Origin of the sequence: Allobosea sp. LjRoot9, assembly GCF_964252745.1 — a bacterium.
Taxonomy (GTDB): domain Bacteria; phylum Pseudomonadota; class Alphaproteobacteria; order Rhizobiales; family Beijerinckiaceae; genus Allobosea.
Map to the genome: position 1 here is coordinate 57,107 of NZ_CAXUPC020000002.1, position 57,671 is coordinate 114,777.

The window sequence follows — 57,671 nt, forward strand, 5'->3', positions numbered from 1 at the left end:
CCGTCATCGGCCTGCGCGGCGGTTACGACAGCAATCCTTTGACGCTGAAAGGCGAGAAGGGCAGCCCCACCGCCACCGTCTTTGCAACCTGGGATTATCTCCACGGGGCATTGCAGGACGGCTACGGCGTCAACCTGACCTTGGCCGAGACTCAATATGACCCGCGCGTGCTCTCCGCGGCGCGCTTCCACACGCTGACCCTGAAGCATGCGGTCCCGATCGGCGATGCGACGGTGGTCCAGACCTCGATCCTGGCTTCCAACGAACAGAGCTGGTCGCGCCGCAGGAGCAGCCTGGGCCTGCGCGGGCGCATCGACCATGCCATCGGCGCCTTGCGCCTGTTCGCGAGCGCGGAGGGCCGGCTCACGGCGCTGAACGAGCGCAATGTCTTCAATCTCGGCGACTTCCTGCCCCGCGACGAAAATTTCGGCACGGTCTCGCTAACCTCGGGCGCCGCCTGGCGCATCGGGGACAGCGAGGTCGGCGCCTCCTTCACCGGATCGCGGACGCATTTCCTCGACGGGGTCGATTATCTCGGGCTCCGGCGCGACCATAACCGCGTGCAGCCGAACCTGTTCATCTCGACCAAGATCGGCGAGACGACGCTCGAAGGCTCGCTCTCGCCGTTCCGCGCCATCTTCCCCGAGAAGGAGTTCGAGACCGTCAGCGAACTGCTCTACACGGCCAAGGCGCGCATTCCCTATGGCGCCCTGGCGTTCGAATTCGCCTCGAGCCGGGCAGTCGAGGACACCACGCTGCCCTTCTCGGCCATCGACCTCGTGACGGCCCATGAGATCAAGCTCACCGCCAAGATCAATGAGGCCAACGCGGTGGCGCTGAGCCTGCGCCGCAAGACCGACAATTATCTCGGCCTCGACGCGCTTTCGGACCAGAAGAGCATCGGCATCGACTATCAGCGCGCCCTTGGCGACGGCCTGACCGCGACCGCCTCCGCCTCGCTGCGCAAGACCAAGGAAACCGGCCTTGAGCCGGTGACCTCCTTCAGCCTGATGCTGGGGCTGCAGAAGCAGATCGATTTCAGCAAGCCCGGAAAGCCGGAGAAGGCGGGTGGGTGACGGGCGGGGGCGGGGCGCGCGCCGCTGTCGATGCCGGGGCGGCGACGCAGCGATCGACGAATGCGCCTGATCGTCCATGACCCAAAATACAAAAACCGGCCTTTCGGGCCGGTTCGCAAGCATCAATAATCAGGTCAGTGGTGCCGCTTGAGGGATTCGAACCCCCGACCCCCTCATTACGAATGAGGTGCTCTACCAGCTGAGCTAAAGCGGCGACACGCGAGGCGTCTACCAGCCCTGCCGATTCTTGGCAAGGCGAAGCGGGCGATGCGAGAGCAGGATTCGAAAAAGTGGGTACCGGTTTTTCGCATTGATCCTGCTCTCACTTTTAGATGAGAGACGGATTCAGATGTCAGATGGGATCACTCCGTGATTCCATCTGACATCATCCGGCTCTAGCGCCCGGTTCAGGATTTCCGCAGTTTTTCCGTCTCGGGCTTTTCCTGGCCGAGTGCGACGATGCCGCGGCGGATGGCGCGAGTGCGGGTGAAGTGCTTGTGCAGCGTCTCGCCGTCGCCGAAGCGGATGGCCCGCGTCAGCACCGAGAGGTCCTCGCTGAAGCGGCCGAGCATCTCCAGCACCGCTTCCTTGTTGTGCAGGAAGACGTCGCGCCACATCGTCGGGTCGGATGCTGCGATGCGGGTGAAATCGCGGAAGCCGCCGGCGGAGAACTTGATCACCTCCGACTGCGTCACCGCCGCCAGATCCTCGGCCGTGCCGACGATGTTGTAGGCGATCAGATGCGGCAGATGGCTGGTGATCGCGAGCACGAGGTCATGATGCTGCGCGGTCATGATCTCGACCAGCGCGCCCATGCCCTCCCAGAACTGGCGAGTCCGGGCAATCGCCGTCGCGTCCGTGCCCTCCGGCGGGGTCAGGATGCACCAGCGGTTGAGGAACAGGCTCGGGAAGCCGGCGTCGGGGCCGGAATTCTCGGTGCCGGCGACGGGATGGGCCGGGACGAAATGCACGCCCTCGGGCAAATGCGGCATCACCGCCTCGACCACCGCGTTCTTGACCGAGCCGACATCGGAGAGGATCGCGCCGGGCTTCAGCGCGGGCGCGATCTCGACCGCAACCGCGCCGCAGGCGCCGACCGGCACGCAGAGGATGATGTGGTCGGCATCGCGGACGGCATCAAACGCCGTCTCCGCGATCTCATGGCCGAGACCGAGCTCGCGCGCCCGGGCGCGCACGGCCTCGTCGCGATCGGAGAGCACGATCCGACCGGCGAGGTTGAGCTCCTTGGCCGCATGCGCGATCGAGGAGCCGATCAGGCCGATGCCGATGATCGCGAGGCGGCCGAAGATCGGCTCGCTGCGACGCGGCGCAAAGCTCTCGGAGGAGGTCGTCATGCCTTGCCCGCGAGGAAATCTGCGAGCGCCGCGACGACGAGGCGGTTGGCCTCCTCGGAGCCGATCGTCATGCGCAGCGCATCGGGCAGGCCGTAAGCCGCGACTGCGCGCAGGATCAGCCCGCGCCGGGTCAGGAAGGCGTCGGCCTCCTTGGCGGTCTTGCCGGGCTTTGTCATCTCGCCGGGCTTGGCCGGAAAATGGATCAGGATGAAGTTGCCGACGGAGGGCGTCACGGAGAGCCCGAGCTTCTCGAGCTCGGCCGTGGTCCAGGCAAGCCATTTGTCGTTGTGCTCGATGGCCGAGGCGACATGAGCCTCGTCTGCGATCGCCGCAGCGCCGGCCTCGATCGCCGCGCCGTTGACGTTGAACGGGCCACGGATGCGGTCCAGCGCGTCGACGACATGGGCAGGCCCATAGAGCCAGCCGAGCCTGAGATTGGCGAGGCCGTAGATCTTGGAGAAGGTGCGCGTCATCACGACGTTCTCGCTCTCCGCGACCAGTTCGAGCCCCGAGGCATAGTCGTTGCGGCGGACATATTCGGCATAGGCCGCGTCGAGCACCAGCAGCACATTGCCGGGCAGGCCGGCATGCAGGCGCTTGACCTCGTCGAAGGGCAGATAGGTGCCGGTCGGGTTGTTGGGGTTGGCGAGGAAGACGATCTTGGTCCGCGGCGTCACCGCCGCCAGGATAGCGTCGACATCGGCAGTGAAGTTTGTCTCCTTGACGACGACCGGCTTGCCGCCGGCGGCCAGGATCGCGATGCGGTAGACCAGAAAGCCGTGCTCGGTGAAGACGCCCTCATCGCCATCGCCGAGATAGGCCTTGGTGACGAGCTGGAGCAATTCGTCGGAGCCGGTGCCGCAGAGGATGCGGTTGGCATCGAGCCCGTAGCGGCCCGCGATCGCCTCGCGCAGCTTGGTCGAGGACCCATCGGGATAGAGCTCGAGCTTGCCGCTGAGCGAACCATAGGCCGCGACTGCCTTGGGGCTTGGGCCGAGCGGAGTCTCGTTGGAGGAAAGCTTGTGCAGCTTCACGCCGGCAGGCGCTGCGGACTTGCCCGGTACATAGGCCTGGATGTCGAGGACGCCGGGGCGGGGCACGGGGCGGGAAGCGGCATTGGCCATGATCGTCGGGACCTTGCGAAAGACGGCTTTTAAATCAGCGGACGGATTTGACGGCGAAGCGGGCGGCGTGGCTGCCGATCTCGGAAAAATCGCTGAGGCCGGCAGGCTCCAGCGCCTTGCGGATCGCGCTCTGGTCGACCTCGCCAGAGGCGGCGACCAGGAGCGAGAGATGCGAGCCGTCGGCGGCCGAGGCCGAAACCTCGGCCAGGTGCTGGGCGAGCCCCGAGCGCAAGGCCTCGGACCAGCGCTCGACACGCGCCGCATAGAGCACGATCTCGCGCACCGCGGCATCGGCCAGGGGCTTGGCGACGCAGTAGACCGGTGTACCCGCCGGATGGTCCGGCCGCTCGATGAAGGGCAGGCGTGCGATGATCTTGGGTGCGTCGCTGCCGATCAGATCGCGCCACCAGATGCCGGCGCTGGCGCCCTGGTCCATGCGGAAGATACCGAGATCGCCAGCCGAGTCGGCCACCGCCTTGATGACGGCGCGCGCATCCTCATGCGTGACGAAGGGCACGGTGAAACCGAAATGGAAGCGGGCGGAATCGCGCATCGCCGCGTCGCCACCCGAGACATCGGCATGGACGGAATAATTCGCCTGCACATAGGTGAAGGTCGCGATGATGATGCGCCAGATACCCTCGATCGTGTCGAGCGGCAGCAAGCCCTTATGGCGCAGCGCCAGGCGCTTCATCATGTCGGCCTCGCGGCCGGGGCGGAAGGCCGAGCCCGAGACTTGCGTGTTCTTGATCGCGATCAGCGTCTCGATGATCGAGGAGCGCTCCATCAACAGCGCATGCATCTCGCTGTCGATGCGATCGATCTCGGCGCGCAGATCGGCAAGGGTGGTCGGAGCGGCTTCGGTCATGATGGCTGCGCGATCGGAGGGACAGCCCTCATCCTGAGGAGCCGCGAAGCGGCGTCTCGAAGGATCGTTCCAGCAGGCACTGGAGCATCCTTCGAGACGCAGCCTGAAGGCTGCTCCTCAGGATGAGGGCTTTAGGTTCTGCTTAGGCTCTTAGAGCCGGATGATTTCAGATGGAATCACAAAGTGATCCCATCTGAAATCATCCGGCTCTCAACTAAGAGCGAGAGCAGGATCAATGCGAAAAACCGGTGCCCACTTTTTCGCATCCTGCTCCGGCGCCGTCGCGGGGCCTTGGCAAAGCCGCCGCGCGCATCCACGCATTGACAGAAAGCTTGCGCGCATTGACAGAACGCTTACATCGCGGCATCGCTAGAGTTCGATCTTTCGAACAAGTTGACCGGCAAGACAAATCATCCTGTCAAAGCGGACGATGATGAGCGATCTCTCTCCCAGCCTCGCAGATCCGTTGAAGGAGGCCAATGAGCCTTCGAGCCTGGTTGCGCGCTTCGGCCCGGACACGCCGCTGCTGATGGATTGCGGCGTCTCGCTGGAGCATTGGCAGATCGCCTACCAGACCTATGGTACGCTGAACGCAGCCCGGTCCAACGCCATCCTGGTCTGCCACGCGCTGACCGGCGACCAGCATCTCGCCAGCCGCAACCCGATCACCGGCAAGGGCGGCTGGTGGACGGCGATGATCGGACCGGGCAAGCCGATCGACACCGAGCGCTTCTTCGTGATCTGCTCCAATGTGATCGGCGGCTGCACCGGCACGACCGGCCCGGCCTCGACCAATGCCGCGACCGGCAAGCCCTGGGGCCTGCAATTCCCCGTCGTCACCATTCGCGACATGGTGCGCGCCCAGCGGCATCTGATCGACTCGCTCAGCATCGAGAGCCTGTTCTGCGTCGCCGGCGGCTCGATGGGCGGCATGCAGGTGCTGCAATGGGCGGCGAGCTATCCCGAGCGGGTGTTTTCGGCGCTGCCCCTGGCGACCGGCGCCAAGCATTCGGCCCAGAACATCGCGTTCCACGAGGTCGGCCGGCAGGCGGTGATGGCCGATCCCGACTGGCGCAGCGGGCGCTATCTCGAAGAGGGCACGCGCCCGGCCAAGGGCCTGTCCGTCGCCCGCATGGGCGCGCATATCACCTATCTCTCGGAACCGGCGCTGCACCGCAAATTCGGCCGCAAGCTGCAGGACCGCGAGGCGCCGACCTTCTCCTTCGACGCGGATTTTCAGGTCGAAAGTTACCTCCGCCATCAGGGCGTCAGCTTCGTCGAGCGCTTCGACGCCAATTCCTATCTCTACATGACCCGCGCCATGGATTATTTCGACCTCGCCGACGACCATGGCGGCGTGCTGGCAAAAGCCTTCGCGGGCACCAAGACCCGCTTCTGCGTCGCCTCCTTCACCTCCGACTGGCTGTTCCCGACGGCGGATTCACGCGCCATCGTGCATGCGCTCAACGCCGCAGGCGCGTCGGTCTCCTTCGTCGAGCTCGAGAGCGACAAGGGCCATGACGCCTTCCTGCTCGAGGAGCCGAACCTCTTCGCCACGACGCGCGGCTTCATCGGCGCAGCGGCGCGGGCAAGGGGGATTTGATGGCAAGCGCCGCCCATTGTCATTCCGGGGCTTCGCGCAGCGAAGAACCCGGAACCCACGACCGGGTGAAGCCGATAGAATCAGCGTCTTGTCTCGCTGAGCCCAGTCGTGGGTTCCGGGTTCGGCCCTTTGGGCCGCCCCGGAATGACAGGTGGAGGGCACTTTGACGACGACCGATCTCCACACCAACCGCATCGACCTGAAGCTCGTCGCCGAGATGGTGACGCCGGGCTCGCGCGTGCTCGATGTCGGCTGCGGCGATGGCGAATTGCTGGCGCTGCTGGCCGACAGCCGCCATGTCGATGCGCGCGGCATCGAGCTCTCGCGCGAGGGCGTGGCCGGCTGCGTCGCGCGCGGGCTTTCCGTGATCCAGGGCGATGCCGACACCGACCTCGCCGATTATCCCGACGACAGCTTCGACTATGTGATCCTGTCCCAGACCATCCAGGCGACGCGCAATCCGCGCCTCGTGCTGGAGCAGATGCTGCGGATCGGCCGCCGCGCCATCGTCTCCTTCCCGAATTTCGGGCATTGGCGGATGCGCTCACAGGTCTTCTTCATGGGCCGCATGCCGGTGACGGATTCCCTGCCCTATGCCTGGTGGGACACGCCCAACATCCATTTCTGCACGATCCGCGACTTCATGGCGCTCTGCGACACGATCGGCGCGGAAAAGGAACGCGCCGTCGCCCTCGACGCCGCCGGCGGCAAGGTCGGCGTCAGCGCGCCCTGGTGGTTCTGGAACCTGTTCGGCGCACAGGCGGTGTTCCTGCTGAAGCGGGGGTAAGGTCCGATGTGGCTGCACACACGGCGGAGGACCGATGGCTTTCACCGTCTGGTACAATACACGCTGCCCGGTTTGTAACGCCGGGATCAGCCGGCAGCAGCGCCGCCTGATCGAAGCCGTCAAGGCCGGCACGATCGCGTTCCGCGACATCAACCTCGAGCCGGAAGCGCTGGCGACCCACGGCGCGACGCTCGACGACATCAGGCGACGCCTCCATGCGACCGACGATGCCGGCAGGCTGGTGGTCGGTGCCGATGTCGCCATCGAGACCTGGCGCCGCACAGCCGGCGAAGGCTGGCTCGCCACGCTGTTCGGCAACTGGCTGACGCTGCCGCTGACACGCTTCGCCTATGACCGTTTTGCCGATCTGCTTTACGCCTGGAACCGGCGAAAGGGACATTGGTAAGGCGGTAAAAGGGTTGCAATGGAGATGCTCGGGCTTGAGACCCGAGCATCTCCTGTCAGAGATCCCCGGGTCGCCGCTCTGCGACGCCCGAGGATGACGCGGCTTTCGCCGCGTCAGTTCAACGCCACGCCGGCCGGCCGCTTCTCCTTCACGGCCGCGACGTCGCCCAGCATCAGGCTGGTGGGACCGACCGTGACCGGGACGGTCTCACCATCATGGACCTTCCCGGCCAGCAACAGCTCGGCCAGCGGATCCTGCACCGACTTCTGGATCACGCGCTTCAGCGGGCGCGCGCCATAGGCCGGGTCATAGCCCTTCTCGGCCAGCCATTCGCGGGCCTGTTCGGACAGCTCCAGCACGATCTTGCGGTCGGTCAGGAGCTTGGCGAGGCGGGTCATCTGGATATCGACGATCGCGCCCATATCCGCCCGCTGCAAGCGGTGGAACAGGATGATGTCGTCGATGCGGTTCAGGAATTCCGGCCGGAAGGCCTGCCTGACCACGCCCATGACCTCGTCGCGGACCGCGTCTGAATCCTCGCCCTCGGGCTGGTTCACCAGATACTCCGAACCAAGGTTCGAGGTCATGATGATCAGCACGTTCCGGAAATCGACCGTGCGGCCCTGGCCGTCGGTCAGGCGCCCGTCGTCGAGCACCTGCAGCAGCACGTTGAAGACATCCGGGTGGGCTTTCTCGACCTCGTCGAACAGCACGACCTGATAAGGCCGGCGCCGCACGGCTTCCGTCAGCGCCCCGCCCTCCTCATAGCCGACATAGCCGGGAGGCGCGCCGATCAAGCGGGCGACTGAATGCTTCTCCATGTATTCGGACATGTCGATACGCACCATCGCAGTGTCGTCGTCGAACAGGAACGCCGCCAGCGCCTTGGTCAGCTCGGTCTTGCCGACGCCGGTGGGGCCGAGGAACATGAAGGAGCCGATCGGCCGGTTGGGGTCCTGCAAGCCGGCGCGCGCACGCCGAACCGCTGTCGAGACAGCTTCGACCGCCTCGCGCTGGCCGACGACGCGCGCCGCCAGGACCTCCTCCATGCGCAGCAGCTTTTCCTTCTCGCCCTGGAGCATGCGATCGACCGGCACGCCGGTCCAGCGGCTGACGATCTGGGCGACATGGTCGGCCGTGACCGCCTCCTCGACCATGCCCGAGGTGTCGCCGATGGCCTCGATCTCGCCCAACAGCTTCTCGAGCTGCGGAATCTCGCCATAGGCAAGCTCGCCGGCGCGCTGATACTCGCCCTTGCGCTGCGCCTGCGCGAGTTCGTTGCGGGCATTATCGAGCTTCGTCTTGATCTCGGCAGCCTGGCCGAGCTTGTCCTTCTCGGCCTTCCACTTCGCAGTGATCGTGGCCGAGCGGGTTTCCAGGTCGGCAAGCTCGGATTCAAGCCGCTTCAATCGCTCCTTCGAACCGGCGTCGCTCTCCTTCTTCAGCGCCTCCTGCTCGATCCTGAGACGCACGATCTCACGGTCGATCGAGTCGAGCTCCTCGGGCTTGGAATCGACCTGCATGCGCAGCCGCGCCGAGGCCTCGTCCATCAGGTCGATCGCCTTGTCGGGCAGGAAACGGTCGGTAATGTAGCGGTTCGAGAGCGTCGTCGCCGCGACCAGCGCCGAATCCGTGATGCGGACGCGGTGATGCTGCTCGTATTTCTCCTTCAGGCCGCGCAGGATCGAGACCGTGTCCTCGACGCTGGGCTCATCGACGAAGACCGGCTGGAAACGCCGCGCCAAGGCCGCGTCCTTCTCGACATATTTGCGATACTCGTCGAGCGTGGTCGCACCGATGCAATGCAGATCGCCGCGCGCCAGGGCGGGCTTGAGCAGGTTGGAGGCGTCCATCGCCCCATCCGCCTTGCCGGCGCCGACAAGCGTGTGCATCTCATCGATGAAGAGGATGACGCCGCCATCGGCCGCCGAGACCTCGTTCAACACGGCCTTCAGCCGCTCCTCGAACTCGCCGCGATATTTCGCGCCGGCGATCAGCGAGCCCATGTCGAGCGAGAGCAGTTCCTTGTCCTTGAGGCTTTCGGGGACGTCGCCATTGACGATGCGCAGCGCCAAACCCTCGGCGATGGCGGTCTTGCCGACGCCGGGCTCGCCGATCAGCACGGGGTTGTTCTTGGTCCGGCGCGACAGCACCTGGATGGTGCGGCGGATCTCCTCGTCGCGGCCGATGACCGGGTCGAGCTTGCCCTCACGCGCCGCGGCGGTGAGGTCGCGGGCGTATTTCTTCAGCGCGTCATAGCTCTGCTCGGCCGAAGCGGAATCGGCAGTGCGGCCCTTGCGGATCGCCTCGATCGCAGTGTTGAGCCCCTGCGGATTGACGCCAGCCTTGGCAAGCGCCTTGCCGGCCTCGGAATCCTTCTCGATGGCGAGCGCCAGCAACAGCCGCTCGACCGTGACGAAGCTATCCCCTGCCTTCTCCGCCGCCTTCTCCGCCGTGTCGAAGACACGGGCCAGGCCCGGCGTCAGATGCGGGCCCGAGGCACCGCCGCCCGAGACCTTCGGCAGCTTGGCGAGCGCCGTGTCGGTGAGCTGCAAGGCAAGCTTCGCGTCGCCGCCGGCGCGCCCGATCAGGCCCGCCGCCATGCCCTCATTGTCGTCGAGCAGCGCCTTGAGCAGATGCTCCGGCGTGAATTGCTGGTGGCCCTCGCGCTGCGCAATGGTCTGCGCCGCCTGCAGGAAACCCTTGGACCTGTCAGTGTATTTCTCGATATTCATTCGGTTTTCTCCGCCCGCCGGTGCGCCCCGTAGCGACGCCGTCCGGCTGCCTTTCGTCAGGATAGGACTCCCTCAGGGACGCCCTTCCTGACAGAGATAGGTGTGGCATCCGCGCAACGTAAGAGGGGATGAGACGCAAAGCATTGACGGCGATCAAATCACGAGGGCAGCTTTCGCTCATGGCGGGCACAAAACGGCAGCAGGCGATTCGCAAGGCGCTGCGGGCGCTCGCGCCCGGCATCCCACTATCGGACGCCGAGGCTGTCCTGGCGCTTGCCGAACGCCGCCACATGAAGGACCTGCCGCCCGCGACAGCGCTCTGGCTCGCACTCGGCAGCCATGTCCGCCATGTCCACACCGATTACGAGCAGCTGCTCGCCGATGGTTATGAGCGCGAGGCGGCGCGCTTCTTCATCGCCGACGAGACCGACGCGGTGCTGGCGGGCTGGGGCTGCCAGCGCTCCGTGAGCGAGACCGGAGAGGCTGAGGAGGAGGCGCTCAAGGCGCATCTGCAGCGGTGATGATCGAACCGATGCAAGGATTTCATCGATCGCACGACCTGGATGCCGCTATCTTGCCTATCCCGGCCATCCTTCGGACATAGACCCCATGCGCATCGCCTCGCTTTATCGCTATCCGGTCAAGGGGCTGTCGCCCGAGCGTCTTCCCCGCGCCACGCTGACCAGGGGGCAGTATTTTCCGGGAGACCGCCTCTTCGCGATCGAGAACGGCCCCTCCGGCTTCGACCCGGCGGAGCCGGTCCATCAGCCGAAGATCAAATATCTGATGCTGATGCGCAACGAAGCGCTGGCGCGACTGCGCACGCGCTATGACGATGCCAGCGGCGATCTCATCATCGACCATGAGGGCAAGCAGGCGCTGCGTGCCAGCACGGTCACCACTGAGGGGCACGAGCGGATCACGGCCTTCTTCGAAGCCTTCATGCCCGACGAATTGCGCGGCACGCCGCGCTGGCTCGGCGCGCCGGAGGGCTATCGCTTCACCGATTCGCCCAAGGGCTTCGTCTCGATCATCAACCTCGCCAGCGTCGCCGAACTGGCAAGTCGCGTCGGCTCGCCGCTCGATCCCCTGCGCTTCCGCGGCAATGTCATGGTCGAGGGGCTGGCCCCCTGGGCCGAGTTCGATCTCGTCGGGCAGGAGCTCGCGACGGCCTCGGGCGCGCGGCTGCGCGTGACCAAGCGGATCGTCCGCTGCGCTGCGACCAATGTCGATCCGCAGACGGGCTTACGCGACCAGCAGATCCCCAAGGCCCTGATGGACGCCTATGGCCATGCCGATTGCGGCGTCTATTGCGAGGTCCTCGAAGGCGGCACGCTGACGGAGGGCGAGGCGCTGAACCTCGCCGGCGCCCCGACACAGCCGGCGCTCGGAATCGCCTGACCCGACGAAAAAGGGGCCCTCGCGGGCCCCTCATTCCTTACTGCGAGATGAGGACGAACCTCACTCCGTGATGTTGTCGGCGTCCGATCCGAGCGCATCCATGACCTCGCGCGGCGAGCGGCGACGGCCGCGCGGGCGCTTGGCGACTGCCTCGACGGCCGGAGTCTCTTCCGCACCCGCAGGCACCTGCGCGGGCGCTGCAGTGACAGGCTCCTCGACAACCGCGGCCGGAACCCTGACCGGCGTGGTCAGGAAGGACGGCAGCGCGCTCGAGACATCGTCAGCCGGCTCAGCCTCGACCTCGCGACGGGGACGGCGCTCGGGGCGCGGTGCGCGCTCGGGGCGATCCGTGCGCTCAGGACGATCCGTACGCTCGAAGCGACGCTCGCTTTGCACCGGAGCCGCGACTACTTCGGGCTGCTCGGACGACACGACCGGGATATCGGAGCGCGGCGCATCGGGACGGGGCGCATAGCCACCCTGGTTGTTCTGGCCACCCTCGGGACGGTCGAACCTGCGCTCGCCACGATCATTGCGATCGTTCCGGTCGAAGCGGCGATTGCCGTTCCGATCGTTGTTCTGGCGGTCATTGTTCGGACGGTCTTGGTTCGGACGGTCCTGCTGATTGCGGGGCTGCCGATCGAAGCGCTGGCCGTTGTTTTGCTGGCCGTCGCCCGAATCGCCGTCCTGACGCGGCGCGCCATTGGCGGAGTAGCCGTTGCCATTGCCGTTCATGCCGCCATTGCGGAAATCGGGCTGCTGACCACCTGGCTGGAAGGACTGACCATCGTCATCCCCCTCCTCCTCGCCTTCCTCGGAATCATCGACGAAGCCGCGATTGGGCGGGAAGCTGTGGCCGAACTGCTGCGACATCTGCTCCTGGGCGGCGAGCAGGATGCGGTAATAATGCTCCGCATGCTGGAAGTAGTTCTCGGCCGCCACCGGATCGCCGGAGGATTGCGCGTCGCGCGCCAGCTGCAAGTACTTCTCGGCAACATGCTGCGCAGTGCCGCGAACCTTGACGTCCGGCCCATTCGACTCATAGCCGCGCTGCAGCGGATTGGGAGTTTTCCGATTGCCGTTGTTGTTGCTGTTATTATTGTTGTTGTTACGGCCGCGCATACGCCGGTTCTGACCTGGTCTCATTCGCGTCTGTCTCGCGCTCTGTGTTCAAAGCAACCGTTGGATCGTCATGCGCGCTCCGGTGCACAGCGGGTTGCGACGCTGCACCGGGTGGAGTTGACCTGAAGGGGCGATACGCCGTTCCTGGTCTTCACGCGCTCTTTCCAAAAGGGCCTCTCCGCCCCATGAGCCGATTGGCGTCTCGACGCCTTCGGATGTCTAATCTGGTCTGTCAGTCACGTCGATCGTCGGACGCTTCCGGAAGCAAGGCCTTGCCACTGAGGGGGCTGGCCAAGGCTCGGTTCTGACAACACCAGCTTCGGCTGCGACCTACATAGCGGTTTTCCTGCCCGCCTCCAAGCAAATTCGCACGAATGCCTGTGCATATCATTCAAGCGTGAAGATCAGAGCCCGCGGATGCCCGCCAAGATCACGTCGCGAGCCGCGATGGACCAGCCCCGCGGCTGCCATGATCGCGACCACATCCGCCTCCTGACCCGCTCCGATCTCGAGCACGACCGCACCTCCCGGAGCGATCCGCTCGGGTAGGCCGGCGGCGAGCGCCCGATAGGCGACGAGCCCGTCCGCCCCGCCATCGAGCGCGCGCAACGGGTCATGCTCCCTGACGGCGGCATCCAGCCCGGCGATGTCTCCGGCCGGGATATAGGGCGGGTTCGAGACGATGAGGTCGAAGCGTTCGTTCAAACCAGCCATCCAGTCGCCCTGGCGGAAGAGCGCGCGCGCGCCGACGCCATTGCGCCCGGCATTGCCCGCAGCCGTCTCGCACGCCTCCTCCGAGAGATCGACGCCGACGCCGCGCGCCGCCTTGCATTCGCTCAGCAAGGCGACCAGCAGGCAGCCCGTACCGGTGCCGAGATCGAGAATCGAGATGGCCTGATCGCGGCGCTCTGCGAGCACGCCAAGCGCCGCCTCCACGATCGTCTCGCTGTCGGGACGCGGCTCCAAGGTTGCCGGCGACAGGCGAAAGGGCAGGCTCCAGAACTCCCGCTCGCCGAGAATGCGCCAGACCGGCTCGCCCGCCAGCCGCCGCGTCGCGAAACCATCGAGCCTGCCGAGCATGGCGGCGTCGAGGGGCTGGAGCGAATCGAGATCCGCGTTCTCGCCCATCGCCGCCTCGACCAGGATGCGCGCATCCATCGCCGCCGTCTCGACGCCGGCTTCGCGAAGGCGCGCGGCGAGTTTTCGCCGCGCGTCGATCATGCCGGGTGCTTTATCGTGGACGCCAGAGGCGCCTCGGTTCAGATGCCTTCCATGCGCTTGCGCATGCAGATCGCCATCTTCTGGCGGATGGCGGAGCGGCTCTCGCGCGTGCCGCGCATCTCCATCTGGCAGAGTCGGCGCGCCTGGCTCTGCGTCATGGATTTCCCCAGCGGAGCCGAGGGGCCCGCCGTGATGCGACGGAACGTGCGCTCCTGCGCCTGCACCGTGCTCGCCACTGTCAGCATCATCATGCCCGCCAGTGCTATGCCCGAAACGAGTTTGATCATGGTCGCCTCCCGCCTTTTGTTGATTTGACACAGGATCAACGCCCAAAGGCTGCGGAGGTTTCATCGCCATGCTCAGGCGCCGTTCTCGGTGGCGAGCAACCTCGCCTGCTGCTCGGCCGTCAGCGCATCGATGATCTCGTCGAGCACGAGCCCCTGCATCATCTCGTCGAGCTTGTAGAGCGTCAGGTTGATGCGGTGGTCGGTGACGCGCCCTTGCGGGAAATTATAGGTGCGGATGCGCTCGGAGCGGTCGCCGGAACCGATCTGGGAGCGCCGGTCGGCGGCACGGTCGGCATCGGCGCGGCTGCGCTCGATGTCGTAGAGCTTTGCCCGCAGCAATTCATAGGCGCGGGCCTTGTTCTTGTGCTGGGAGCGCTCGTCCTGGACCACGACCGCGATGCCGCTGGGAAGATGGGTCAGGCGGACGGCCGATTCCGTCTTGTTGACGTGCTGGCCGCCGGCGCCGCCGGCCCGCATCGTGTCGATGCGGATTTCGTCGTCCTTCAAGACGATGTCGACATCGCCCGCGAGCGGCAGCATCGCCACCGTCGCAGCCGAGGTGTGGATGCGCCCGCTCGTCTCGGTATCGGGCACACGCTGAACGCGATGCACGCCGGATTCGTATTTCAACTTCGCGTAGACGCCCTTGCCCGCGATCTCGGCAATGACCTCCTTGAAGCCCCCGACCGTGCCCTCGCTTTCCGACATGATGTCGACGCTCCAGCCCTTCTGGGCAGCGTAGCGCTGATACATGCGCAGGAGATCACCGGCGAAAAGCGAGGCCTCGTCGCCACCCGTGCCGGCCCGAATTTCGAGGATAACGCCGCGCTCGTCGGCGGCATCCTTGGGCAAAAGCGCGATCAGGATCTCGCGGGCGCGGGTCTCGATCTCGCCACGCGCAGCGTCGCGCTCCTCATAGGCCAGATCGCGGAACTCGGCGTCGATGGCGGGATCCTCGATCAGCGCTTGCGCCTCGTCCAGCGTCGTGAGCGCCTGCCGCCAGGCGGCAATGGCTGTCACCACAGGATCGAGCTCGGAGAGCTCCTTGGCGAGTTCGACGGTCCGCACCGCATCGGTCGCGCTGTTGATCTCGGCCATGGCGGCGGCATGGCGCGCCATGATGGCATCGAGACGATCTTGCGGAAGCTGAAGGGACATCGGGGAACTCGAACAGGTGACATCGTGAGGGTTCGGGCGGCGAGCAACGCCTAGCTAGACCGGAACCTTGAATTCGGCGGCAAGCGCCGCCAGTTGCGGCCGCAGACTGGCGACGCCGTCCGGCGAGGCCAGCATCCAGTCGAGCCGTTCGTGCAGCCTCTCGACGTCGAGCGCGCGCAGCATCGCCTTGACCGGGCCGATCGCGGCTGCCGACATCGAGAAGGCGCGGTAGCCGAGGCCGATCAGCGCCATCGTCTCCAAGGGCTTGCCGCCCATCTCGCCGCAGACCGTGACCGGGCATTTCGCCTCGGAGGCGGCCTCGACGATGCTGCGCAGCGCCCGCAAGGCGCTCACGCTCAGCGGATCGAAACGGTCGGCGACGCGCTTGTTCTCGCGGTCGGCCGCGAACAGGAACTGCATCAGGTCATTGGTGCCGATCGAGAGGAAATCGGCCTCGCGCGCGATCTCCGCCAGCTCGAAGAGCAGCGAGGGCACCTCGACCATGACACCGAGCTGGAGGCTGAGCGGCGGCGCATGGCCTTGCTTGGCCAGCATCGCCTGCTCGCGCCGGACAATCATGCGGGCGCGCTGGAACTCGTCGACGGTCGCGATCATCGGCAGCATGATCTTCATGTCGCGGCCGGCGCCGGCACGCAGCAGCGCCCGCAGCTGCGCGCGCAGAAGCCGCGGCTTGTCCAGACCGATGCGGATGGCGCGCCAGCCCAGGGCCGGGTTCTCCTCCTCGACGCGCTCCATATAGGGCAGCACCTTGTCGCCGCCGATATCGAGCGTGCGGAAGGTCACGGGCCGGCCTTGCGCCTGGTCCAGCACGGCGTTGTAGAGGGCCTGCTGCTCGCTGGTCGTCGGCATGTGCTCGGCGACCATGAATTGCAGTTCGGTGCGGAACAGGCCGATACCCGAGGCCGCCGTCGCCTCGATATTGGGCATGTCGACGAGGAGCCCGGCATTGATCTGGAGCAGGATCGGGACGCCGTCCTTGGTGACGGCGGGCATGCTCTTGAGCTTGCGGTACTGCTCCTGCTTACGGGCGCGCAGGCGCGCCTTGTCCTTATAGGCGTTCTCGACGTCGGGCTGCGGCCGGATCTGGACCTCGCCGGCCTGGCCATCGACGATGACGGCGTCGCCCGCCTGGACGAGCGCGGTCGCGTTGACGATCTCGCCGACGGCCGGGATGCCGAGCGCGCGTGCCACGATGGCGATATGGCTGGTCGGGCCGCCCTCCTCCAGCACCAGGCCGCGCAGATGGGCGCGATCATAGTCGAGCAGCGCGGCAGGGCCCATCGAGCGCGCGATCAGGATGGCGTTCTCGGGCAGCTCCTCACGAGCGACGCCGTTGGCCTTGCCCATCAGCGTGCGTAGCAGGCGGTTGGCGAGATCGTCGAGATCGTGCAGGCGCTCGCGCAGATAAGGGTCGGTCTGGCGCAGCATCTTCGCGCGTGTGTCGGACTGGACGCGCTCGACGGCAGCCTCCGCCGTCAGGCCGGTCATCACGACCTCACGCATGCGCCTGAGCCAGCCCTGGTCATGGGCGAACATGCGGAAGGTCTCGAGCACCTCCCTGTGCTCGCCGGTATGGGCGACGTCGCCGCGTTCGAGCAATTCATCGATCGAGGTTCGCATCTCGGCGATCGCGGCTTCGAGCCGCTTGACCTCGCTCGCCGGATTCTCGGCGATCAGGTTGGTGATGGCGACACGCGGCTCGTGCAACACGGCATGGCCAAGACCGACACCATCGGCAAGCGAGACGCCGATGCCATGGATCGGGCGGTCGAGGCCGATCGAGGCGCCGGGTGGTGCGAGCGATTTCAAGCCGCCGGCCGCGATCATCTCCGCCATGATCATGGCGGTGGTCTGCAGCGATTCGATCTCCTCCTCGCTGTAGAGCCGCGTCGCGCGGTTCTGGATGACGAGGACGCCCATGACCGCGCCGCCGCGCAGGATCGGCACGCCGAGGAAGGAGCGGTAGATCTCCTCGCCCGTCTCGGGACGGTAGGAGAAGGCCGGGTGGTTTTGCGCGTCGGACAGCGCCAGCGGCTCGGCCTCGCGCGCGATCAGACCGACGAGGCCCTCGCCGGCGCGCATCAAGGTGAGATGGACCGCCTCGCGGTTGAGGCCCTCGGTGGCGTAGAGCTCGAGCGAGCCGTCCTCACGCAGGACGTAGACCGAGCAGACCTCGGCGACGAGATTGCCTGCGATCAGGACGACAAGCCGGTCCAGCCGCTCCTGCGGGCTGATCGACGCTGCCATCACCTCGCGGAGGCGGCGCAGCAGAACGCCTGGTCCTCCGAGAGCGCCTCGCATCAATCCCAGCCCTCCGCCCGCCTCCTCAGCCATTGCGGCCGATGTCCATCGCAGACCTGACACCTGTCGTGGCCGAGTCGCAAGCGAACCTCGGTTCCCGCCGCTTCTAGCGAGGCAATGGCCTGTTCGGCAAGGGCCGTGCGCCGGGGCAAGGCCTTATCTTCGGCAAATCGTCAGTTCCGCGGCAAGAGCAGGATGCGAAAAAGTGGGAACCGGTTTTTCGCATTAATCCTGCTCTCACTCTTGGCTCTAGGCCGGTCCAGCCGCGGCGCCGTTGCGCGCCGGCGTGGCGGCAACAGCGGGTTTCACCGAGGCCCCGCCTTTCGGCTTCGCTGCCGGCAGGGCCGCCTCCCCCTCGCCTCGGCCCTCCATCTCGGCCTGGGGCGCCGGCCTCACGACCTGTAATCTGGGCGCAGCTTTTTTCGACGCGCTGCGCTTCGGTCCGGTTTCCGGCGCACTGTCCTGGGCGGGCGCCTCGATGCCCGAGAGCGCATCGAGATAGCACTGCGTCCACCAGCCGATATCGGTCGCGTCGATGATCTCGTAGAGGCGCTCGAACCGGCGAATGCGCTCGGATTTGGGCATGGCGAGCGCTGTGCGGATCGCCTCGGCGACCTCATGCGTATCGTAGGGGTTGACGATCAGCGCCTCGCCCATCTGCTGCGCCGCGCCGGCGAAGCGCGACAGCACGAGCACACCGGGATCGGCGGGGTCCTGCGCGGCGATATATTCCTTGGCGACGAGATTCATGCCGTCGCGCATCGGCGTCACCAGCCCGACCTGGGCACGCCGGTAGAACCCCGCCAGCGCATTGCGCGAATAGGCCTTCTTGACCACGCGGATCGGCGTCCAGTCGAACTCGCCGAGCGCGGCGTTGAGGCGGCCCGCGGTTTCGTCCGACTGACGGTCGAGCTCGGCATATTCGGGCACGTCGGTACGCGAGGGCGGCGCGATCTGCAGCATGCCGACCCGGCCGCGATGCTCGGGATGGCTGCGCAGGAATTGTCCGAACGCCTCCAGGCGCTGGACGATGCCCTTGGAATAGTCGAGCCGATCGACGCCGATGACGAGCTTGCGGGCGCCGAGCGATTCCCTGGTGGCCTTGATCGGACGCGTCGCGGCGCGCTCAGAGGCCGCAGCGAGCTTGCGGAAGGCCTCGACATCGATGCCGATCGGGAAGGCCTGCACTGTGGTTTCGCGGCGGCCCATCCTGACCTTGCCGCCCTCCAACCTCGCGCCGCAGAGCGAGACCAGGCCGCTGATCAGATTGCGGACATCGACCTGCGTCTGCACGCCGACGAGATCATAGGCGCCCATCGTGCTGATCAGCGTGGCGCTGAAGGGCAGCGCGCCGAAAACCTCCGCCGGAGGCCAGGGAATGTGATGGAAATAGCCGATCCGGTTGGTCACGCCGCGCCGGCGCAGCTCGGCGGCCAGCGGGATCAGGTGATAATCGTGGATCCAGATCAGATCATCGGGCTTCAGCAGCGGGATCAGCGCCTTGGCGAAGCGGCGGTTGACCGCGAGATAACCGGCATAATCCGTGCGCGAAAACTCCGTCAGGCCGAGCCGGTAATGCATGTTGGGCCAGAGCGCCCGGTTCGAGAAACCGAGATAATAGGTCTGGCGCTCGCTCTCGGTGAGATCCGTAACCGCGTAGGTCACCTTGCCGCGCTGGACCGTGCGGACAGCCTGGCCGGCGGCGGCGTCATTGACATCGCCACTCCAGCCGAACCAGAGCCCGCCCCGTTTCTCCAGCGCCTCGCGCAGCGCCACCGCCAATCCCCCTGCCGCCGCTTTCTCGTGACGATCGGGAATGGTGACGCGATTCGAGACGATGACGAGACGCATGGCGCGACAGCTCTCCTTTTGATTTGCGACCGGTCGCCAGAATTTCGACACCGGTGGCAGGAACAGAACGCGGCTGAGCACGTAATGTTTCCGAGGCCTCCGTCTTCGCGGATGGCGAAGCGGTGGCGACGTCACGTCGAGATCGTGACGACAATGGGAATCTGGACAATAAATGTGGCGAGTTCGCGAACAGAGTCACGATCCGTGCGGCATGCCGGCGCTTCGGCACAAGGAACGCTCAAGCTGAAGGGCCGTGTTTTCGCCCGACTCATGGCTCAGATAGATAGAGATGATGACACTGACAGAAACTGAATTGCTTCACGATATCCGCGACATCGCTCCCACCGAGTCCGAGATCGCTCTGTTTCTCGACTTCGACGGCACGCTTGTCGAAATCGCGCCCGTGCCCGACGCCGTGCAGCTCGACCGACAGGTCGCTCCGGCGCTGGAATCCCTGCGCGCCTCGCTCGGCGGAGCGCTGGCGCTCGTCTCCGGCCGGCCCGTCAGCTTTCTCGACGAGGTTCTGGCGCCCTATCGATTCGACGCCGCGGGGCTGCATGGCGCGCAGATTCGGGTCGATGGCGAAATCCGTTCGCAATCCGCGGTGCCCGAGGCGATGCGCGAGGCGACGCGCGATCTGGTGCGCTTCGCCAACAGCCATGTCGGCATCATCGTCGAGGACAAGCGCATCTCGATTGCCCTGCATTGGCGGCTGGCGCCCACGCTGAAGGACGAGGCGCTGGAGCTGATGCGCAGCGTTGCCGCCCGCATGGGGCCGACCGTCCGGCTCCAGGAAGGCAAGTCGGTGGCCGAGCTGGTTCCAGCCGGCGCCAGCAAGGGCGGCGCCATCGTTCAATTGATGCAGACCGCGCCCTATGCGGGACGCAGGCCCGTCTTCATCGGCGACGACATCACGGACGAGGCCGGCTTCGAGGCCGTGAACGCATTGGGCGGGCTCTCGATCCGGATCGGCGACGGCGAGACCTGTGCCGCGCACCGCATTGCCTCGCCGACCGCCCTGCGCACTATCCTTCTCACCGCGGCCGAACACGGCCGTCTGACCGCTTCCAGCTTCTCATAAGGTTACCGATGACAGTTTCGACGACGATCGCGGGACGGAACTCCGTCTCGCTCGACCTCGGCGTGATCGGCAATTGCTCGATCGCCGCGCTGATCGACCGGCGCGCCCGCATCGTCTGGGGTTGCTTCCCGCGCTTCGACCGCGACCCGGTGTTCAGCTCCCTGATCGACAACCAGCCGGACGATGACGGAGCGATGCCGAAGAAAGGCGTCTTCGCGATCGAACTGGTCGGGATGACGCTCTGCGAGCAGAGTTATCTCGACAACACCGCGATCCTGTCCTCGGTCCTGTCGGACGATCAGGGCAACGCCATCGAGATCCTCGATTTCGCGCCGCGTTTCGTGCGCTATGAACGCTTCTTCCGGCCGCCGCAGCTGGTCCGGCGCGTCAGGCGCATCTCGGGCCGGCCGCGCATCCGCGTCGTACTGAAGCCGAGCCTGGGCCTCGGCGAGGAGCCCGACGAGATCACGCGCGGCTCCAACCATGTCCGCTTCGTCGGCGCCGACCAGACCATTCGCCTGACCACCGACGCGCCGGTCTCCTATGTCGTCGACAGCATCCCCTTCGCGGTCGACCGGCCCTTCTCCTTCTTCATCGGCTCGGACGAGGCGCTGCGCGCCGAAATAGAGACGACCTCGCGCGAATTCCTGGACAAGACGACCGATTACTGGCGCGACTGGGTGCGCTCGCTCTCGATCCCGTTCGACTGGCAAAAAGAGGTGATCCGCGCCGCGATCACGCTGAAGCTCTGCTCCTTCGAGGAGAGCGGCGCGATCGTCGCCGCGCTCACCACCTCGATCCCCGAGGCGCCCGGCACCCAGCGCAACTGGGACTATCGCTTCTGCTGGCTGCGCGACGCCTATTTCGTCGTCCATGCGCTCAACCGCCTGGGCACGACGCGGACGATGGAGGATTATCTCGGCTTCATCACCAATATCGTCGACACCTTCACCGAAAGCGGGGCCGAGCATCTGCCGCCGCTCTACCCGATCACGCGCGGCGGCACGCTGGACGAGTTCGAGGCGCCCAATCTCTCAGGCTATCGCGGCCACCAGCCGGTGCGCTTCGGCAATGGCGCGGCGACGCAGATCCAGAACGACGGCTACGGCGCGGTTGTGCTCGCGGCGACGCATTCCTTCTTCGACCAGCGCCTGATCCAGCCCGGCAAGGACACGCTCTTCGCCCAGCTCGAGCGCATGGGCGAGCTCGCCATCGCCTATTTCGACAAGCCCGACGCCGGCCCCTGGGAGCTGCGCGAAAGGCAGGTGGTGCACTCCTTCTCCAGCGTGATGTGCTGGGCGGCCTGCGACCGCCTCGCCCGCATCGCCGGCACGCTCGGCCGGGCCGACCGCAAGGAGTATTGGCGATCCGAGGCCAAGCGCCTGAAGGGCATCATCGGCGAGCGCATCTGGAACGAGGAGAAGGGCCATTTCGTCTCGACCTTCGACGGAACGGAACTCGACGCGACGCTGCTGCTCTTCGCCGAGCTCGGCTTCGTCAAGGCCGACGATCCGCGCTATATCGCGACCGTCGAGGCGATCGGCCGCGACCTCACGCGTGGAGACCTGCTGCTGCGCTATGCGACGCAGGATGATTTCGGCTTCATGCACACCGGCTTCCTGATCTGCGCCTTCTGGTATGTCGATGCGCTGGATGCGATCGGTCGACATGACGAGGCGGTCGAGCGCTTCAACCGCATCCTGCAACGGCGCAACAGCTTCGGCCTGCTCTCGGAGGATGCCGACCTCACGACGGGCGAGCTCTGGGGCAATTTCCCGCAGACCTATTCGATGGTCGGGCTGATCAACTCGGCGATGCGGCTCAGCCGCAACTGGGAAGAGGCGTTCTGAGGAGCCTTGCCGTCGTCATGGTCGGGCTTGACCCGACCATCTCGCGACCAGAGCGCTTTCTGCCAGAGATGCTCGGGGCAAGCCCGAGCATGACGTCTGCGACGTCACTCCATCCTGGCCGCGGTCCGCATCACCGCCAGCGCCAACACCTGCGCGGCTGGGACGATGCTCTCGACCTCCAGGAACTCATCGGGCGTGTGGGCGAGGCCGCCGATCGGACCGACACTGCACAGGGTCGGGCAGCCCTGCGCAGCGGTGAAACCCGAATCGGCGCAGCCGCCGGTGAATTCGGCGGCGACGCTGATGCCGAAACCTGCCGCCGCATCGCGATAGGTCTCGAACAGGACAGCCGATTCGGGCGAACGCTCCAGCGGCACGAACTCGCCCTTGATGGTCAGGGCTCCGGTTGCACCCGGCACCACCGGCGTCTCGACGATGGTTCGGATCGCGCCGACCAACTCGTCGCGCTGGGCGGCCGTGACATAGCGCAGGTCGATCTCGCACCAGGCATGGGGCGCGATGGTGTTGACGGTCTGGCCGCCACCGATCAACCCGACATTGACGGTGACGCCGCGCTCCAGATCGGTGAGGCCCTGGAGCCTGGGGATCTTGTGGCCGAGATCGACGATGGCCGAGACGCCCTTGTCATAATTCGCGCCGGAATGGGCGGCCTTGCCGGTGAATTCGGCGCGCATGAAGACGCCGCCCTTGCGGCCCGAGGTGATCGACTGCTTCTGATCGCGGCTGAATTCGGTTCCAGCCGGCAGGCGGCTCGGCTCGGCGTTGAAGACGCAGCGCGCCTCGCGGGCAGCGGCCTCGATGATCGGCCGCGAGGATGGCGAGGCGATCTCTTCGTCGCTCGTCGTCAGCATCAGGAGCGGCGCGGAGAGCCCGCCGCACTCGGCGAAGGCAGCCGCCACGAAAGCCTCGATGACGAGGCCGGCCTTCATATCGGCGACGCCTGGCCCATAGGCCCGGCCGGCCTTGATGGTGAAGGGCCGGCGTGTCGGCTCGCCTTGCGGGAAGACGGTATCGCGATGGCCGAGTAGCAGCACCGGGCGCTGGTCATTGGCCGAGGGGTTGGGCAGGCGTGCCTTGACGGCGTCGCCATAGCGGGCATCCGGCACGATCTCGACGACGAGCCCGTTCGCCTCATGGAAGCGCGCCAGCACCTGCCCTGCCCGGTCGACGCCGGCCTTGTCGTAGGAGCCTGAATCGGTGTCGACCATCTCGCGCAGCAGCGCGACCATCGCCTCCTTGCGGCTGGCGAGCCAGGCCGTGACCTTCGCTTCTTCAGGCGTCAAATCGCTCATCGCGCGCAGCTCTCATCGTTCCAAACGGGACAATGCTGCGAGCATAACCTAAAGCGCCGGCGCGGCGGTAGCGCATCCGCGATGCGTACCCCTTGCGAAAACACAGGGCTAGGGCATTTTCTTCACGCGAACCGGTGTCCACTTCGCTTGAAAATGCTCTGCGCCCCTATTTCGGCGCGGCCATCTTCCGGATCAGCGCGTCGCGGGCGGCACGCGCAGCGACTTTCACCGTCTCGTCCTCCGGCTTGTAAGCCGGCAGCTCCAGCGCCTTGGCATAGTAGCCCAGGGCAAGCTGATCCGAGGCGATACCGGCATAGAGGTCACCGAGGCGTTTGTTGGCAGTCAGCGCGGTGTCGGGTTTGGCCACGGCCTCCTCGAAGGCGCCGATCGCACCAGGCGCGTCACCGTTGCGAGCCTTCAACTCCGCCAATGCGATCAGAATCCTGGCGTCGCCGCCATTGCTGGCCCGCGCCGCTTCGGCGTCGGCAAGCGCATCCTTGAGATTGCCCTGCCCTGTCCTCGCCTCGATCCGCACCAGCAGTGCTTCAGCGTCGGATGGCGTCACGGCCAGCCGCACCGCGGCATCCTCGAGCGCCGGACCGAACTTGCCCAGGGCGAGCCGCGCTTTGGCGCGCAGCAGCATGAGGTCGGGATCGGCGGCTTTCGCGGCAAGGGCCTCGGTTGCGAGGCGCTCGGCGGCGGCCGTATCGCCGGTCACCAGGTTGATGCGGGCCGCCAGAGCAAGCCAGCGCGGTTCGGCGGGCTCGATCCTGAGCGCCATGGCGATGTCGGTCAGCGCCGCCGGGCTGCCCGCCATGAGGGCGAGACGTGCCCGCTCGGCATAGGGGCGGGCGCGATCAGGCGCCAGCCTGATCGCCTCAGTGAAATCGACGCGCGCAAAGTTGACCTGGCGCAGCTGCAGGCGCGCCAATCCACGATGAAGCGCGAGGTCGGACATGAAGCCAGGCGTCAGCCCCTCATAGCTCGCCTGCGTGCGATCCTTCCCGATCCCCTCGAGCGCGCCGTCGATGTCGGAGATAGCGGCAAGCCCATTGCCGAGCCTTGCCTGCGCGATGCCGCGCACCGCCTGCGCACCGATATCGATTCGGCCCCTGGACAGCACGGCATTGGTCAGGTCGAGCGCCGCGGCATCGTCTCCGCGCGCCAGAAGCGCGCGGGCGCGCATCACGTCCTGCGATTGGGACTGCTCCGGGCTGCGCGCACTCCAGGCCTCGATCTCGGCCAAAGCCGCATCGACCTGTCCGGTCTCGATCAGTGGGAGAACGAGGTCGCGGCTACCGAATATACGCTTCTTGTCGTCCGGCATGAGCCGGTCGGTTTCGCGCGCCGCGACCAGCGCCTCGGACGGCCGGCCCAGCATCAGCAGGGATGTCGCTCGGTAGGACTGAAGCCAGACGGCGTTGTCTGGCTCGATCTGCAACAATTTCGACCAGTCGGCGAGGGCTTCTTCGTGGCGACCAAGCGAGGTCGCAACCAGGCCACGCACCGTCAATGCCCGGCGCAGCTCCTGCGAAGCCGGCGCGGCCCGGCGCACGACGCTGTCGGCATCGGCCCAGGCCCGCTCGAACGGAGCGATGTTGCCGTCATAGCCATAGGACGAGATGTGGCCGCTGGCGCGCGCCAAGGCCGCCTCGAGATAATCCGGCACGGTTGCCACGGCGAGATCGAGATCGGCGATCTGTTGGCCATAGGGCCGCGCCCGCGAACGCAGGATCAGCATGTCCGCCTTGGCCTGAGGCGTCGACGCCGTCTCGACGAGGCGATCGCAGCTCTGCATCCGGAGCGGGTCGTCGCGCGTCTCGCAGCGTGCCTTCAACTCCGTTTCGTCGAGGTCGGCGACAATGATCGGCGGCGGCTTGTCGAGTTCGATGATGCGTGCTGAGGCGCGGTTTCGCGAGGTGACGTCGTAGCCCATCTTGGCGTCGGTGCGGGCGGCCGATTGCTGGTAGAGCGCGCGCGCTGCGGCCTTGTCCCCGGCCGCCAACAGGATCTCGGCCTTGACCTCGTAAGCGTCGAACAGTTTCGGATCGAGTTCGATCGCCTTGTCGGCGTCTGCCCGGGCCTCGTCCAGACCCTTCATGGCGAGCTTGACCGCGGCGCGCGTCGCATAGGCGCGGCCGTATTTCGGGTTGGCCAGCACCACCGCCTCCGCGTCCGCGAGCGCCTCCGGGATCATGCGCTGCACCAACCTGGCCCGCGCCCGGATCTCGGTGAGATCGTACTGAGCGGGGAAGCCCTGCAACCCGTCGGAAGCCTCCTTCTCGGCCGCGTCGAAAGCGCCGATATAAAACAGGCTGCGCGCCTTGGTGACGAAGCCCTCATTGCCCTTGAAGCCCAGCGCGCGCGCCTGCTCGATCGCTGCGACCGCCTCGCGATACCGAGCGGTCGAGTAGTGCAGCAGCCCCATCATGTAGTGGCTGCGCGGATGGTCCTTCTGCCAGAACAGGCCCTGGCGCAGATCCTCGCGCGCGCCCTCGAAATCATATCCCAGCATCTTGAGATAGCCGCGATTGGCGTGGTTGTCGGCGTTGAACGGTTCCTTGTCGATCGCGACCGTGAAATCCTCCATGGCGCCGGCTCCGTTGCCGAGGCCGAAGCGGATCTGGCCGCGGTCGCGGTAGAGCGCTGCGAAGTTCGGCACGAGCTTGATCGTCTCGCTATAGTCCTTCTCGGCCTCGACCAGGCGTTTCAGCGCCCAATAGCTCTGCGCCCGGCTCAACAGTGCAGAAGCCTTGCTCTTGCGGTCGCCGCGGCCTTTCAGGACAGCCGTGCAGGCGGCAATGCCCGCATCAGTCTTGTCGGCCTTGCAGACCGCGACAGCATCGACTTTCTGGGCCAGGCTCGGCGACAGCCAGAAGCCTGCGATGATAGGGATCAGACAGGCCCGAAACGCTATCCGCGACAGTGAGCAGGCCATTTCGCAACCTCCCGCACAGGCTCGCCTTACGCTGGGACAGCGTAACATGCCCCCTGCGGCGGCGGTCAACCGGTCGGCGCGGGCGCGGGTCCACGACGGAAACACCCGCTTGCCGGAACAAGCGGGTTCGGATTCGTCATTTCGCGTTCGTCATGGTGAGGCGCGGCGACTGCGCCGCACCTATGCCGCTCCTCAGGATGAGGGCTGCATGTGTGGCTCCAAGGCCTCAGCGCCGGGCTTCCATCGCCATGCGCAGGGCAAAGCCCGCGAGCACGGTGCCCATCAGCCAGCGCTGCACCAGGGACCAGAACGGCCGCGTCCGCAGGAACAGCGCGATGCTGCCGGCGGCCAGGGTGATCAGCGTGTTCACGCTGAGGCTGACCGCGATCTGGATGAAACCGAGCATGATCGACTGCGCCAGCACGCTACCGGCGGCGGGATCGATGAATTGCGGCAGCAGCGCCAGATAGAACACCGCGATCTTGGGATTGAGCAGGCTGGTCAGGAAGCCCATCGCGAAGAGCTTGCGCGGACCGTCGGGCGCAAGCTCACGGACATGGAAGGGCGAGCGGCCGCCGGGCTTCAGCGACTGCCAGGCGAGATAGAGCAGATAGACGACGCCGGCGAGCCGAAGCGCGTCATAGGCGAACGGCACCGCCAGGACGAAGGCGGTGATGCCGAAGGCGGCGCAGAACACATAAAACAGAAAGCCGAGTGCAATGCCGCCAAGCGAGATCAGGCCGGCGCCGGGCCCCTGCGAGATCGAACGCGAAATCAGGTAGATCATGTTCGGGCCTGGCGTCAGCACCATGCCGAAGGCCAGGAGCACGAATGCAAGCAGGTTGTGAATCTCGGGCATGAAACGGCTCCAGTAATGGTGCGCACCATGCCCGCATCCAGCCCGCTCCGACAATCACCCGGCGACGCGCCCCTCGCATGTCGCGCAAGCGTAGCTCTGCCGCGCAAGCGTGGGTCGCACCGGCGCGTCATCGCGCGTGGCACAGTCGAAGTCCACTCAGTTGGGCCTGGCGGGGCAGCCGATCGCGCCCGCGCCGGCCGGCAAGCGCAGCAATGGCAGGCGGGCGCCGACCTCACCGGGGAACAGGCCGGCGCTGACGAAGCCGCCGGCGGCGTCAGGGTCGAGCGAGGCGACGACGAGGCCGACCAGCGGCTGCTCGACCGGGACATAGCTCGAACCGGCCGGCAGGGTGACGGGCGCCGCGTCACGCTCCGCCTTGGTCGAGACGCCGCCTTCCGGATTGATGGCGCGGCGGTCGACCTGCCGGCGCGCCGTCACGGTGAAGGCTTCCGCGCCCGACACCGTCGCGGGCACTGTGAGGATGCAAGAGCGGATGCCGCGCCGCGCCAGCGCCTCGCGCACCGGCGCCGTCGCTTCGCCATCCGCCAGCCAGTAGCCGGCCGGCCGCGGGCGCACCACGGTCGGCTCGATATGGCGGGCATCGACGAAAGGCACCGAGGTCGGGCGCGGCGCCGCCGTGACGGGGTCGACCAGCGGCACGAAACCCTGGACCACCGGGACACGATGCGCGACGACGAGGTCCGCATGCGAACGCGCCGCCTCCTGACGGCCCTCGGCAACGGCGCGTCGCAGCCGGGCAGGATCGGCCGCTGCGGCCCGCAGGGCGCCGATGGCGGCAAGGTAATGAGTGGCGACGCGGCGCTGGAAGCCTTGCGTGCCGATGCCGACGCCGCGCGTCTCCAGCAGGATCGAGACCGCACCCATCAACCCGAAGGCGTTGCGCGCGATGCCCGCCGCATTGCCGCCGGTCGCGACGGTCTTGTCCTCCGGCCTGGCGTTCGGCGAGGTCTGATAGACATAGGCCGTCAGGCCGGCGCTTGCGGCGGCGGCCTCGATCGCGGGCAGGAAGAGCTGGTCGGCCAGCGCCGTGGCGCGCGCCGGCACCAGCGGATGGGTGGCGCGCATATAAACGAAGTCCGTCGCATGCAGCGCCTCGAACTTGGCGAGCCAGCGGCCGCCGACCGTGAACTCATGCGCGTCGATGACGAGATCCGGCGGCAGCGTCGCAGCCGCCGTCTGCAGGACGCGGGTCTCGGGCAGGGTCAGGAGCAGGTGATCGCGGTTCGGGTCGGCCTTGGCGGCGGTGTCGCGCGTGAAGGCTGCGGCACCGTCGGGATTGGAGCGCGGCACGATGACGATGGTCAGCGCCCGCGTCAGCTCGGCAAGCTCACCGCCCGAGGCGATGTCCTTCGCCAGCGCCAACATCGCCTCGCCGCCGGCGGGTTCATTGCCGTGATGCTGGCCGATCAGCCAGACCACCGGCCGGTCGGCGGGCTGGTTCCTGGCCGCCTCCTCCAGGCTGCGAGCGCCCTCGGCCGTGAACAGGAGATAAGGGATGTTGCGGCCTTCGAGCGAGCGCCCAAGCGAGCCGATGCCGAGATTGGCGGCGTTGCCCAGCGCCGCGATGAAGGCCTCCATCTCGGCCTGGGTGGTGAAGCCGGCAGCCTCCCGCCCCGGATCATAACCGCGGGCGCGCCCCGCCGCGAAGAAAGGCGAGCGCAATGTCACCGGCACATCGGCATAGCGCGCAAGCAATGCCGGCGCCTGCCGAAACTCACCCTTCGCCGGGGTCTCCTGCGCCAGCGCCGCGGCGGTGAAGGCGAGGCCGAGCGAGACGGCCGTCAGGATACGAAGCACGGCAAAACCTCCGCTAGAGCAGGATGCGAAAAACTGGGCACCGGTTTTTCGCATTGATCCCGCTCTCACTCTGAGATGAGAGCCCGCGACGATAGCAGGCAGCCCTCATCCTGCCGAGTTGGCAGGCGACTTCAAGCGAAGATCGCCCGCCGTTTTTTCGGCTCCAGCCGGACGACCTCTGTCCGCCGCCTCAGATCTTCCCGTCATAGGCGCGCCGCGCGATGCGGCAGGCCAGCACGGTGAATGCAGAACGGCCCAGCGCGGCTTCGACTTCCCTCTCGAGCGTGTCGGCGTCGTCGACCCAGCGGCCGACGCCGCCGAGCGCCTGCGCCACGGCCGGGAAATCGCTGCCGGAGAAATCCACCGCCGCATTGGGGCGCTGGCTCGCGCGCTGCTTCATCTCGATCAAAGCGAGGCTCTCATCGACCAGGACGACGATGACGATGGGCAAGCCCAGTTCGCGCGCGGTCGCGAGCTCGCCCAGCCCCATCTCCAGCCCGGCATCGCCGACGAAGGCGACGACCGGCGTCGCGGGTCTGGCGAGCTTGTAGCCGAGCGCCAGCGGCACGGCGCAGCCCATGGTGCAAAGCCCGGTCGATTGCAGGATCGCGTGCGGGATGTCGGTCTGCCAGATCTGCGAGAGCAGGATGCGATGGGCGCCAGAATCGATGCTGATGACGGTGTCTGCAGGCGTCGCGGCGCGCACCGTCTCGAAGACGACATCAGGCCCCCAGGCGGCTGAGGAGGCGAAGCTGTCGCGCAGCGCCTCCCGCGCCACTGTGGGCTCGCCGCCCGGCCAGACATGGCTCTTGGCCGGCGCGACGCTCAACCCCGACAGGCTGGCCGCGATGTCGCCGACGATGAGATGGTCGCTGCGATGCACGCCATGGGGCATCGCCTCGGCGACGATGTCGATGATCTGGGTTCCAGGAGAGAAGGGATCACGCCAGTTGAGGCGCATCTCGATCGGATCATAGCCAGCGAGCACGATCATGTCCGCGGCCTTGACCAGCGGCAGCAGCAGCTTGTCCGCCTTCGGCGAGAGCCCCGCTCCGCCAAGCGAGAGCGGATCGCTCTCGGGCAGCACGCCCTTGGCCTTATAGGTGGTGATGACGGGGATGTCGCGGTCGCGCGCGAAATCGGCGACCACATCGGCCGCGCCCTGATTGACGACATCGAGACCGGCGATGATCAGCGGGCGCTCGGCATTCGCCAGAGCCCCGCGAGCCGCCTCCAGGCCGTGCCCCTCGGCCGGCCGCACCGGCAGGGGTAGCGGAGCCGGCGGACGCATGGACGCCTTGGCGGGGCCTTCCGCCACGCTGATCGGCACGTCGATATGGACCGGGCCGGGCCGGCCCGACAGCGCGATGGCGAGCGCCTTCTCGATGACGAGGGCGGCGGTCTCGGCCGTGGCGCGGAAGCTCGCCTTGACGATCGGGCGCAGCAGCGCCTGATGGTCGAAGACCTGATGGGTGTAGCTCTCGGCCTCGGCCGCATCGACGCAGCCGGTGATGAAGATCAGAGGCACGCGGTCCTGCAATGCATTGGCGACGACATTGGCCGCATTGGCCACGCCGGGGCCGAGCGTGGCGTAGAACAGACCCGGCGCGCCCGTCGCATGCCAGACGCCTTCGGCCATGAAGCCGGCTGCATTCTCATGCTTGACCAGAACAGGCTCGATGCCGGCCGCACTGAGGGCCTCGACCAGCGCCAGAACCTCGCCGCCGGGAATGCCGAAGGCGTGGCGAATGCCGGCCCGCGCGAGGCCTCGCGCGATCAGGTCCGCGCCGGTGGTGATCGTCTCTGAGCTGGGCATGCGTGGCCATCCGTCTGCGGCGCAAGCGAGGACGCCCACGCAAAGAGTTTTCCAAATCAGATTCTACACCATCAATGGCACATCAAATTTGTGTGACCGACTACGAATCGCATTCAGCGCAGCTCATCGACGAGGAAGAAGTCGGTATCGTCCGGCTTGGTTCCGGCTGCGGTCAGCATCGCGTGAATCTGGCCGCGATGATGCGTCTGATGGTTGAAGAGATGCGCCACCACGAGCCCGCGGGGCTTGCCGATCTCGCGGCCGGCCACGCCCGAATACCAGATCAGGGTGCCGCGCAGCCAGTTCGCTTCGACATTGGCCGCCCAGGCCTCGATCGCGAAATCGCGCTCGCGGCGCCTGAAGCGGAACTCGGCCCAGTCCTCGACATAGATCGCCGAATCCCGGCCGCTCACGGACGGCTTCGGCGAACCGGTCAGGCGATGCAGCCAGACCTCGTCGGCCCAGAGGATATGATTGAACGTGCCCTGGATCGATTTGAAGAAGGCGCCCCGGTCGCGCCGGCGCCCTTCATCGTCGAGCGTGTCGGCCGCTGCGATCAGGCTCCGGTTCTGCCAGGCGTTGTAGCGCGCCATGGCCTGGACGAAGGCCGGATCGACCATGCGGGCCACCTCCTCAAATGATGTTGGCCTCCTTGAGAGGCTTGCCGGCAACGATGCGCTCATGGCCGAGATCGGCAAGGTCGAGCGTGCGATAGCCGCCATGCAGGATATGCTCAGCAAGCCCGCGCCCGACCGCCGGTGACTGCTGCAGGCCATGGCCGGAAAAGCCGTTGGCGAGATAGAGATTGGGCACGCCGGCAGCCGGGCCGATGATCGCGTTGTGATCGAGCCCGTTCATGTCATAGGGCCCCGCCCAGGCGCGGCCGGGCCTTATCTGCTCGAAGGCCGGGATGCGATGCGCCAGCGCCGGCCAGACCGTCTCCTCGAAGAAGGACCAGTCGACATCCTCGACGCCGGGGTCGCTCTCGACCCATTCCTGGTCGGCCTCGTGCGTCGGCGAGGAGCTGCCGATGAAGAGCTGGCCTTCGCTGCCGCGCTTGCCCTCGGGCCGGCACCAGACGCCGGTGGTGTCGATCAGCAGCGGGCAGTTGTCGATCTCGCCCTTGCAGGTGAAGGAGAAGACATAGCGCTTCATCGACTTTACCGGGATCGCGACGCCGGCCGTGGCGGCCAGCCGCGCGCCATGGGTGCCCGAAGCGTTCACCACCGCACCGCAGGCGATGCGGCTGCCGTCGGCGAGCGCGACGCCGCTGACGCGGCCGCCATCGACGCTGTAGCCGGAGACCTCGCCCTGCCGGTATTCGACGCCGAGCGAGCGCGCCTTCTTGCGGAAGGCCTGCAGCAGCGCCCAGCCGTCGAACCAGCCCTCGCCGCTGACGCCATAGGTGCCGCAGATAAGGTCCGATGTATTGAGCCAGCTAAATTTGTTGCGCAGCATCTCTGCAGCATAAAGCGCGATATCCGCGCCCTCGGCGGCTTGGAGCTTCTGGTTCGCGGCGAGGATCGGGGCGCCCTCGTCGCCCCCGAGATAGAGATAGCCGCCCTCGTGCAGATCGATGACGGGGGTCTCGCCATCGACCGCGAGATGGGTGCCGAGATTGCGCAGGAAATCGATGCCGAAGAGCGAGATGCGAATGTTGACCGCACTGGAATATTGCTGGCGGATCGAGGCGGCAGAGAGCGCCGAGGCGGCCAGACGATAGGTCGGGTCCTTCTCGATCACCACGACCTTGCCCTTGAAGCCGGGATCGGCAGCGAGGTGATAGGCGACGGAGGAGCCGATGGCGGCACCGCCGCAAATCACGACATCGGCGCTTTCAGACGAAGACGACATGGCGGTCCCGCGGAGCATGGCCGCGATGCGTCGCGACCGAGGTTGGTGAATTCAGCGCATGAATGACGCGACAATGGCGCCTTGTCGAGAGCTGTCGTCGCAGGCCTCGCGAAGCAATCTCAGTGCCATCGCGCAAAACCCTGGCGGCCTCTGAGCGCATACGCGCCGGCAGCCGGCTAGAGCCGGATGATTTCAGATGGGCTCACAAAGTGATCCCATCTGACATCTGAATCCGTCTCTCATCCCGGGAGTGAGAGCAGGATCAATGCGAAAAACCGGTGCCCACTTTTGCGCATCCTGCTCTGGCTCACGCGCCGCATTCACCGAGCAGCCAGTCGCGGAAGGCGATCACCGCCGGCAATCCGGCCTTGGCCTCGGGATAGACCAGGTAATAGCCCTCGGAGCCGGTTACCGGCCGATCGACGGGGATGACGAGCGCGCCCAGACGCAACTCCTCCTCGACGAGGAAGCGCGGCACGATGGCGAGCCCCAGTCCGGCGACCGCGGCCTGCGAGACCATGGCGAACTGCTCGAAGCGCGGCCCCATCAAGGCGCGCTCGGGAGGCAGGCCCTGCTGTTCCAGCCAGTTGGCCCAGGCGCGCGGCCGTGTCGATTGCTGCAGCAGTGGCGCGCGCAGCATGTCCGCCGGCTCCGCCAGGCCAAGGCGCGCCACCAGGGACGGCGCGGCGACGGGGATGATCTCCTCACCCATCAATCGGTGCAGCCTTGCGCCGGCCCAGACGGGATCGCCGAAATGGATCGCGGCATCGACCTGCTCGCGAGCGAAGTCGAAGGGCACCAGCTTGGTGGTGAAGTTGATCGTGATGCCGGGATGCGCCTCGATGAAGCGCGACAGGCGCGGGATCAGCCAGCGCGTCCCGAAGGTCGGCAGGATCGCCAGATGCAGCACGCCGGCCGCGCCGCGAAAGGCCATGGCCGAGACGGTGGCCGCAGCAAGCCGCGACAGACCGTCCCGGATCTCGGCCGCATAGGCGCTGCCCGCCGGCGTCAGGCTGACGCGCTGCCTGACGCGCTGGAACAGGCCGACGCCGAGAACCTTTTCGAGATGCGCGACCTGCCGGCTGACGGCGCCTTGCGTCAGGTTCAGCTCCTCGGCGGCACGCGTGAAACTGCCATGCCGCGCCGCCGCCTCGAAGGCGGCGAGCGCCGAGAGCGAAGGCACCGAAAGCCGGCCCGGGACGATGTCAAAGTTCATGATAAACTCTCATCAAGTCGTGAGAACATATCGATTGCCCATGCGGGGTGGAAGAGGGCATTCTTCGCCCCTCCGGCGCGGCGGCTCGAAGTCCCGCGCCGCTTGGCGTGTTTCGCTAGGGCAGGATGCGAAAAAGTGGGCACCGGTTTTTCGCATTGATCCTGCTCTGACTTTTAGATGAGAGACGGATTCAGATTTCAGATGGATCACTTGGTGATCCCAGCTGACATCGTCCGGCTCTAGCGACGGGTTTGGAATTCACAGATGGCTTCATCTTTGCCGCAAGACGCGCTGGCGCTGCTCAAGCGCCTTGGCGTAACCGACGCCGCCTTCGCCAAGGCAGGCCTCCCGGCCCATTCGCCGATCACGGGCGAGGCGGTCGCCACGCTCCGCGAGACGAGCCCCGCCGAGGCCGGAGCCGCGATCGGCCGGGCCCAGAGCGCCTATCTCGCCTGGCGCAAGGTGCCGGCGCCGCGCCGCGGCGAGTTCGTGCGCCTGCTCGGCGAGGAATTGCGCGCTGCGAAAACCGATCTCGGCCTGCTGGTGACGCTCGAAGCCGGCAAGGTCGTTTCCGAGGGCCTCGGCGAGGTCCAGGAGATGATCGACATCTGCGATTTCGCGGTCGGCCTCTCGCGCCAGCTCTACGGCCTGACCATCGCGACCGAGCGCCCGAACCACCGCATGATGGAAACCTGGCACCCGCTCGGCGTCTGCGGCGTGATCTCGGCCTTCAACTTCCCGGTCGCGGTCTGGTCGTGGAATGCCGCGCTCGCCTTCGTCTGCGGCGACAGCGTCGTCTGGAAGCCCTCGGAGAAGACCCCGCTGACCGGCATCGCCGTGCAGGCGATCGTCGAGAAGACGATGAAGCGCTTCGGTCCCGAGGCCCCGGTCGGTCTCTCCGAGATCCTGATCGGCGGCCGCGAGATCGGCGACCTCCTGGTCAGCGACCATCGCGTGCCGGTGGTCTCGGCCACGGGCTCGACCCGGATGGGCAAGGAGGTGGGCCAGAAGCTCGCCGCGCGCTTTGCCCGCGCTATCCTCGAACTCGGCGGCAACAATGCCGCGATCGTCGCGCCCTCGGCCGATCTCGACATCGCGCTGCGCGGCATCGCCTTCGCGGCGATGGGCACGGCCGGCCAGCGCTGCACCACGCTGCGCCGCCTGATCGTGCATGAGAGCGTCTATGACGCGCTGATCCCGAAGCTGATCAAGGTCTATGGATCCGTAAAGATCGGCGATCCGCGCGAGGCCGGCGTGCTGGTCGGGCCGCTGGTCGACGAGGCCGCGTTCAAGGGCATGCAGTCCGCGCTCTCCGAGGCCAAGGCTGCCGGCGGCAAGGTCCATGGCGGCGAGCAGGTCACGGTCGGCGCAGGCGGCTTCTATGTCCGCCCGGCCCTGGTCGAGATGCCCTCGCAGACCGGTCCGGTCGAGCGCGAGACCTTCGCGCCGATCCTCTATGTGATGAAGTACAAGACGCTGGACCAGGCGATCGCGCTGCAGAACGCGGTCGGCGCCGGCCTGTCCTCCTCGATCTTCACGCTCGACATGCGCGAGGCCGAGATCTTCGTCTCGGCCGAGGGCTCCGATTGCGGCATCGCCAACGTCAATATCGGCCCGTCCGGCGCCGAGATCGGCGGGGCGTTCGGCGGCGAGAAGGAAACCGGCGGCGGCCGCGAGGCCGGCTCCGATGCGTGGAAGGCCTATATGCGCCGCGCGACGAATACGCTCAATTACGGCACGACATTGCCGCTGGCGCAGGGCGTCAGCTTCGATGTGGATGCGTGATTCATAGGGCGTCATTCTCGGGCGAAGCGAAGCGCAGACCCGAGAATCTCGTGACCAAATAGCTGGTTTCAGAGATGGTCGGGTCAAGCCCGACCATGACGACAAGAGATCAAGGGGAGACACACCATGGCCGAAGCCGCTCGCAGCCACTCCACCAGCCACAAGCTGGCCGAGTTCACCTGGGACGACGCCTTCCTGCTCGACGAGCAGCTGAACGAAGATGAGCGCCTGATCCGCGACACCGCCCGCGATTTCGCGCAGGAGAAGCTGCAGCCGCGCGTCTCGGAAGCCTATCTCAACGAGACCACCGACCGCACCATCTTCAACGAGATGGGCGAACTCGGCCTGCTCGGCGTGACGGTGCCCGAGGAATATGGTTGCGCCGGCGCGAACTACGTCTCCTACGGGCTCGTCGCCCGCGAGGTCGAGCGCGTCGATTCCGGCTATCGCTCGATGATGTCGGTGCAGTCCTCGCTGGTGATGTACCCAATCTACGCCTACGGCGACGAGAACCAGCGCAAGAAGTACCTGCCCAAGCTCGGCTCGGGCGAATGGGTCGGCTGCTTCGGCCTGACCGAGCCCGATGCCGGCTCCGACCCGGGCGGCATGAAGACCCGCGCCGAGAAGGTCGCTGATGGCTACAAGCTGACCGGCTCGAAGATGTGGATCTCGAATTCGCCGATCGCCGATGTCTTCGTCATCTGGGCGAAGTCGGCCGCGCATGACAACCAGATCCGCGGCTTCATCCTGGAAAAGGGCATGAAGGGCCTCTCCGCCCCCAAGATCGGCGGCAAGCTCTCGCTTCGTGCTTCGATCACCGGCGAAGTCGTCATGGACGGCGTCATCGTCCCCGAGGAGAACCTGCTGCCCAACGTCTCCGGCCTCAAAGGTCCGTTCGGCTGCCTGAACCGCGCCCGCTACGGCATCTCCTGGGGCGTGATGGGCGCCGCCGAGGATTGCTTCCAGCGCGCCCGCCAATACGGGCTCGACCGCAAGCAGTTCAACAAGCCGCTGGCCCAGACGCAGCTCTACCAGAAGAAGCTCGCCGACATGCTGACCGAGATTTCGCTCGGCCTGCAGGGCTCGCTTCGCGTCGGGCGTCTGCTCGACGAGGGCAAGATGGCCCCGGAGATGATCTCGCTGGTGAAGCGCAACAATTGCGGCAAGGCGCTCGACATCGCCCGCCAGGCCCGCGACATGCATGGCGGCAACGGCATCTCGATCGAGTACCAGGTGATGCGCCATGCGGCCAATCTCGAGACGGTGAACACCTATGAGGGCACGCATGATGTGCATGCGCTGATCCTCGGCCGGGCGATCACGGGCCTGCAGGCGTTTTTCTGATCCTCAGCCGTCATTCCGGCCGCAGCGAAGCGGAGAGCCGGAATCCATCATAGAGCACAGCGCCCTTCGATGGATTCCGGGTTCCCTGCGGTCGCCCGGAATGACGGCGTTCAGGTTGTTGTCGATGTCCCCAACCCCTCCCCTTGCCGGCCTGCGCGTCCTCGAACTCGCGCGCATCCTTGCCGGTCCCTGGATCGGCCAGCTTCTGGCCGATCTCGGCGCCGATGTCGTCAAGGTCGAGGCGCCCGAGGGCGACGACACCCGCAAATGGGGGCCGCCCTTCGTCGAGGGCGTCGGTGACGAGCATCTCTCGGCCGCCTATTTCCACTCGGCCAATCGCGGCAAGCGCTCGATCACGGCCGATTTCCGGACCTCGGAGGGCCAGGCGCTGGTGTACCGCCTCGCCGCCCATGCCGATGTCGTGGTCGAGAACTTCAAGGTCGGCGGCCTGGAGAAATACGGGCTCGACGCCGCCGCGATGCGCGCGGCCTTCCCGCGCCTGATCTATTGCTCGGTCACCGGCTTTGGCCAAACCGGCCCCTATGCGCCGCGCGCCGGCTACGACTTCCTCGTGCAAGGCATGGGCGGGCCGATGTCGGTGACCGGCGAACCGACGGGCGCGCCGATGAAGGCGGGCTATGCCGTCGCCGACATCTATACCGGACTTTACGCCTCGGTCGGCATCCTCTCGGCCCTGCGCCGGCGCGATCTGACCGGCGAGGGCGCGACGCTCGACATGGCGCTGCTCGATGCTCAGGTCGCCGTGCTCGGCAACCAGGCGATGAACTATCTCGTCTCGGGCAATCCGCCGCCGCGGCTCGGCAACGCGCACCCCAATATCGTGCCCTATGACGTCTTTCCCGTCGCCGATGGCCACATCATCATCGCCACCGGCAATGACGGGCAGTGGCGCAAGCTCTGCGACGTGCTGGGCGGCGCCGAGCTCGCCAGCCACCCGGACTATGCCGACAACAAATCCCGCGTCGCCAATCGCGCGCCGCTGACGATTGCCCTCCACGCCCTGACCCAGCGCTACGGCAAGGCCGACCTGCTGGCGGCGCTCGAGGCAGTCGGCGTGCCGGCGGGGCCGATCAATTCCGTCGACGAGGTCTTCGCCGACCCGCAGATCATGGCGCGCGGCGTCAAGGTCGACCTGCCCAGCGCCGCCGCCAAGGGCGGGACGATCCCGACCGTCGCCTCGCCGATCGTGATCGACGGCGTCAGGCAAGTGGCGGAGCGGCCGAGCCCACGGCTCGGCGAACATCACGACGACATCCTGAACGACCCGGCCTGGGGAGGGCCGCACCATGGCTAATCGCACAGGCGGGCAGATTCTCGTCGACCAATTGCTGATCCACGGCGCGACCGACGCCTTCTGCGTACCGGGCGAGAGCTACCTTGCCGTGCTCGACGCGCTGCATGATGCGAGCCTGAAGGTCACCATCTGCCGGGCCGAAGGCGGCGCCTGCATGATGGCCGAAGCTGCCGGCAAGCTGACGGGCAAGCCCGGCATCTGCTTCGTGACACGCGGCCCCGGCGCCACCAACGCCTCGCCCGGCATCCATATCGCCGACCAGGATTCGACGCCGCTGATCCTCTTCGTCGGCCAGATCGAGCGCGGCATGCGCGAGCGCGAGGCCTTCCAGGAGCTCGACTACCGCGCCGTCTTCGGCACCATGACGAAATGGGCAACCGAGATCGACGATGCCGCGCGCATCCCCGAGATCATCAGCCGCGCCTTCCATGTCGCGACCGCCGGCCGGCCCGGCCCGGTGGTGATCGCGCTGCCCGAGGACGTGCTGACCGACCTTGCCGACGTGGCCGATGCGCAGCCCTATCAGGTCACCGAGACACACCCGTCGCTGCTCCAGACCATCGATCTGCAGAAGCGGCTCTGGGCGGCGAAGTCGCCGGTCGCGATCCTCGGCGGCTCGCGCTGGAGCCCGCAGGCTATCGAGCGCTTCACCCGCTTCGCCGAGCGTTTCGACCTGCCGGTCGCGGTCTCCTTCCGCCGGCAGATGCTGTTCCCGGCCGACCATCCGAACTTCGCCGGCGATCTCGGCATCGGCCCCAATCCCAAGCTGCTGAAGCGCATCAAGGAGAGCGATCTCGTCCTGCTCGTCGGTGGGCGGCTCTCGGAGATGCCGAGCCAGTCCTACACGCTGTTCGGCATCCCCGAGCCCGGCCGGCCCTTGGTGCATGTCCACCCCGATGCCGAGGAACTGGGCCGCGTCTACCGGCCATCCCTGGCGATCAACGCCTCGCCGACCGCCTTCTGCGCCGCGCTGGAGACGGTGCATCCGCCGCAGGAGATCCCCTGGGCCGGCGCAGCGGCGGAAGCCCATGAGGCCTATCTCGGCTGGACCGAGCAGCCCGCGCCGGTGGCCGGCGCCTTCCATCCCGGCGAGGCCGTGACCTGGCTGCGGCGCTACCTGCCCGACGATGCGATCCTGTGCAACGGCGCCGGTAACTACGCCACCTGGGTGCATCGCTTCCACCGCTTCACCAAATTCGCGACGCAGCTCGCGCCGACCTGCGGTTCGATGGGCTATGGCGTACCTGCCGCCATCGGCGCCAAGCGGCTTTATCCGGAGCGCACCGTCGTCGCCTTCGCCGGCGATGGCTGCTTCCTGATGAACGGGCAGGATTTCGCGACGGCGGTTCAGTACGATCTGCCTGTCGTCGTCGTGGTGATCGACAATGGCATGTACGGCACCATCCGCATGCATCAGGAGCGCGATTATCCCGGCCGCGTCTCAGCAACCGAGCTGAAGAACCCGGATTTCGCCGCCTATGCCAAGGCCTTCGGCGGCCATGGCGAACGCGTCGAGACCACGGCCGAATTCGGCCCGGCCTTCGAGCGCGCGGTCGCGAGCGGGAAGCCGGCGATCATCCATTGCTTGCTCGATCCGGAGGCGATCACGCCGGCGAAGTCGCTCTCGACGATCCGGGCCGAGGCCTTTGCCGCACAGGCGCAGAAAGGCGCCTGAGCCTTAGCAGCCTGCTAACCCCTGAACCACATCCGGCGCAGCAGGCCATCGCCCCAGACCAGGCGGTGGAACAGGACTGCGCCGAGATGGATCAGGCCGAGCACGATGAGCAGGTCGAAGACCCGCTCATGCAGGGCTAGCATCATCTCATAGGTCGCCTTGTCGGGACCGATGAGATGAGGCACCGCGAACCAGCCGAAATACAAGGTCGGGATCTGGATCGGCGCCGCCGACACCATCAGCATCCCGGTCAGCGGCAGTGCGGCCAGGCAGAGATAAAGGCCGCCCTGAACCGCGCCGGCGGCAAGGCGCTGCCACGGCTCGGGACGAGTCGGCGGCGGCGCCGGCAAGGCGAGACGCAAGCCGAGCCGCAGCAGCACGAAAACCGCGACCGTCAGGCCGATGGATTTGTGCAATTGATAGAGTTCGAAGCGGCCGACGAGGTCGCGCGTCTCATCGCCCATCAGCCTGGCGAGCAGGAACTGGAGCGCGATCAGCAGCAGGGTCAGCCAGTGCAGGGCGACGATCGCGGGGTGCCATCGCGCGGGCCGGCCAACCTCGGCAGCCATCATCGCGAAAGCTGCCCCTTGATCGCGATCTCGACGAGATCGTCGACGACATTGACGTCCCGGCCGATGCCGAAGGCGGGGCGCATGAACGAACCGCTGGCGTGGAAAGGCAGCTTTTCGCCACGGCGCGCCTTGTCGAGATCGCCATCCACCACGGCATTGACTAGGATGGGATGAGTGACGGAACGGATGGTGAGCTGGCCGCTGATCTGCAGGCTGCGCTCGCCGGTTCGGGTCACGCTGGCGGAATTGAAGCTCGCCGTCGGGCTATGGGCGGAATCCAGCATGCTCTCGCCGGTGATGAAGCCGTCCATCAGCGCCGAGCCCGCCTTGATCGAACCGGTTTCGATCGTAACCCTGATCCGGCTCTTCTCGGGCTGGTCGAAATCCAGCGCCAGCGTACCGTCATAGCGCTCGAAACGGCCCGTGGCGACGACTGCGCCGAAGCGGCGTGCAACGAAGCTGATCTCGGTCGAAGCGCGGTCGAAGCGCCATGTCGCCTGCGCCGCCGCAGGTCCGGCAAGGAACAAAGCGAAGATCGCGAGGGACACGCAGCGCAGCATGGCCGCGATCTATCGCGCCTATCATGGCCGCGCCATGGTGGCGTTCCACCGCACACGCAAAGGTGATGCTGGAGCCGTTTCCGATCCGATTGGATCGTTCAGTAGCTCCAACTCCTTGCTTTAGCGCGTTTTCGTCACGCGAACCGGTGCCTACTTCGCCTAAAAACGCTCTACGCCTCCGCCGCGGGCGTGCTCCGCTTGGCGATGACTCCATCGAAGGTCGACTGGATCGCACGGGCCAGCGTGATGGTCGCGATCCCCTGGAAGATCAACTCGATCGCCAGGAAAGTGCCGAGCACCCAGAGGGAGGATGCCGGCCACTGGATCATGATCAGCACGCCAAGAACCAGCGAGAGCAGGCCTGAGACGAGGATCATGCTCCAGGAGGGATTGGGCCGCGTCTGGAAGGCGATCACGATGCGCAAGATGCCTGTCGCAAAGAGCGCGGCGCCGACGAATAGCGTCAGCGATGCCGTCGCCGCCAGCGGATTCGAGAAGGTGACGATGCCGACCACGAGATAAAGCAGGCCGATCAGACCGTGCAGCAGACGGCTCCGCCAGCCGCTATGGCGGACCGCGTCGGCCACCAGCACGATGCCCGCCACGAGCACCATCGCGCCAAACCAGATCGCGCTGGCAATGCTGAGCGCCGCCGTCATCAGCAGGCCGAGGACGCCGAGCACGACAAGCGATATACCCGCCGCCAGGAGCCAACCCGACTTCTGTCGCAACGAAACCAGTTTCGTACCGAATGACTCTGTTGCCGGTCGATTGGTCGTATCGGGCATTGAACCCTCCCCTGTTTCGCAGAAAGCGGATCGCACGTTACGCGGTGCGAAGCCCAACAGCTAACGACCCATACCGATCGGGCATCCATCCGTCGGGACAGAACTGCTCCTCTCAGCCCAACCTTGCCGCCACGAGCTTCCTAAGCCCGCGCAGATCCTTGACGAAGCCGCGGATGCCCTCGGCCAGCTTCTCCGTGCCCATGGCGTCCTCGTTCATGGCGAAGCGGAAGGCCTTCTCGTCGAGGACGATCCTGCTTCCGCCGGGAGAGGCCATTTGCGGCGAGGAGGCCGGAGACAGCTTGCGCGGCAGATCGCCGGTCGCCCCGGCCAATTCGTCGAGCAGGCCGGGCCCGATCGTCAGCCGATCGCAGCCCGCCAGCGCCTCGATCTCGCCAGTGTTGCGGAAGGAGGCCCCCATCACCACCGTCTTGATCCCGAACGCCTTGTAATAGGCGTAGATGCCCTTCACCGAGACGACGCCGGGATCGGTCTCGGCCGTGTAGGGACCACCTCCCGCCTTGACGTGCCAGTCGAGGATGCGGCCGACGAAAGGCGAGATCAGGAAGGCCTTGGCGTCGGCGCAGGCGACTGCCTGAGGCAGGGCGAAGAGCAGCGTCAGATTGCAGTCGATGCCTTCGGCCTGCAGCACCTTGGCGGCCTGGATGCCTTCCCAGGTCGAAGCGATCTTGATCAGGATGCGGTCGCGCTCGATGTCGCGCTGCTGATAGGCGGAAATGATGGCGCGCGCCTTGTCGATCGTCGCCTGCGTGTCGAAGGAGAGATCGGCGTCGACCTCGGTCGAGACGCGGCCGGGCACGATCTTGGTCAATTCCGCCCCGAAGGTGACGGCGAGCCGGTCGCAGACCGCATGCACGGCCTTCTCACCACCGCCGGCCTTCTTGCCCCAGCTGATCGCCTCGTCGACGAGATGGGCGTAAGCCGGGGTTTCGACCGCTTTCAGGATCAGCGTCGGGTTGGTGGTGCAATCGACGGGCTTCAGCCGGCGAACCGCCTCGATATCGCCGGTGTCGGCGACGACGGTCGTCATCTCGCGGAGCTGGTCGAGCTTGGAAGCGGTCATGATCGGTTCCTGGCAGTCTTCGGCTTGAGGCTAACGCCTGCAATGTGACGTCTGTTCGGCAGTCTGGCGAGGGGGATGAAGCATTTCCGGCATGCATCCCTCGTCATTCCGAGGCTGCTCCCTCGGGTCCGACCTTTGGTCGGCCCAAGGATAAACTCCGCGAAGAACCCGGAAACCACGACCGGATGAGCACTTTTTCCAACGCATCGGCAAGCGCCTTGCCCGGTCGTGGTTTCCGGGTTCGCGCCTGCGGGGCGCCCCAGAATGACAGTGCGCTCAGCTTTTGACGGCGCCCGAGGTCAGGCCGCCGACCATGTTCTTGCGGAAGCCGTAATAGATCACCGCCGGCGGGATGGCGTAGAGCAGGCCCGCCGCCATCAGCAGGTTCCAGGGCGCGTCGTCGGCCGAGAGGAACAGCCCCAGCCCCACGGCGAGCGGAACCGCCTTCTCGTTGGAGAGCAGCAGGAAGGCGTAGAGATACTCGTTCCAGGCGAGCAGCAGCGCATAGATGCCGATGACCACCATCGAGGGCTTCATCAGCGGCAGATAGACCAGCCGGAAGAGCTGCAGCGAGGTGGCGCCGTCCATGATCGCGGCCTCGTCGAGTTCCTTGGGCAGTTTGTCGGAGGCCTGCTTCAGCACCCAGATGGCATAAGGCGAGGCCAGCGCGACCATCGCCAGGATCAGCGCAGTCTGCGTATTGAGCAGCCCGTAGGAGCCCATCGCCTTGTACATCGGGATGGCGAGGAAGGCGGCCGGGATCAGATAGGTTGCCAGCGCGAGGTTCATGATTGTGCGGCCGCCCTTGACCTTGAGCCGTGCAATGGCGAAGGCGGCGAAGGTAGCGACGAACAGCGTGATCATCCCGGTCGCGACCGCAATGAAGAAGCTGTTGAACATCTGCAGCCAGAAATTCGTCAGATAGTAGTGCTGCTGCTTGAAGACGATGGTGAAATTCTGCAGCGTCGGTGCATCAGGCCAGAGCTTGCCGGCCAGCATCGATTCCTGGCTGGAGATCGACAGCACGAAGAGATGGTAGATCGGCAGCAGCGTCCAGAGCAGGACGGGAATGGCGATCAGGATCAGCTTTCCCTCGTCGAGAGCCTTTTTCATCATTCGGCTCCCTTCGAAAGACGCTTCACCATGAAATAGACCATCGGCAGGATCAGCGGCATGGCCACGATGATCGAGGCGATGCCGAGATCGAGGTTGTTGTTGCGCATATAGCGGATACCGAGCGTGGCGAGTACGTGGTTGAGGTCGCCCGGCCCGCCACCGGTGAGCAGGTAGACGCTGTTGAAGTCGCCCAGCGTCCAGATCATCGAGAGCATGGTCGAGGTGACGTAGAGCGTCGCCAGTGACGGCCAGGTGATGAACTTGAATTGCTGCCATTTGCTGGCACCGTCGACGCTGGCGGCCTCGTAAAGGTCCTGCGCGATGGCGAGGCGGCCGGTGACGAGGATCAGCGTCCAGAACGGCAGCGACTTCCAGATATGGACCATGATCGAGCAGGCGAAGGCCAGCGTCGGATCAGTGAGCCAGCCCGGTCCCTCGACGATGCCGAACCACTGGAACAGCTGCGAATTCACCATGCCGGTCTCGGGGTTGAGCATGACCCGGAAGGACAGGATGGTCGGGATCGAGGGCACAGCCCAGGGCAGGATGAAGAGAACCAGCACGAAGCGGATCCAAGCCCGCTGCGCCACGAAGAAGCCAGAGAGCACCATCGCGATCGCGAATTTCAGGTTCACCGCGATGAACAGGAAGACGATGGTGTTGAACACAGTCCGCAGGAAGATCGGGTCGGCGAAGAGTGCGCGGTAGGAGTTCCAGTTGAGGCCGATCCAGAGGCCATAGGCCACGGGGTAGACCACCATGACCGCGAAGACGAGGACATAGGGCGCGAGCATGATGGCGCCCCAGAGCGCGCGGTCCCGTGTATGACCGGACACGGCATCGCTCGGGGTTGAGACCGGCACAGCCATCGTGGTCGCTGTCATGCGTTACTCCCTCGGTATCGCCGTCATGTTGAGACGGTTCGACGCCCCGCGGCTCTTTCGGCCGCAGGGGCGCCTCTTTCGCTAGATTCGGAACGTCGGCGTCAGCCGGCGATCTGCTTGATACGTGCGATCATCTCATCGACCGCCAGTTCAGGAGCTACCTTGTCCTGGACGACACGGTTGACCGCTTTCGCCCAGACGTTCTCGGCGTTCACAGCCGTGAACTTGTAGTTATAGACGAACTGGAAGGGAATCGTGCCGGCGCTGAACTGCTTGTAAACCAGCGCGCGGTGCGGATCCTTGCCGTCGGTCCAGAACGGGCTGGCGAGACCCGACTTGGTCGTCGGCAGCCAGCGGCCGAGCGAACCTTCGACGAAGGGACGCAGGTTCTCGTCCTTCATCATGAAGGCCATGAACTCCTTGCCGCGCTTCTTGTTCTTGCCATCGGCGAAGACCACAGCGGTCTTGACGGCGGCGAGGTTCGGCAGCGGCTTGCCATCGGGCTTGTCGGGGAACTGGGTGGTGCGGATATTGTCGAAGTAGTTCTTCTTGGCCTGGTCGCGCTGCTCCTGGGTCAGAGCCGGATTGTTCATGTCGTCCAGGTGCTTCGACGCGATCGAGATCGTCGCGTTGTGGGTCATCGCGATCGTCTTGTTGTGGAAGGCGACGTTGTTGTCCGGGTCGAGCCAGTTCACGGACGAGGGCGGCGTGCAGCCGCGCTGCAGGATGTTGGCGTAGGACTTCACCGCCTCGATCATCGCCGCCTTGTTGGCCGGCTGGTCGAGAATGATCTTGCCGTTCTCGTCGACCACCTGCGCGCCATAGGCGTTGGCGAAGGTCAGGAACGAGTAGAAGGTGTCGGACGCTGCGACGCCCATCGGATGGCCGACGGCGTAGATGCGCTTGCCCTTGGCGCGCAGTCCGGCCTGGACCTTGTCACACCAGAAATCCCAGTAGCCGTTCCAGCCCTTGGGAATGTCGCTTTCCTTGAAGCCGGCCTCTTCCAGCATGTCCTTCCAGTAGGTGATGTGCATCATCTGCTGCTGGACCGGGAAGGCGTAATAGGCCTTCTTCTTGGTCTTGTCGTTCATCAGGAAGGTGCCGACGAGCGCGTCGGGCAGGATGTCGGTCTTCAGCGGCTCGATGACGTCGCTGACATCCTCGAGCTTACCCTCGAAAGCCCATTTGCCAGTCGTCCGGAAATCATAGGTCGTGCAGAAGCCGACATCCGGCGGCGTGCCGGCCTCGACCGCGCCGACCGACTTCGTCACGCAATCCTCAGTGGAATAAAGCGAAAGATCGACCTTGACGCCGGTCGCCTTCTGGAACTTGTCGACGACGGCCAGCAGCGCGTCATCCTCGCCCTTGTAGAACCCCTTGGTGAACCAGACCGTGATGGTCTCTTGCGCGACCGCCGCGCCGGACCAACCCGCGGCAATCGCCGCGAAGGCCGCACCGGTGACGAGATAACGAACCGATTTCATCGATAACCTCCCATTTAAAACGTTTAATGCCGACGATTTAGGACGTCTTGTCGAGGACACTAGTCGAAAAGCCCTCGGACAAACAAGCCGGTGCAATGCGGGAAATTCGGGCAGTTCACGTCACCGGCGCGGCGCGGCGGCGGATCGCTGGCACTTTCATGGATATGTCATATAGGGGGCCTAACGGCCCTGATGGACCCTGCCGGGTCGAGGCCCATGGGAGGCGGCGATGCGCGCCAACATCTTGATCGTATTGGCAGCCGCGGGCGCGCTCGCCTCCACAGCGGCGCCGGCGGCGGAGGGCAAGCTCGTCCTCTACACCAGCCAGCCCAACACCGACGCGCAGCAGACGATCGATGCCTTCAAGGCGCTCTATCCTAAAGTCGAAGTGAGCTTCGTGCGTGACGGCACGCCGCGCGTGATGGCGAAGCTGCGCGCCGAGATCGAGGCCGGCAGCCCGCAGGCGGACGTCCTGCTGATCGCCGACTCGGTAACGATGGAAGGCCTGAAGCAGGAGGGGCGGCTGCTCGCGCATGATGCAGCCGATGTCTCCGCCTATCCGGCCGGCATCCACGACCCGCAAAAGATGTGGTTCTCGACCAAGCTGATCACCACCGGCATCGTCTACAACAGCAAGGCTGCGCTGAAGCCGACGAGCTGGGCTGACCTGACGAAGCCCGAGGTCAAGAACCTGCTCGCCATGCCGAGCCCGTTGAATTCGGGCGCCGCCCTGATCCACACCATGACGCTGGCCGGCAACCTGCCCGGCGGCTGGCGCTATTACGAGCAGCTACGGGACAATGGCGCGCTCGCGGCCGGCGGCAATGGCGACATCCTGCGCCAGGTCGCCACCGGCGAGAAGCTCTACGGCATGATCGTCGACTTCATGCCGATCCGCGAGAAGGCCAAGGGCGCGCCGGTCGAGTTCGTCTTTCCCAGCGAAGGCGTCTCCGCCGTCGGCGAGCCGGTCGCGATCCTGAAATCGACGAAGAACCCGGAAGCCGCGAAGGCCTTCGTCGATTTCCTGATCTCCCGGGAAGGCCAGGCGCTGGCGCTGCGCCAGGGCTATGTCGCAGCCCACCCCGATGTCGCACTGCCGGCCGGCTATCCGACGCGGGACGCGATCAAATTGATGCCGTTCGACGCCGCCCAGGCGCTTGCCGGCGAGGCTGCGGCGCGCAAACGCTTCAGCGCGATCTTCGAGTGAGCGCCGCGTGACACGCACCCCGCCGCCTGCGCAATGACGCTCATCGCCCGTCCCGACTGGCGGCGCGACGCCGCGCGCCCGAGCTGGCCAGCTCTGCGTCGACCTCTGCGTCTGCCGGAGGGGCTTGGACTGCCGGCCACCGTCACGCTCGCCGCCCTGCTGCTTGGCGCCCTGCCCTTCCTGCGGCTCGCCATCGCGGCCCTTGCGCCGGGCTGGCAGTTCGCTCCCGACGCCGCGCTGGAACAGATCGGCAGTCGCGCTGCGGTCAATGCGACGCTCCATACACTGGAGACGGCGGGCTTCTGCGCGCTCGCAGCCTTGCTGATCGGCGGCGCTGTGGCGCTTGCGCTCAGCGTCACGGATCTGCGCCATAAGCGCCCCCTCGCCTTCTTCTTCGTGTTCTCGATGATGATCGCGCCACAGGTCGCAGCTCTTGCATTCCTGAGCCTGTTCGCGCCGCACTCGCCAATCCTGGGGGCGCTTGGCCTATCGCCCGCGCCGGGCACGCCGAACCCACTGCTCGGGCGCGGCGGCATCATCCTGGTCATGGCGCTGCATCACGCGCCGCTGGTCGCGATCACGCTCTGGACCGGCCTGCGCAGCGTGCCGCATTCGCTGGTCGAGGCGGCACAGATGGAGGGCGCGGGACCGGCGACGATCGTCGCGCGCATCCTGCTGCCGGTGCTGCGGCCGCAGATCATCGCCGCCGCCCTGATCGCTTTCGTGGCCGGCATCGGTAATTTCGGCATTCCAGCGCTGCTGGGGCTGCCGGTGAACTACCTGACGCTGCCGACGCTGATCTATCGGCGGCTGGCGAGTTTCGGGCCGGCCGGACTGTCCGACGCCGCCGCACTCTCCCTGCTGGTGGCTCTGGTCGCCGGTTGCGGCATCCTGGCGAGCGTGCTGGCGACACGGCGCGCCGGCGGCAAGGTCGAGATCGAGCGGCCGCTGCAGCCGTTCTGGACGCTCGGGCGCACACGGCCGCTGGTTGCCGGCGCACTCTGGACGCTGCTGGCGCTGAAGCTCGGCCTGCCTTTCCTGGCGCTGCTTTGCGAAGCCCTGACGCCGGCGCTCGGCGTCGCCCTGTCCTGGCAGAGCCTGACGCTGGATAAATTCACCGAGGTGCTGCTGCGCCAGGATGTGACGATGCGGGCCTTCCGCAACTCCTTCCTGTTCGCCGGCTCGGCCGCCCTGCTGCTCGCGCTGATCTCGATCGGTTTCGCCTATGCGTTGGAGCGGCGCATGGGCAAGTTCAGGCGCGTCGTCGAGCTCGTCATCGAACTGCCCTATGCCCTGCCCGGCGTCGTGCTCGCCATCGCCTGCATCCTGCTCTTCCTGAAGCCCTTGCCGCTTCTGGGAGTGAGCCTCTACGCCACACCCTTCATCATCCTCTTCGCCTATCTGGCGCGCTTCCTGCCGCTGGCGCTGAAAGCGCCCGTCGCGGCGATGGCGCAGATCGAGGCGTATCATGAGGAGGCGGCGAAGCTCGACGGCGCGAGCCTCTGGCAGATGCTGCGCTTCGTCGTGGCACCGATCCTGGCTCCGGCGGCAACCGTCTCGGGCCTGATGGTCTTTCTCGTCGCCTTCAACGAGTTGACCGTCTCGGCGTTGCTTTGGTCCTCGGGCACCGAGACCCTCGGCGTCGTGCTGTTCAGCCTGAAGGAGGCGGGGCTCGCCGGCGAGGCGGCTGCGGTCGCGATCAGCGCCTCCCTGATCATTCTCGCGGTGATGCTGGGACTTGACCTGTGCGGCAAGCGCTTGCCGCGGAACGTGCTGCCCTGGCGGATCTGACGGAGGCCCCGGCCTCTCAACACGGTCCGAACCGGCCTCGTCCTGTCGAAGCGTTCCAGCAGGCGAAACAATTGCGGCCCGCAACCACAGGTTAATCCGACCTTTACCCTGGTTGGCCAGTTTCGACCGGAGCAGCAGGGTAGCGCCCTCCTGCCTGGACAACTGACCTGGCTTGCCGCCATGAACCACGGCGAGTTGGCAGTACGCGTCGTAAGGATTCTGCGCTGATGAAGTACCGCGCTGCTGTTCGTCGCAGATCCGAGCCGATCGCCGATATCAGGAAGATTCTCATCGTCGAGGATTCGAAGACCTTCGCGAAGGCGCTACGCAAGCTCCTCGCCGAGGAGATCGGCCTACCCATCGTCTCCTGCGCTTCGCTGAACGAGCTGCACGAGGTCGTCACCGAAGAGCCGGAAGCCTACGGCATCGCGGTGGTCGACCTGAACCTGCCGGACGCGCCCGACGGTGAAGCGATCGACTTCACGGTCCACCGCGGCATCCCGACCATCGTCTTCACGGGAAGCTTCGACCTGCAGACGCGCAGCCGGATCATGGAGCGCGACGTCATCGACTATGTCCTGAAGAACAACGAGTTCGCGCTCGACACGCTGGTAACCGCGGTCAAGCGCGCCTTGTCCAACCGCGAGATGCGTATCCTCGTCGTCGACGACGTGACGACTGCACGCAAGCACCTCGCCAGGATGCTGGCGGTGCAGCAATATTCGGTCATCGAAGCCGGGTCCGGCACGGAGGCCTTGGCGCTGCTGGAGGCCAATCCCGACATCCAGATCGTCGTCTCCGACTATAATATGCCGGATATCAACGGATATGAGCTGACGCGCAAAATCCGCCGCATGGTCGGACCGGACAAGCTGCGCGTGATCGGGGTTTCGTCGACGACCGACATCGCGGTCTCCGCCGGTTTCCTGAAAGCCGGGGCCAACGACTTCATTTCGCGGCCGTTCATGCCTGAAGAGCTGCAATGCCGAATCGCAAACAATGCGGACACGCTCCTGCAGCTGAAACAGCTGCAGGAGCTGGCGTCCCGCGACTATCTCACCGGGCTCTTCAACCGCCGACATTTCTTCGAGAACGGCCCGAAGCTCATCAAGACCGTGCAGGCGCGCCCTTCGAGCACGGTCGCAGTTCTTGATATCGACCACTTCAAGCAGCTCAACGACACGCATGGCCATGACATCGGCGACCGGGTGCTCGAATTGGTCGCCCGTTGCCTGAAGGATGCGGTCGAAGGCACCGGCAATTTGCTTGCCCGCCTCGGCGGCGAGGAGTTCGTCATCCTGTTTCCCGGAATGAACCCAGCCGCCGCGATGCGCTTCAGCGATCACCTCCGGCTGGATATCTCGCATGCAACCTTGCAGGTCGGGGAAGAGGCGATCTCCGTCACAGCCTCGATCGGCGTTGCGGAGGCCGATCCGGCGGATAGTTTCGATCATTGCCTGCGCAGCGCGGACCAGGCGCTCTACGCGGCAAAGCAGCAAGGCCGGAACCGGGTCTGCCTCGCCGCCGCCTGACGCTCGGGTCCGCGAAAGCCGAGATCCTATCCCTCGACCCAAGCCTATCCTTCGACCCAGGCCTATCCTTCAACCCAAGCCTATCCCTCGACCAACGCGGGTCGCGGCGCCGCCACGGCAGGCTGTTCGCCCATCAACAGGGCCCGGCTCGCCTTCGCCTCGCGCACGACGAAATCGACGATGGCGCGGACGCGGGCGACATCCTTCAGATCGGCATGGACCAGAAGCCAGAAGGACCGCGTGATCGAGACCGTCTCTGGCAGGACCGGTACGAGGCGCGGCTCGCCCTCGGCCATGAAATGGTGGATCACACCGATGCCGGCTCCGGCAACGACCGCGTTCATCTGCGCCAGCACGCTCGAACTCTGGACCTGGGCGCGCAGGCCCTTGGCGACCTCGTCGAGATAATCGAGCTCAGGCGTAAAGATGAGGTCGTCGATATAGCCGACGATGCGGTGATCGAAGAGGTCTTCCGGCTTCTCGACCGTCGGCATCGCATCGAGATACTCCCGCGCGGCATAAAGCCCGAGCCGGTAGTCGGAGAGCTTGCGCGCGACGACCTTGCCCTCCTTGGGCGGGGCGAGCGTGATCGCGACATCGGCCTCGCGCTTCGACAGCGAAAGCAGACGCGGCATGGCGATGAGCTGGATCTCGAGCCCGGGATAGGCGCTGGCCAGCTTGGCCAGGCGCGGCGCCAGGAAGGTGGTGCCGAAGCCGTCGGGCGCGCCGATCCGGACCGTGCCGGCGAGCGCCATGTCGGCGCCGCCAATATCGCTCTGGATCGCCAGCGCCTCGGTCTCCATGCTCTCGGCCTTGGCCAGGAGCCGCTCGCCATGGGCGGTCAGCGTATAGCCCTGCGGCCGGCGCTCGAAGAGCTTGGCCTTGAGCGCTTCCTCCAGCGAGGTGATGCGGCGCGAGACCGTGGCGTGGTCGGCCCCGAGCCGGCGCGCCGCCGCCGTCAAACGGCCCGAGCGCGCGACCGCCAGGAAGAAGCGCAGATCATCCCAGTCGAACCGCTCCAAAGGCGCTCTCCCCGATATTCGCTTTTCCGCACGACATCCTATCCATCGTCGCTATAGCCGTGCGCAAACGAGAATGGTAGGGGTGACACCGGTCTCAGGACATCACCATTCGTAGGGAGGGCGCGATGCGTCAGGTTGGGCATTTCATCGGCGGCAAGCATGTCGCGGGCACTTCGGGCCGCACTGCCGACATCTATCAGCCCATGGACGGAAGCGTCATCGGCCAGGTCGCGCTGGCCTCGGCCGCCGAGATGCGCGCCGCCGTCGAGAACGCCGCCGCCGCCCAGCCGAAATGGGCCGCGGTCAACCCGCAGCGCCGCGCCCGCGTGCTGATGAAGTTCCTCGACCTGATCGCGCAGAACAATGACGAACTCGCCGAACTCCTCGCCCGCGAGCACGGCAAGACCATTCCCGACGCCAAGGGCGACATCCAGCGCGGCGTCGAGGTGGTGGAATTCTCGCTCGGCGTGCCCAACCTGATGAAGGGCGAGTTCACCGACGGCGCCGGCCCCGGCATCGACATCTATTCGCTGCGCCAGGCGCTGGGCGTCTGCGCCGGCATCACGCCGTTCAACTTCCCCGCGATGATCCCGCTCTGGAAGCTTGGCCCCGCGATCGCCTGCGGCAACGCCTTCATCCTGAAGCCCTCCGAGCGTGACCCCGGCGTACCGATGCGGCTGGCCGAACTCTTCATCGAGGCGGGTGGACCTCCCGGCATCCTCAACGTCGTCAACGGCGACAAAGTCGCGGTCGACGCGATCCTTGACGATCCCGACATCAAGGCGGTCGGCTTCGTCGGCTCGACCCCGATCGCGGAATACATCTATGCCCGCGGCTGCGCGGCCGGTAAGCGCGTGCAGTGCTTCGGCGGCGCCAAGAACCACATGGTCATCATGCCCGACGCCGACATGGACCAGGCCGTCGATGCGCTGATCGGCGCCGGCTACGGCTCGGCCGGCGAGCGCTGCATGGCGATCTCGGTCGCGGTTCCCGTCGGCAAGGCCACCGCCGACGAACTGGTGAAGCGCCTCATTCCCCGCGTGGAGAGCCTCAAGATCGGCCCCTCGACCGACACCGCCGCCGATTACGGCCCGGTCGTCACCAAGGCGGCGATGGAGAAGATCAAGGCTTACGTCGATGTCGGCATCGAAGAGGGCGCCAGCCTCGTCGTCGACGGGCGCGACTTCAAGATGCAGGGCTATGAGAACGGCTTCTATGTCGGCGGCTGCCTGTTCGACAACGTCACCAAGGACATGCGCATCTACAAGGAGGAGATCTTCGGACCCGTCCTCTCCGTACTGCGCGCCGAGACCTATGACGAGGCGCTGAAGCTGACCAACGACCACGAATACGGCAACGGCACCGCGATCTTCACCCGCGACGGCGACGCGGCGCGCGACTTCGCCTCCAAGGTCCAGGTCGGCATGGTCGGCATCAACGTGCCGATCCCGGTGCCGCTGGCCTATTACACCTTCGGCGGCTGGAAGCGCTCCTCCTTCGGCGATCTCAACCAGCACGGCCCGGACTCGATCCGCTTCTACACCAAGACCAAGACCGTGACGGCGCGCTGGCCCAGCGGTATCAAGGACGGGGCGAGCTTCGTCATTCCGACGATGAGCTGAGCGGACGCGCGGAGGCGGCGATGACGCGATTGCCACAGGTTCAGACGATGATGGTCGTCTTCCTGTGCTGCGCGCCTGACGCCATGGCACAGCCGGACTTCGATGGTCCGGCTGTCGTTGCCTCCGATGCGAGCCGCTGCACCCCGGACAGGACCGCCCAGGCGCCTCTGAGCGAACCCGAGACCATCGCCTGCCGCAAGCTCTGGCAGGACGCCGTCGAGATTTCGCGCCAGCGCGCGCTGCGCGCGCAAATGCGGGCAGAGCGCGAACGGGCGCAGATGCTCGAAGCCGCCCGCCTGCTCGCCACGCGCAGCGCCGTGGCGAAGCGGCCGCTGGCCACGCTCGAAACCTTCCTCAGTGACGGCCAGCTCGCCTATGGCGATGTCGTCGTCATCGAGGGCGGCCCGCGGGTCTTCGTCGGCCGCCCCGGCGAAAGCCCCGACATCAGGGATTTCGTCTCCGTGGCCTCGCCGCGCTCTCCGCATAGGAGGCGCGCGGCGCAATATGAAGGCGCGCTTCCGCAACGCAGGAGCCTGCAGTCCGGAGAAGCGCCACAGAAACCGCCCAGCCTCCAGGAGCGCCAGCCTTGACGCCGTTCTCGCTCACTGAAGACCAGATCGCCATCCAGGAGATGGCGCTTGGCTTCGCCGCCGACACGCTGGCCCCCAACGCCATGCGCTGGGACGAGGAGAAGCATTTCCCGGTCGAGGAGATGCGCGCCGCCGCGGCGCTCGGCATGGGCGGCATCTACATCAATGAGGATGTCGGCGGCTCCGGCCTCTCACGGCTGGATGCCGCGCTGATCTTCGAAGCGCTCTCGACGGGCTGCCCGACGGTGGCGGCCTTCATCTCGATCCACAACATGTGTGCCTGGATGATCGACCGCTACGGCTCCGACGAGCAGCGCAAGAGCTTCCTGCCGAAGCTCTGCACCATGGAGCATCTGGCGAGCTATTGCCTGACCGAGCCCGGCGCGGGCTCGGACGCGGCGGCGCTGAAGACCAGGGCGGTTCGCGACGGCGATCATTACGTTCTCGACGGGCAGAAGCAGTTCATTTCGGGCGCCGGCGTGTCCGACATCTATGTCGTGATGGTGCGCACCGGCGAGGCCGGCCCCTCGGGCATCTCGACCGTCATCGTCGAGAAGGGCACGCCCGGCCTCTCCTTCGGGGCCAATGAGAAGAAGATGGGCTGGAACGCGCAGCCGACGCGGGCCGTGATCTTCGAGAATTGCCGCATTCCCGTCGCCAACCGGATCGGGCCGGAAGGCATCGGCTTCAAGATCGCGATGGCCGGGCTCGATGGCGGCCGGCTCAACATCGGCGCCTGCTCGATCGGCGGGGCGCAAGGCGCGCTCGACAAGGCGCTGGCCTATGCACAGGAGCGCAAGGCCTTCGGTTCGCGCATCGCCGATTTCCAGGCGCTGCAGTTCAAGCTCGCCGACATGGCGACCGAGCTGGAAGCGGCGCGGACCTTCCTCTGGCGGGCGGCCGCCTCGCTCGACGCCAAGGCGCCGGACGCGACGAAACTCTGCGCCATGGCCAAGCGGGTCGCCACCGACACCGGCTTCGAGGTCGCCAACCAGGCGCTGCAGATCCATGGCGGCTATGGCTATCTCGCCGATTACGGCATCGAGAAGATCGTGCGCGATCTCAGGGTCCACCAGATCCTCGAAGGTACCAACGAGGTGATGCGGATGATCGTCGCGCGCGGGCTGGTCGGGCGCGCGAAGGGAAATTGACGCCGAAGGCGTCAGCCCGGACGCTGACCGGCGATCCGGGATCGTTAAGACGAGAAGGCGCCTTTTTCTGATGACGATCCCGGATCTGCTCTTCGCGCAGCCCGGGATGACACCAAGAACGACGAGAGGATAAGCACATGACCAGCATCGCCTTCATCGGCCTCGGCAATATGGGCGGGCCCATGGCCGGCAATCTCGTCAAGGCGGGGCATATGGTCAGCGCCTTCGATCTGGCACAGACCTCCAAGGACGCCGCCGCCGAGCTCGGCGTCGGGATCGCCGGTTCGGCCAAGGAGGCGGTCGCGGAGGCCGACGTCGTCGTCACCATGCTGCCCGCCGGCAAGCATGTGCTCTCCGTCTGGGCCGATATCCTGCCCTCGGTAAAGCCGGGCGCGCTGCTGATCGATTCCTCGACCATCGATGTCGAGAGTGCCCGCAAGGCGCATGCGCTGGCGGCCGAGCGCGGCTGCCTCTCGCTCGACGCGCCGGTCTCGGGCGGCGTCGGCGGGGCCAAGGGCGCGACGCTGACCTTCATGGTCGGCGGCGCGGAGAAGGCCTTCGCGCTGGGGGAACCCATCCTCAAGGCGATGGGCCGGCGCATCGTGCATTGCGGCGATGCCGGCAACGGACAGGCCGCCAAGATCTGTAACAACATGATCCTGGGCATCTCGATGATCGGCGTCTCCGAGGCCTTCGTCCTGGCCGAGAGGCTCGGGCTCTCGCATCAGGCGCTGTTCGATGTCGCCTCGACCTCCTCGGGCCAATGCTGGTCGTTGACGACCTATTGCCCGGTGCCGGGCCCGGTGCCGACCTCGCCCGCCAATAATGAGTACAAGCCCGGCTTCGCCTCGGCCCTGATGCTCAAGGACCTGAAGCTCTCGCAGGAAGCCGCACAGGCAGCCGGCGCCTCGACGCCGCTCGGGGCGGCAGCCGCACAGCTCTACGGCATCCACAATGCCTGGGGCGAAGGCGGCGCGGATTTCTCCGCCATCATCCATCTGCTGCGGGGGCGCAACCTTTCGTGAGGCGCACTTGCTTTCGTGAAGCGTGCTTGCGCGGCCCCGTGAGGAGCAGCTAGGACGGAAGCCATGAACGATGCTTCCAACCGCCGCGAACGGTCGGCCCAGACCGGCTTCGCCACCAGCCATCTCGACCGCCGGGCCGATCTGCGCGACAAGCCCGATGCGATCGCGGCCCTGCGCCATCGCTCCGATACGCGGCTGACCGTTCTTGCAGGCGAGACGCCGGTGCTGAAGCGGCTCGAGGGCGAGGCGCTGTCGGTCTGGTTCAGCCATGGCGAGACCGAATTGCTCGGCGCCGGGCTGGAAGAGGCCTTTCTCGGGCTCGACCCTGACGGCGCGCCGCGCTTCGCGCGGTTGATCGACAAGGCGCTGGCCGAGCCATTGCGCGAACGGCCTGAATTGCTGCTGACCGATCTGCGCTCGGTCGCGCTGAAGCGGCTCGTGCCCGCCCAGGAGCTCGGCCCGCTCGGCGAGGGCAAGGCACTGCTCGACTGGCATGCGCGCCATCGCTTCTGCGCGCAATGCGGCGGCCCAAGCGAACTCGATTCGGCCGGCTGGAAGCGACACTGCACGGCCTGTGGCGCGCAGCATTTCCCGCGCACCGACCCGGTCGTGATCATGCTCGCCACGCGTGGCGACAAATGCCTGCTGGCGCGGCAGGCCCGCTTCGCGCCGGGCATGTATTCCTGCATCGCCGGGTTCATCGAGCCGGGCGAGACCTTCGAGGATGCGGTGCGCCGCGAGACCTGGGAAGAGGCGGGCCTGCGCACCGGCACGGTGCGCTACATCGCCTCGCAGCCCTGGCCGTTTCCCGGCTCGCTGATGATCGGCTGTCTGGTCGAGGCGCTCAACGACGACATCGTGCTCGACGGCATGGAGCTGGAGGCCGGGCGCTGGTTCTCGCGGGCCGAGGCTCTGCAGATGCTGGAAGGCAATCATCCCGAAGGCTTCACCAGCCCCCAGCATCTGGCGATCGCCAACACGATCCTCAGGGCCTGGGCGGTGGAGGGCGAAGAGGTGAATGGCGAGTAGCGAATGACGCCCTACTCGCTATTCGCCATTCGCTTTC

46 protein-coding genes and 1 tRNA gene (1 of these 47 cut by a window edge) are annotated in these 57,671 nt (G+C 66.2%); 20 read left to right on the forward strand and 27 right to left on the reverse strand.

The window, feature by feature from the left end:
* Positions 1-1,076 carry the 3' portion of a hypothetical protein gene (locus tag ACSQ3P_RS08815; RefSeq protein ID WP_436165231.1) on the forward strand. 100 nt of this gene lie to the left of the window's left edge, so only the last 1,076 of its 1,176 coding nucleotides appear in the window; its start codon lies off the left edge, out of view; its stop codon occupies positions 1,074-1,076.
* Between the two features lie 138 nt (positions 1,077-1,214).
* On the opposite strand, the gene ACSQ3P_RS08820 is transcribed toward ACSQ3P_RS08815, so the two are convergent.
* The 4 genes from ACSQ3P_RS08820 to ACSQ3P_RS08835 form a co-directional block, all read right to left on the reverse strand.
* A tRNA-Thr gene (locus ACSQ3P_RS08820) sits at positions 1,215-1,290 on the reverse strand.
* Positions 1,291-1,483: 193 nt separating this feature from the next.
* Complete coding sequence (locus tag ACSQ3P_RS08825; protein WP_436165232.1) at positions 1,484-2,431, reverse strand: prephenate/arogenate dehydrogenase family protein; 948 nt, start codon at positions 2,429-2,431, stop codon at positions 1,484-1,486.
* Complete coding sequence (locus ACSQ3P_RS08830; RefSeq protein WP_436165233.1) at positions 2,428-3,555, reverse strand: pyridoxal phosphate-dependent aminotransferase; 1,128 nt, start codon at positions 3,553-3,555, stop codon at positions 2,428-2,430. Before ACSQ3P_RS08830 ends, ACSQ3P_RS08825 begins: the two co-directional genes overlap by 4 nt.
* Positions 3,556-3,589: 34 nt before the next feature.
* Positions 3,590-4,423, reverse strand: coding sequence for a chorismate mutase (locus tag ACSQ3P_RS08835; protein ID WP_310158406.1), 834 nt, complete (start codon positions 4,421-4,423; stop codon positions 3,590-3,592).
* Positions 4,424-4,856: 433 nt separating this feature from the next.
* Between ACSQ3P_RS08835 and metX the strand changes: the two genes are divergently transcribed.
* From metX to ACSQ3P_RS08850, 3 genes are all read left to right on the forward strand, one after another.
* Entirely contained in the window at positions 4,857-6,026 is a 1,170-nt protein-coding gene (gene metX / locus ACSQ3P_RS08840; protein ID WP_436165234.1) for a homoserine O-acetyltransferase MetX, read from the forward strand.
* A gap of 163 nt (positions 6,027-6,189) precedes the next feature.
* Entirely contained in the window at positions 6,190-6,813 is a 624-nt protein-coding gene (gene metW / locus ACSQ3P_RS08845; RefSeq protein WP_436165235.1) for a methionine biosynthesis protein MetW, read from the forward strand.
* Positions 6,814-6,847: 34 nt separating this feature from the next.
* Entirely contained in the window at positions 6,848-7,219 is a 372-nt protein-coding gene (locus ACSQ3P_RS08850; protein ID WP_436165236.1) for a thiol-disulfide oxidoreductase DCC family protein, read from the forward strand.
* 113 nt (positions 7,220-7,332) lie between these two features.
* Here ACSQ3P_RS08850 and clpB read toward each other — a convergent pair whose 3' ends face one another.
* Complete coding sequence (gene clpB, locus ACSQ3P_RS08855) at positions 7,333-9,954, reverse strand: ATP-dependent chaperone ClpB (protein ID WP_436165237.1); 2,622 nt, start codon at positions 9,952-9,954, stop codon at positions 7,333-7,335.
* A 179-nt stretch (positions 9,955-10,133) separates the two neighbouring features.
* On the opposite strand from clpB, the gene ACSQ3P_RS08860 reads away from it, so the two are divergent.
* On the forward strand, positions 10,134-10,475 hold the full coding sequence (locus ACSQ3P_RS08860) for a DUF2293 domain-containing protein (protein WP_310158412.1): 342 nt from the start codon (positions 10,134-10,136) through the stop codon (positions 10,473-10,475).
* Positions 10,476-10,563: 88 nt separating this feature from the next.
* Positions 10,564-11,355, forward strand: a complete 792-nt coding sequence (locus tag ACSQ3P_RS08865; RefSeq protein WP_436165238.1) for an MOSC domain-containing protein — start codon at positions 10,564-10,566, stop codon at positions 11,353-11,355.
* Between the two features lie 60 nt (positions 11,356-11,415).
* On the opposite strand, the gene ACSQ3P_RS08870 is transcribed toward ACSQ3P_RS08865, so the two are convergent.
* The 6 genes from ACSQ3P_RS08870 to otsA form a co-directional block, all read right to left on the reverse strand.
* Positions 11,416-12,477 (reverse strand): DUF4167 domain-containing protein, encoded by a 1,062-nt coding sequence (locus ACSQ3P_RS08870; protein ID WP_436165239.1) that lies wholly within the window; start codon positions 12,475-12,477, stop codon positions 11,416-11,418.
* 387 nt (positions 12,478-12,864) lie between these two features.
* Positions 12,865-13,698: a peptide chain release factor N(5)-glutamine methyltransferase gene (prmC, locus tag ACSQ3P_RS08875; RefSeq protein WP_436165240.1), complete on the reverse strand. Its 834-nt coding sequence runs from the start codon at positions 13,696-13,698 to the stop codon at positions 12,865-12,867.
* Between the two features lie 38 nt (positions 13,699-13,736).
* Complete coding sequence (locus tag ACSQ3P_RS08880; RefSeq protein ID WP_436165241.1) at positions 13,737-13,985, reverse strand: hypothetical protein; 249 nt, start codon at positions 13,983-13,985, stop codon at positions 13,737-13,739.
* Between the two features lie 72 nt (positions 13,986-14,057).
* Positions 14,058-15,143, reverse strand: coding sequence for a peptide chain release factor 1 (gene prfA / locus ACSQ3P_RS08885; RefSeq protein ID WP_436165242.1), 1,086 nt, complete (start codon positions 15,141-15,143; stop codon positions 14,058-14,060).
* A 54-nt stretch (positions 15,144-15,197) separates the two neighbouring features.
* The gene (ptsP, locus tag ACSQ3P_RS08890) at positions 15,198-17,465 is read right to left on the reverse strand and encodes a phosphoenolpyruvate--protein phosphotransferase (RefSeq protein WP_436166218.1); all 2,268 of its coding nucleotides are present in this window, start codon (positions 17,463-17,465) and stop codon (positions 15,198-15,200) included.
* A 249-nt stretch (positions 17,466-17,714) separates the two neighbouring features.
* Complete coding sequence (gene otsA, locus ACSQ3P_RS08895; protein WP_436165243.1) at positions 17,715-19,316, reverse strand: alpha,alpha-trehalose-phosphate synthase (UDP-forming); 1,602 nt, start codon at positions 19,314-19,316, stop codon at positions 17,715-17,717.
* A gap of 292 nt (positions 19,317-19,608) precedes the next feature.
* Between otsA and otsB the strand changes: the two genes are divergently transcribed.
* Complete coding sequence (otsB, locus tag ACSQ3P_RS08900) at positions 19,609-20,397, forward strand: trehalose-phosphatase (RefSeq protein WP_436165244.1); 789 nt, start codon at positions 19,609-19,611, stop codon at positions 20,395-20,397.
* Between the two features lie 8 nt (positions 20,398-20,405).
* Positions 20,406-22,247, forward strand: a complete 1,842-nt coding sequence (locus ACSQ3P_RS08905; RefSeq protein WP_436165245.1) for a glycoside hydrolase family 15 protein — start codon at positions 20,406-20,408, stop codon at positions 22,245-22,247.
* Positions 22,248-22,351: 104 nt separating this feature from the next.
* Here ACSQ3P_RS08905 and ACSQ3P_RS08910 read toward each other — a convergent pair whose 3' ends face one another.
* The 8 genes from ACSQ3P_RS08910 to gcvA all read right to left on the reverse strand — a co-directional run bounded on the left by ACSQ3P_RS08910 (position 22,352) and on the right by gcvA (position 34,061).
* Positions 22,352-23,560, reverse strand: a complete 1,209-nt coding sequence (locus ACSQ3P_RS08910; protein ID WP_436165246.1) for a M20 family metallopeptidase — start codon at positions 23,558-23,560, stop codon at positions 22,352-22,354.
* 166 nt (positions 23,561-23,726) lie between these two features.
* On the reverse strand, positions 23,727-26,498 hold the full coding sequence (locus tag ACSQ3P_RS08915; protein WP_436165247.1) for a tetratricopeptide repeat protein: 2,772 nt from the start codon (positions 26,496-26,498) through the stop codon (positions 23,727-23,729).
* A gap of 226 nt (positions 26,499-26,724) precedes the next feature.
* Positions 26,725-27,357, reverse strand: coding sequence for a LysE family translocator (locus ACSQ3P_RS08920; RefSeq protein WP_069689992.1), 633 nt, complete (start codon positions 27,355-27,357; stop codon positions 26,725-26,727).
* A gap of 156 nt (positions 27,358-27,513) precedes the next feature.
* Complete coding sequence (locus tag ACSQ3P_RS08925; RefSeq protein ID WP_436165248.1) at positions 27,514-29,175, reverse strand: M14 family zinc carboxypeptidase; 1,662 nt, start codon at positions 29,173-29,175, stop codon at positions 27,514-27,516.
* 190 nt (positions 29,176-29,365) lie between these two features.
* Positions 29,366-30,991, reverse strand: a complete 1,626-nt coding sequence (locus ACSQ3P_RS08930) for a thiamine pyrophosphate-binding protein (RefSeq protein WP_436165249.1) — start codon at positions 30,989-30,991, stop codon at positions 29,366-29,368.
* A gap of 113 nt (positions 30,992-31,104) precedes the next feature.
* Positions 31,105-31,611: a DinB family protein gene (locus ACSQ3P_RS08935; RefSeq protein ID WP_436165250.1), complete on the reverse strand. Its 507-nt coding sequence runs from the start codon at positions 31,609-31,611 to the stop codon at positions 31,105-31,107.
* 13 nt (positions 31,612-31,624) lie between these two features.
* A complete protein-coding gene (locus ACSQ3P_RS08940; RefSeq protein ID WP_436165251.1) occupies positions 31,625-32,845 on the reverse strand; it encodes an NAD(P)/FAD-dependent oxidoreductase in 1,221 nt (406 codons plus the stop codon).
* Between the two features lie 307 nt (positions 32,846-33,152).
* Positions 33,153-34,061, reverse strand: coding sequence for a transcriptional regulator GcvA (gene gcvA / locus ACSQ3P_RS08945; protein WP_069689988.1), 909 nt, complete (start codon positions 34,059-34,061; stop codon positions 33,153-33,155).
* A gap of 264 nt (positions 34,062-34,325) precedes the next feature.
* On the opposite strand from gcvA, the gene amaB reads away from it, so the two are divergent.
* The 4 genes from amaB to ACSQ3P_RS08965 all read left to right on the forward strand — a co-directional run bounded on the left by amaB (position 34,326) and on the right by ACSQ3P_RS08965 (position 40,180).
* Positions 34,326-35,846 carry an L-piperidine-6-carboxylate dehydrogenase gene (amaB, locus tag ACSQ3P_RS08950; RefSeq protein WP_436165252.1) on the forward strand — a complete coding sequence of 507 codons (1,521 nt, stop codon included), beginning with the start codon at positions 34,326-34,328 and terminating at the stop codon, positions 35,844-35,846.
* 126 nt (positions 35,847-35,972) lie between these two features.
* Positions 35,973-37,190, forward strand: a complete 1,218-nt coding sequence (locus tag ACSQ3P_RS08955; RefSeq protein ID WP_436165253.1) for an acyl-CoA dehydrogenase — start codon at positions 35,973-35,975, stop codon at positions 37,188-37,190.
* A gap of 124 nt (positions 37,191-37,314) precedes the next feature.
* Positions 37,315-38,505 carry a CaiB/BaiF CoA transferase family protein gene (locus tag ACSQ3P_RS08960; RefSeq protein WP_436165254.1) on the forward strand — a complete coding sequence of 397 codons (1,191 nt, stop codon included), beginning with the start codon at positions 37,315-37,317 and terminating at the stop codon, positions 38,503-38,505.
* The gene (locus tag ACSQ3P_RS08965) at positions 38,498-40,180 is read left to right on the forward strand and encodes a thiamine pyrophosphate-binding protein (protein ID WP_436165255.1); all 1,683 of its coding nucleotides are present in this window, start codon (positions 38,498-38,500) and stop codon (positions 40,178-40,180) included. Before ACSQ3P_RS08960 ends, ACSQ3P_RS08965 begins: the two co-directional genes overlap by 8 nt.
* A 14-nt stretch (positions 40,181-40,194) precedes the next feature.
* On the opposite strand, the gene ACSQ3P_RS08970 is transcribed toward ACSQ3P_RS08965, so the two are convergent.
* The 7 genes from ACSQ3P_RS08970 to ACSQ3P_RS09000 all read right to left on the reverse strand — a co-directional run bounded on the left by ACSQ3P_RS08970 (position 40,195) and on the right by ACSQ3P_RS09000 (position 46,665).
* Positions 40,195-40,749 (reverse strand): cytochrome b, encoded by a 555-nt coding sequence (locus tag ACSQ3P_RS08970; RefSeq protein ID WP_436165256.1) that lies wholly within the window; start codon positions 40,747-40,749, stop codon positions 40,195-40,197.
* Positions 40,749-41,312, reverse strand: coding sequence for a YceI family protein (locus ACSQ3P_RS08975; protein WP_436165257.1), 564 nt, complete (start codon positions 41,310-41,312; stop codon positions 40,749-40,751). The genes ACSQ3P_RS08970 and ACSQ3P_RS08975 overlap by 1 nt, the downstream gene beginning before the upstream one ends.
* A 170-nt stretch (positions 41,313-41,482) precedes the next feature.
* A complete protein-coding gene (locus ACSQ3P_RS08980; RefSeq protein WP_436165258.1) occupies positions 41,483-42,043 on the reverse strand; it encodes an HdeD family acid-resistance protein in 561 nt (186 codons plus the stop codon).
* A gap of 169 nt (positions 42,044-42,212) precedes the next feature.
* Positions 42,213-43,181 (reverse strand): transaldolase, encoded by a 969-nt coding sequence (tal, locus tag ACSQ3P_RS08985; RefSeq protein WP_436165259.1) that lies wholly within the window; start codon positions 43,179-43,181, stop codon positions 42,213-42,215.
* Between the two features lie 276 nt (positions 43,182-43,457).
* Positions 43,458-44,294, reverse strand: a complete 837-nt coding sequence (locus tag ACSQ3P_RS08990) for a carbohydrate ABC transporter permease (RefSeq protein ID WP_436165260.1) — start codon at positions 44,292-44,294, stop codon at positions 43,458-43,460.
* Positions 44,294-45,166: a carbohydrate ABC transporter permease gene (locus ACSQ3P_RS08995; RefSeq protein ID WP_436166219.1), complete on the reverse strand. Its 873-nt coding sequence runs from the start codon at positions 45,164-45,166 to the stop codon at positions 44,294-44,296. Before ACSQ3P_RS08995 ends, ACSQ3P_RS08990 begins: the two co-directional genes overlap by 1 nt.
* 116 nt (positions 45,167-45,282) lie before the next feature.
* On the reverse strand, positions 45,283-46,665 hold the full coding sequence (locus ACSQ3P_RS09000; RefSeq protein WP_436165261.1) for an ABC transporter substrate-binding protein: 1,383 nt from the start codon (positions 46,663-46,665) through the stop codon (positions 45,283-45,285).
* A gap of 229 nt (positions 46,666-46,894) precedes the next feature.
* Here ACSQ3P_RS09000 and ACSQ3P_RS09005 point away from each other — a divergent pair, with 229 nt between their 5' ends.
* From ACSQ3P_RS09005 to ACSQ3P_RS09015, 3 genes are all read left to right on the forward strand, one after another.
* A complete protein-coding gene (locus ACSQ3P_RS09005; protein ID WP_436165262.1) occupies positions 46,895-47,872 on the forward strand; it encodes an ABC transporter substrate-binding protein in 978 nt (325 codons plus the stop codon).
* Between the two features lie 33 nt (positions 47,873-47,905).
* Complete coding sequence (locus ACSQ3P_RS09010) at positions 47,906-49,663, forward strand: ABC transporter permease (protein WP_436165263.1); 1,758 nt, start codon at positions 47,906-47,908, stop codon at positions 49,661-49,663.
* A 227-nt stretch (positions 49,664-49,890) separates the two neighbouring features.
* Entirely contained in the window at positions 49,891-51,195 is a 1,305-nt protein-coding gene (locus ACSQ3P_RS09015; protein WP_436165264.1) for a diguanylate cyclase, read from the forward strand.
* 80 nt (positions 51,196-51,275) lie between these two features.
* Here the strand turns inward: ACSQ3P_RS09015 and ACSQ3P_RS09020 are convergent, their stop codons facing one another.
* The gene (locus tag ACSQ3P_RS09020; RefSeq protein ID WP_436165265.1) at positions 51,276-52,217 is read right to left on the reverse strand and encodes a LysR family transcriptional regulator; all 942 of its coding nucleotides are present in this window, start codon (positions 52,215-52,217) and stop codon (positions 51,276-51,278) included.
* Positions 52,218-52,342: 125 nt separating this feature from the next.
* Here ACSQ3P_RS09020 and ACSQ3P_RS09025 point away from each other — a divergent pair, with 125 nt between their 5' ends.
* The 5 genes from ACSQ3P_RS09025 (at position 52,343) to nudC (ending at position 57,634) form a co-directional block, all read left to right on the forward strand.
* A complete protein-coding gene (locus ACSQ3P_RS09025) occupies positions 52,343-53,839 on the forward strand; it encodes a CoA-acylating methylmalonate-semialdehyde dehydrogenase (protein ID WP_310158457.1) in 1,497 nt (498 codons plus the stop codon).
* Between the two features lie 20 nt (positions 53,840-53,859).
* The gene (locus ACSQ3P_RS09030; protein WP_436165266.1) at positions 53,860-54,429 is read left to right on the forward strand and encodes a hypothetical protein; all 570 of its coding nucleotides are present in this window, start codon (positions 53,860-53,862) and stop codon (positions 54,427-54,429) included.
* Positions 54,426-55,580 carry an isobutyryl-CoA dehydrogenase gene (locus ACSQ3P_RS09035; RefSeq protein WP_436165267.1) on the forward strand — a complete coding sequence of 385 codons (1,155 nt, stop codon included), beginning with the start codon at positions 54,426-54,428 and terminating at the stop codon, positions 55,578-55,580. Before ACSQ3P_RS09030 ends, ACSQ3P_RS09035 begins: the two co-directional genes overlap by 4 nt.
* A 137-nt stretch (positions 55,581-55,717) precedes the next feature.
* Positions 55,718-56,605 carry a 3-hydroxyisobutyrate dehydrogenase gene (gene mmsB, locus ACSQ3P_RS09040; protein WP_436165268.1) on the forward strand — a complete coding sequence of 296 codons (888 nt, stop codon included), beginning with the start codon at positions 55,718-55,720 and terminating at the stop codon, positions 56,603-56,605.
* Between the two features lie 63 nt (positions 56,606-56,668).
* Positions 56,669-57,634 carry an NAD(+) diphosphatase gene (nudC, locus tag ACSQ3P_RS09045; protein WP_436165269.1) on the forward strand — a complete coding sequence of 322 codons (966 nt, stop codon included), beginning with the start codon at positions 56,669-56,671 and terminating at the stop codon, positions 57,632-57,634.
* Positions 57,635-57,671 lie beyond the last annotated feature (37 nt).

What these genes read in the sequence shown, in the direction of transcription:
- ACSQ3P_RS08825 (WP_436165232.1), bottom strand. Translation starts at nt 2,431, where the DNA reads ATGACGACCTCCTCCGAGAGCTTTGCGCCGCGTCGCAGCGAGCCGATC.
- ACSQ3P_RS08830 (WP_436165233.1), bottom strand. Translation starts at nt 3,555, where the DNA reads ATGGCCAATGCCGCTTCCCGCCCCGTGCCCCGCCCCGGCGTCCTCGAC.
- ACSQ3P_RS08835 (WP_310158406.1), bottom strand. Translation starts at nt 4,423, where the DNA reads ATGACCGAAGCCGCTCCGACCACCCTTGCCGATCTGCGCGCCGAGATC.
- metX (WP_436165234.1), top strand. Translation starts at nt 4,857, where the DNA reads ATGAGCGATCTCTCTCCCAGCCTCGCAGATCCGTTGAAGGAGGCCAAT.
- ACSQ3P_RS08850 (WP_436165236.1), top strand. Translation starts at nt 6,848, where the DNA reads ATGGCTTTCACCGTCTGGTACAATACACGCTGCCCGGTTTGTAACGCC.
- clpB (WP_436165237.1), bottom strand. Translation starts at nt 9,954, where the DNA reads ATGAATATCGAGAAATACACTGACAGGTCCAAGGGTTTCCTGCAGGCG.
- ACSQ3P_RS08860 (WP_310158412.1), top strand. Translation starts at nt 10,134, where the DNA reads ATGGCGGGCACAAAACGGCAGCAGGCGATTCGCAAGGCGCTGCGGGCG.
- ACSQ3P_RS08865 (WP_436165238.1), top strand. Translation starts at nt 10,564, where the DNA reads ATGCGCATCGCCTCGCTTTATCGCTATCCGGTCAAGGGGCTGTCGCCC.
- ACSQ3P_RS08870 (WP_436165239.1), bottom strand. Translation starts at nt 12,477, where the DNA reads ATGCGCGGCCGTAACAACAACAATAATAACAGCAACAACAACGGCAAT.
- prmC (WP_436165240.1), bottom strand. Translation starts at nt 13,698, where the DNA reads ATGATCGACGCGCGGCGAAAACTCGCCGCGCGCCTTCGCGAAGCCGGC.
- ACSQ3P_RS08880 (WP_436165241.1), bottom strand. Translation starts at nt 13,985, where the DNA reads ATGATCAAACTCGTTTCGGGCATAGCACTGGCGGGCATGATGATGCTG.
- prfA (WP_436165242.1), bottom strand. Translation starts at nt 15,143, where the DNA reads ATGTCCCTTCAGCTTCCGCAAGATCGTCTCGATGCCATCATGGCGCGC.
- ptsP (WP_436166218.1), bottom strand. Translation starts at nt 17,465, where the DNA reads ATGCGAGGCGCTCTCGGAGGACCAGGCGTTCTGCTGCGCCGCCTCCGC.
- otsA (WP_436165243.1), bottom strand. Translation starts at nt 19,316, where the DNA reads ATGCGTCTCGTCATCGTCTCGAATCGCGTCACCATTCCCGATCGTCAC.
- otsB (WP_436165244.1), top strand. Translation starts at nt 19,609, where the DNA reads ATGACACTGACAGAAACTGAATTGCTTCACGATATCCGCGACATCGCT.
- ACSQ3P_RS08905 (WP_436165245.1), top strand. Translation starts at nt 20,406, where the DNA reads ATGACAGTTTCGACGACGATCGCGGGACGGAACTCCGTCTCGCTCGAC.
- ACSQ3P_RS08910 (WP_436165246.1), bottom strand. Translation starts at nt 23,560, where the DNA reads ATGAGCGATTTGACGCCTGAAGAAGCGAAGGTCACGGCCTGGCTCGCC.
- ACSQ3P_RS08915 (WP_436165247.1), bottom strand. Translation starts at nt 26,498, where the DNA reads ATGGCCTGCTCACTGTCGCGGATAGCGTTTCGGGCCTGTCTGATCCCT.
- ACSQ3P_RS08920 (WP_069689992.1), bottom strand. Translation starts at nt 27,357, where the DNA reads ATGCCCGAGATTCACAACCTGCTTGCATTCGTGCTCCTGGCCTTCGGC.
- ACSQ3P_RS08930 (WP_436165249.1), bottom strand. Translation starts at nt 30,991, where the DNA reads ATGCCCAGCTCAGAGACGATCACCACCGGCGCGGACCTGATCGCGCGA.
- ACSQ3P_RS08935 (WP_436165250.1), bottom strand. Translation starts at nt 31,611, where the DNA reads ATGGTCGATCCGGCCTTCGTCCAGGCCATGGCGCGCTACAACGCCTGG.
- ACSQ3P_RS08940 (WP_436165251.1), bottom strand. Translation starts at nt 32,845, where the DNA reads ATGTCGTCTTCGTCTGAAAGCGCCGATGTCGTGATTTGCGGCGGTGCC.
- gcvA (WP_069689988.1), bottom strand. Translation starts at nt 34,061, where the DNA reads ATGAACTTTGACATCGTCCCGGGCCGGCTTTCGGTGCCTTCGCTCTCG.
- amaB (WP_436165252.1), top strand. Translation starts at nt 34,326, where the DNA reads ATGGCTTCATCTTTGCCGCAAGACGCGCTGGCGCTGCTCAAGCGCCTT.
- ACSQ3P_RS08955 (WP_436165253.1), top strand. Translation starts at nt 35,973, where the DNA reads ATGGCCGAAGCCGCTCGCAGCCACTCCACCAGCCACAAGCTGGCCGAG.
- ACSQ3P_RS08960 (WP_436165254.1), top strand. Translation starts at nt 37,315, where the DNA reads ATGTCCCCAACCCCTCCCCTTGCCGGCCTGCGCGTCCTCGAACTCGCG.
- ACSQ3P_RS08965 (WP_436165255.1), top strand. Translation starts at nt 38,498, where the DNA reads ATGGCTAATCGCACAGGCGGGCAGATTCTCGTCGACCAATTGCTGATC.
- ACSQ3P_RS08970 (WP_436165256.1), bottom strand. Translation starts at nt 40,749, where the DNA reads ATGGCTGCCGAGGTTGGCCGGCCCGCGCGATGGCACCCCGCGATCGTC.
- ACSQ3P_RS08975 (WP_436165257.1), bottom strand. Translation starts at nt 41,312, where the DNA reads ATGCTGCGCTGCGTGTCCCTCGCGATCTTCGCTTTGTTCCTTGCCGGA.
- tal (WP_436165259.1), bottom strand. Translation starts at nt 43,181, where the DNA reads ATGACCGCTTCCAAGCTCGACCAGCTCCGCGAGATGACGACCGTCGTC.
- ACSQ3P_RS08990 (WP_436165260.1), bottom strand. Translation starts at nt 44,294, where the DNA reads ATGAAAAAGGCTCTCGACGAGGGAAAGCTGATCCTGATCGCCATTCCC.
- ACSQ3P_RS08995 (WP_436166219.1), bottom strand. Translation starts at nt 45,166, where the DNA reads ATGGCTGTGCCGGTCTCAACCCCGAGCGATGCCGTGTCCGGTCATACA.
- ACSQ3P_RS09000 (WP_436165261.1), bottom strand. Translation starts at nt 46,665, where the DNA reads ATGAAATCGGTTCGTTATCTCGTCACCGGTGCGGCCTTCGCGGCGATT.
- ACSQ3P_RS09005 (WP_436165262.1), top strand. Translation starts at nt 46,895, where the DNA reads ATGCGCGCCAACATCTTGATCGTATTGGCAGCCGCGGGCGCGCTCGCC.
- ACSQ3P_RS09010 (WP_436165263.1), top strand. Translation starts at nt 47,906, where the DNA reads ATGACGCTCATCGCCCGTCCCGACTGGCGGCGCGACGCCGCGCGCCCG.
- ACSQ3P_RS09015 (WP_436165264.1), top strand. Translation starts at nt 49,891, where the DNA reads ATGAAGTACCGCGCTGCTGTTCGTCGCAGATCCGAGCCGATCGCCGAT.
- ACSQ3P_RS09025 (WP_310158457.1), top strand. Translation starts at nt 52,343, where the DNA reads ATGCGTCAGGTTGGGCATTTCATCGGCGGCAAGCATGTCGCGGGCACT.
- ACSQ3P_RS09030 (WP_436165266.1), top strand. Translation starts at nt 53,860, where the DNA reads ATGACGCGATTGCCACAGGTTCAGACGATGATGGTCGTCTTCCTGTGC.
- mmsB (WP_436165268.1), top strand. Translation starts at nt 55,718, where the DNA reads ATGACCAGCATCGCCTTCATCGGCCTCGGCAATATGGGCGGGCCCATG.
- nudC (WP_436165269.1), top strand. Translation starts at nt 56,669, where the DNA reads ATGAACGATGCTTCCAACCGCCGCGAACGGTCGGCCCAGACCGGCTTC.